Origin of the sequence: Paenibacillus mangrovi (assembly GCF_022898935.1) — a bacterium.
Classification (GTDB): Bacteria; Bacillota; Bacilli; order Paenibacillales; family Paenibacillaceae; genus Paenibacillus_AQ; species Paenibacillus_AQ mangrovi.
On record NZ_JALIRP010000009.1, the window covers coordinates 1 to 57,671 of the forward strand.

Annotated in this window: 45 protein-coding genes, 2 rRNA genes and 1 riboswitch (1 of these 48 running past the window's edge); of the genes, 39 read left to right on the forward strand and 8 right to left on the reverse strand. The window is 49.4% G+C overall.

The genetic code is table 11. The features are described 5' to 3' along the window. The 3 genes from MUG84_RS20345 to MUG84_RS20355 form a co-directional block, all read left to right on the forward strand. Nucleotides 1-225, forward strand: a 23S ribosomal RNA gene (locus MUG84_RS20345); the annotation flags it as partial. 206 nt (nucleotides 226-431) lie between these two features. After that, nucleotides 432-548, forward strand: a 5S ribosomal RNA gene (gene rrf, locus MUG84_RS20350). Nucleotides 549-944: 396 nt separating this feature from the next. Then, nucleotides 945-1,715, forward strand: a complete 771-nt coding sequence (locus tag MUG84_RS20355) for an acyl-[acyl-carrier-protein] thioesterase (RefSeq protein WP_244728280.1) — start codon at nucleotides 945-947, stop codon at nucleotides 1,713-1,715. A gap of 82 nt (nucleotides 1,716-1,797) precedes the next feature. Here the strand turns inward: MUG84_RS20355 and MUG84_RS20360 are convergent, their stop codons facing one another. Continuing rightward, complete coding sequence (locus tag MUG84_RS20360) at nucleotides 1,798-3,525, reverse strand: methyl-accepting chemotaxis protein (RefSeq protein ID WP_244728283.1); 1,728 nt, start codon at nucleotides 3,523-3,525, stop codon at nucleotides 1,798-1,800. A 322-nt stretch (nucleotides 3,526-3,847) separates the two neighbouring features. Between MUG84_RS20360 and MUG84_RS20365 the strand changes: the two genes are divergently transcribed. The 19 genes from MUG84_RS20365 (at nucleotide 3,848) to ilvA (ending at nucleotide 24,835) form a co-directional block, all read left to right on the forward strand. Then, the gene (locus tag MUG84_RS20365; protein WP_244728285.1) at nucleotides 3,848-3,985 is read left to right on the forward strand and encodes a hypothetical protein; all 138 of its coding nucleotides are present in this window, start codon (nucleotides 3,848-3,850) and stop codon (nucleotides 3,983-3,985) included. 254 nt (nucleotides 3,986-4,239) lie between these two features. Beyond that, a complete protein-coding gene (locus tag MUG84_RS20370; protein WP_244728287.1) occupies nucleotides 4,240-6,375 on the forward strand; it encodes a DNA topoisomerase III in 2,136 nt (711 codons plus the stop codon). 135 nt (nucleotides 6,376-6,510) lie between these two features. After that, entirely contained in the window at nucleotides 6,511-6,774 is a 264-nt protein-coding gene (locus MUG84_RS20375; RefSeq protein WP_244728289.1) for a DUF1294 domain-containing protein, read from the forward strand. Between the two features lie 55 nt (nucleotides 6,775-6,829). Then, nucleotides 6,830-7,264, forward strand: coding sequence for a universal stress protein (locus tag MUG84_RS20380; protein ID WP_244728291.1), 435 nt, complete (start codon nucleotides 6,830-6,832; stop codon nucleotides 7,262-7,264). A gap of 198 nt (nucleotides 7,265-7,462) precedes the next feature. Further along, nucleotides 7,463-7,564: riboswitch (purine riboswitch) on the forward strand. Between the two features lie 186 nt (nucleotides 7,565-7,750). After that, the gene (gene purE / locus MUG84_RS20385) at nucleotides 7,751-8,236 is read left to right on the forward strand and encodes a 5-(carboxyamino)imidazole ribonucleotide mutase (RefSeq protein ID WP_244728293.1); all 486 of its coding nucleotides are present in this window, start codon (nucleotides 7,751-7,753) and stop codon (nucleotides 8,234-8,236) included. Further along, nucleotides 8,233-9,420, forward strand: coding sequence for a 5-(carboxyamino)imidazole ribonucleotide synthase (purK, locus tag MUG84_RS20390; RefSeq protein ID WP_244728295.1), 1,188 nt, complete (start codon nucleotides 8,233-8,235; stop codon nucleotides 9,418-9,420). Before purE ends, purK begins: the two co-directional genes overlap by 4 nt. Before the next feature lie 3 nt (nucleotides 9,421-9,423). Next, the gene (purB, locus tag MUG84_RS20395; protein WP_244728297.1) at nucleotides 9,424-10,719 is read left to right on the forward strand and encodes an adenylosuccinate lyase; all 1,296 of its coding nucleotides are present in this window, start codon (nucleotides 9,424-9,426) and stop codon (nucleotides 10,717-10,719) included. A gap of 62 nt (nucleotides 10,720-10,781) precedes the next feature. Further along, nucleotides 10,782-11,669: a phosphoribosylaminoimidazolesuccinocarboxamide synthase gene (locus MUG84_RS20400; protein WP_244728302.1), complete on the forward strand. Its 888-nt coding sequence runs from the start codon at nucleotides 10,782-10,784 to the stop codon at nucleotides 11,667-11,669. Nucleotides 11,670-11,903: 234 nt separating this feature from the next. Then, nucleotides 11,904-12,149, forward strand: a complete 246-nt coding sequence (purS, locus tag MUG84_RS20405) for a phosphoribosylformylglycinamidine synthase subunit PurS (RefSeq protein ID WP_244728304.1) — start codon at nucleotides 11,904-11,906, stop codon at nucleotides 12,147-12,149. A 5-nt stretch (nucleotides 12,150-12,154) separates the two neighbouring features. Further along, nucleotides 12,155-12,844, forward strand: coding sequence for a phosphoribosylformylglycinamidine synthase subunit PurQ (gene purQ, locus MUG84_RS20410; RefSeq protein WP_244728306.1), 690 nt, complete (start codon nucleotides 12,155-12,157; stop codon nucleotides 12,842-12,844). After that, nucleotides 12,822-15,065 (forward strand): phosphoribosylformylglycinamidine synthase subunit PurL, encoded by a 2,244-nt coding sequence (gene purL / locus MUG84_RS20415; RefSeq protein ID WP_244728308.1) that lies wholly within the window; start codon nucleotides 12,822-12,824, stop codon nucleotides 15,063-15,065. The genes purQ and purL overlap by 23 nt, the downstream gene beginning before the upstream one ends. Further along, a complete protein-coding gene (gene purF, locus MUG84_RS20420) occupies nucleotides 15,050-16,531 on the forward strand; it encodes an amidophosphoribosyltransferase (RefSeq protein WP_244728311.1) in 1,482 nt (493 codons plus the stop codon). Before purL ends, purF begins: the two co-directional genes overlap by 16 nt. Nucleotides 16,532-16,679: 148 nt before the next feature. Beyond that, the gene (gene purM, locus MUG84_RS20425) at nucleotides 16,680-17,720 is read left to right on the forward strand and encodes a phosphoribosylformylglycinamidine cyclo-ligase (protein WP_244728592.1); all 1,041 of its coding nucleotides are present in this window, start codon (nucleotides 16,680-16,682) and stop codon (nucleotides 17,718-17,720) included. Further along, nucleotides 17,720-18,349, forward strand: a complete 630-nt coding sequence (gene purN / locus MUG84_RS20430) for a phosphoribosylglycinamide formyltransferase (RefSeq protein WP_244728313.1) — start codon at nucleotides 17,720-17,722, stop codon at nucleotides 18,347-18,349. Before purM ends, purN begins: the two co-directional genes overlap by 1 nt. 276 nt (nucleotides 18,350-18,625) lie before the next feature. Further along, entirely contained in the window at nucleotides 18,626-20,173 is a 1,548-nt protein-coding gene (purH, locus tag MUG84_RS20435; protein ID WP_244728315.1) for a bifunctional phosphoribosylaminoimidazolecarboxamide formyltransferase/IMP cyclohydrolase, read from the forward strand. Nucleotides 20,174-20,268: 95 nt separating this feature from the next. Next, nucleotides 20,269-21,543, forward strand: coding sequence for a phosphoribosylamine--glycine ligase (gene purD, locus MUG84_RS20440; protein ID WP_244728318.1), 1,275 nt, complete (start codon nucleotides 20,269-20,271; stop codon nucleotides 21,541-21,543). A 272-nt stretch (nucleotides 21,544-21,815) separates the two neighbouring features. Continuing rightward, nucleotides 21,816-22,757 carry a ring-cleaving dioxygenase gene (locus tag MUG84_RS20445; RefSeq protein WP_244728321.1) on the forward strand — a complete coding sequence of 314 codons (942 nt, stop codon included), beginning with the start codon at nucleotides 21,816-21,818 and terminating at the stop codon, nucleotides 22,755-22,757. 15 nt (nucleotides 22,758-22,772) lie between these two features. Then, entirely contained in the window at nucleotides 22,773-23,378 is a 606-nt protein-coding gene (locus MUG84_RS20450; RefSeq protein ID WP_244728594.1) for an alpha/beta hydrolase, read from the forward strand. Between the two features lie 224 nt (nucleotides 23,379-23,602). Beyond that, the gene (ilvA, locus tag MUG84_RS20455) at nucleotides 23,603-24,835 is read left to right on the forward strand and encodes a threonine ammonia-lyase IlvA (RefSeq protein ID WP_244728596.1); all 1,233 of its coding nucleotides are present in this window, start codon (nucleotides 23,603-23,605) and stop codon (nucleotides 24,833-24,835) included. A gap of 64 nt (nucleotides 24,836-24,899) precedes the next feature. Here the strand turns inward: ilvA and MUG84_RS20460 are convergent, their stop codons facing one another. Together MUG84_RS20460 and MUG84_RS20465 are read right to left on the reverse strand one after the other, a co-directional pair. Continuing rightward, nucleotides 24,900-25,847: a hypothetical protein gene (locus MUG84_RS20460; RefSeq protein ID WP_244728323.1), complete on the reverse strand. Its 948-nt coding sequence runs from the start codon at nucleotides 25,845-25,847 to the stop codon at nucleotides 24,900-24,902. A 203-nt stretch (nucleotides 25,848-26,050) separates the two neighbouring features. Then, nucleotides 26,051-26,716, reverse strand: a complete 666-nt coding sequence (locus MUG84_RS20465; RefSeq protein WP_244728325.1) for a DUF1129 family protein — start codon at nucleotides 26,714-26,716, stop codon at nucleotides 26,051-26,053. 408 nt (nucleotides 26,717-27,124) lie between these two features. Between MUG84_RS20465 and MUG84_RS20470 the strand changes: the two genes are divergently transcribed. After that, complete coding sequence (locus tag MUG84_RS20470) at nucleotides 27,125-27,955, forward strand: alpha/beta hydrolase family protein (RefSeq protein ID WP_244728327.1); 831 nt, start codon at nucleotides 27,125-27,127, stop codon at nucleotides 27,953-27,955. 134 nt (nucleotides 27,956-28,089) lie between these two features. After that, on the forward strand, nucleotides 28,090-28,869 hold the full coding sequence (locus MUG84_RS20475; protein WP_244728330.1) for a DODA-type extradiol aromatic ring-opening family dioxygenase: 780 nt from the start codon (nucleotides 28,090-28,092) through the stop codon (nucleotides 28,867-28,869). Nucleotides 28,870-28,962: 93 nt separating this feature from the next. On the opposite strand, the gene MUG84_RS20480 is transcribed toward MUG84_RS20475, so the two are convergent. Then, entirely contained in the window at nucleotides 28,963-29,493 is a 531-nt protein-coding gene (locus MUG84_RS20480) for a DoxX family protein (RefSeq protein ID WP_244728332.1), read from the reverse strand. A gap of 351 nt (nucleotides 29,494-29,844) precedes the next feature. On the opposite strand from MUG84_RS20480, the gene MUG84_RS20485 reads away from it, so the two are divergent. The 4 genes from MUG84_RS20485 (at nucleotide 29,845) to corA (ending at nucleotide 33,935) form a co-directional block, all read left to right on the forward strand. Then, nucleotides 29,845-30,948 (forward strand): DUF3048 domain-containing protein, encoded by a 1,104-nt coding sequence (locus tag MUG84_RS20485; RefSeq protein WP_244728335.1) that lies wholly within the window; start codon nucleotides 29,845-29,847, stop codon nucleotides 30,946-30,948. Between the two features lie 237 nt (nucleotides 30,949-31,185). Continuing rightward, entirely contained in the window at nucleotides 31,186-31,800 is a 615-nt protein-coding gene (locus MUG84_RS20490) for a DUF47 domain-containing protein (RefSeq protein ID WP_244728337.1), read from the forward strand. 15 nt (nucleotides 31,801-31,815) lie between these two features. Next, entirely contained in the window at nucleotides 31,816-32,805 is a 990-nt protein-coding gene (locus MUG84_RS20495) for an inorganic phosphate transporter (RefSeq protein WP_244728339.1), read from the forward strand. Between the two features lie 170 nt (nucleotides 32,806-32,975). Further along, entirely contained in the window at nucleotides 32,976-33,935 is a 960-nt protein-coding gene (corA, locus tag MUG84_RS20500; protein WP_244728341.1) for a magnesium/cobalt transporter CorA, read from the forward strand. Nucleotides 33,936-34,052: 117 nt separating this feature from the next. Here corA and MUG84_RS20505 read toward each other — a convergent pair whose 3' ends face one another. Beyond that, nucleotides 34,053-34,628 carry a hypothetical protein gene (locus MUG84_RS20505; protein ID WP_244728343.1) on the reverse strand — a complete coding sequence of 192 codons (576 nt, stop codon included), beginning with the start codon at nucleotides 34,626-34,628 and terminating at the stop codon, nucleotides 34,053-34,055. 469 nt (nucleotides 34,629-35,097) lie between these two features. Here MUG84_RS20505 and MUG84_RS20510 point away from each other — a divergent pair, with 469 nt between their 5' ends. The 4 genes from MUG84_RS20510 to rlmD all read left to right on the forward strand — a co-directional run bounded on the left by MUG84_RS20510 (nucleotide 35,098) and on the right by rlmD (nucleotide 39,105). Next, nucleotides 35,098-35,388 carry a YerC/YecD family TrpR-related protein gene (locus MUG84_RS20510; RefSeq protein ID WP_244728345.1) on the forward strand — a complete coding sequence of 97 codons (291 nt, stop codon included), beginning with the start codon at nucleotides 35,098-35,100 and terminating at the stop codon, nucleotides 35,386-35,388. Between the two features lies 1 nt (nucleotide 35,389). Beyond that, nucleotides 35,390-36,157 (forward strand): sirohydrochlorin chelatase, encoded by a 768-nt coding sequence (locus tag MUG84_RS20515; protein ID WP_244728347.1) that lies wholly within the window; start codon nucleotides 35,390-35,392, stop codon nucleotides 36,155-36,157. Nucleotides 36,158-36,316: 159 nt separating this feature from the next. Then, on the forward strand, nucleotides 36,317-37,198 hold the full coding sequence (locus MUG84_RS20520) for a diacylglycerol kinase (RefSeq protein WP_244728349.1): 882 nt from the start codon (nucleotides 36,317-36,319) through the stop codon (nucleotides 37,196-37,198). Nucleotides 37,199-37,578: 380 nt separating this feature from the next. Next, nucleotides 37,579-39,105 carry a 23S rRNA (uracil(1939)-C(5))-methyltransferase RlmD gene (rlmD, locus tag MUG84_RS20525; protein ID WP_244728352.1) on the forward strand — a complete coding sequence of 509 codons (1,527 nt, stop codon included), beginning with the start codon at nucleotides 37,579-37,581 and terminating at the stop codon, nucleotides 39,103-39,105. A 120-nt stretch (nucleotides 39,106-39,225) separates the two neighbouring features. Here rlmD and MUG84_RS20530 read toward each other — a convergent pair whose 3' ends face one another. Both MUG84_RS20530 and MUG84_RS20535 read right to left on the reverse strand, forming a co-directional pair. Next, nucleotides 39,226-39,507: an Ig-like domain-containing protein gene (locus MUG84_RS20530; RefSeq protein ID WP_244728354.1), complete on the reverse strand. Its 282-nt coding sequence runs from the start codon at nucleotides 39,505-39,507 to the stop codon at nucleotides 39,226-39,228. After that, a complete protein-coding gene (locus MUG84_RS20535; protein ID WP_244728356.1) occupies nucleotides 39,504-42,749 on the reverse strand; it encodes a carbohydrate-binding protein in 3,246 nt (1,081 codons plus the stop codon). The genes MUG84_RS20530 and MUG84_RS20535 overlap by 4 nt, the downstream gene beginning before the upstream one ends. A 421-nt stretch (nucleotides 42,750-43,170) precedes the next feature. Here MUG84_RS20535 and MUG84_RS20540 point away from each other — a divergent pair, with 421 nt between their 5' ends. Next, nucleotides 43,171-45,312: an alkaline phosphatase PhoX gene (locus tag MUG84_RS20540; protein WP_244728358.1), complete on the forward strand. Its 2,142-nt coding sequence runs from the start codon at nucleotides 43,171-43,173 to the stop codon at nucleotides 45,310-45,312. 204 nt (nucleotides 45,313-45,516) lie between these two features. Here the strand turns inward: MUG84_RS20540 and MUG84_RS20545 are convergent, their stop codons facing one another. Further along, on the reverse strand, nucleotides 45,517-50,346 hold the full coding sequence (locus MUG84_RS20545) for an OmpL47-type beta-barrel domain-containing protein (RefSeq protein WP_244728360.1): 4,830 nt from the start codon (nucleotides 50,344-50,346) through the stop codon (nucleotides 45,517-45,519). Nucleotides 50,347-50,839: 493 nt separating this feature from the next. Between MUG84_RS20545 and iolD the strand changes: the two genes are divergently transcribed. The 6 genes in view from iolD to iolB are tightly spaced (at most 56 nt apart) and all read left to right on the forward strand, a layout consistent with a single transcriptional unit that may run on beyond the window. Continuing rightward, entirely contained in the window at nucleotides 50,840-52,717 is a 1,878-nt protein-coding gene (gene iolD / locus MUG84_RS20550) for a 3D-(3,5/4)-trihydroxycyclohexane-1,2-dione acylhydrolase (decyclizing) (protein ID WP_244728362.1), read from the forward strand. Between the two features lie 24 nt (nucleotides 52,718-52,741). Further along, nucleotides 52,742-53,662 (forward strand): myo-inosose-2 dehydratase, encoded by a 921-nt coding sequence (gene iolE / locus MUG84_RS20555; RefSeq protein ID WP_244728598.1) that lies wholly within the window; start codon nucleotides 52,742-52,744, stop codon nucleotides 53,660-53,662. Beyond that, nucleotides 53,659-54,669 carry a 5-dehydro-2-deoxygluconokinase gene (gene iolC / locus MUG84_RS20560; protein ID WP_244728364.1) on the forward strand — a complete coding sequence of 337 codons (1,011 nt, stop codon included), beginning with the start codon at nucleotides 53,659-53,661 and terminating at the stop codon, nucleotides 54,667-54,669. The genes iolE and iolC overlap by 4 nt, the downstream gene beginning before the upstream one ends. A 56-nt stretch (nucleotides 54,670-54,725) precedes the next feature. Continuing rightward, nucleotides 54,726-56,171 (forward strand): CoA-acylating methylmalonate-semialdehyde dehydrogenase, encoded by a 1,446-nt coding sequence (locus tag MUG84_RS20565; protein WP_244728366.1) that lies wholly within the window; start codon nucleotides 54,726-54,728, stop codon nucleotides 56,169-56,171. Nucleotides 56,172-56,204: 33 nt separating this feature from the next. Continuing rightward, nucleotides 56,205-57,248, forward strand: a complete 1,044-nt coding sequence (gene iolG / locus MUG84_RS20570) for an inositol 2-dehydrogenase (RefSeq protein ID WP_244728368.1) — start codon at nucleotides 56,205-56,207, stop codon at nucleotides 57,246-57,248. A gap of 16 nt (nucleotides 57,249-57,264) precedes the next feature. Next, on the forward strand, nucleotides 57,265-57,671 hold the start of the coding sequence (gene iolB, locus MUG84_RS20575; RefSeq protein ID WP_244728370.1) for a 5-deoxy-glucuronate isomerase. The gene runs 415 nt beyond the window's last position; only the first 407 of its 822 coding nucleotides appear in the window; its start codon is at nucleotides 57,265-57,267; its stop codon lies beyond the right edge, outside the window.

Here is a 57,671-nt window from a genome sequence, read left to right on the forward strand (position 1 = left end):
CGGGATGGACGTACCGCTGGTGCACCAGTTGTTCCGCCAGGAGCATGGCTGGGTAGCTACGTACGGAAGGGATAAGCGCTGAAAGCATCTAAGCGTGAAGCCCCCCTCAAGATGAGATTTCCCAATTAGTAAGACCCCTTGAAGACGACGAGGTAGATAGGTTGGAGGTGGAAGTGCAGCAATGCATGGAGCTGACCAATACTAATCGGTCGAGGGCTTATCCTAAAAGTTTTTCGAAGAAAAACTGGCTTCGGAAGCGTTACGCTTTGCATCGGAGCAGCTTCGAAAACAAATTCTAAAACATGCAAATCGTTTCGTATCTAGTTTTCAGGTGATCAAACATCTGAACTGCAGTCTAAGCTGCATGACTTTTCTAGTGTCAGATATTTTCCTGAAGATTTTCAGGGAGAGAATCGACCGGAAAAATCTCGTTTGGTGGCGATGGCGGAGGGGTTCCACGCGTACCCATCCCGAACACGACCGTTAAGACCTCCAGCGCCGATGGTACTTGGACCGAAGGGTCCTGGGAGAGTAGGAAGCTGCCAAGCGAAGAACCACTGTTGATGAATAATTGACAGTGGTTTTTTTGTCCCCATATGTGGATAGCTTGATGAAATTGATTGTAGTTCATCCACAACCTCATCTCTTTTCCATTCGAAAAAAAGACTTGTACACAGAAAAATCAATCGAAATTTGTTACTTTAGAGAATCTCACAAAAAGTTCTCCACAAATTCACAAATTCATCCCCATAATACACAGTTTTATATGAAAAAATAACTGACGCGGCTATTTTGCCGATCAGTTATAAACATGAGGATAACTCAAGGCAGAAAATACAGAATATCAGAGTGTTAGCGTTCACACCGGTACTGTCGTAGCGTTCATTTTCGTTAGGCGATATTTACTCTGCTTCTTGGCCTGGTATTCAAGGGTGAGGAAGGGTATGATTAAAATACAGGAGAGTGAACGCTTGATGGATATTAAATGGAACGAGAACTACCTTATTCATTCCAATGACATTGATTATAAATCGGAAGCACGCTTGTCCGTCATTCTTGCATTGATGCAGCGCACGGCTGATGCCGACCTGGAACGGTTGGGAGCATCTCGTGATGAGATGATTGCTCAGGGAATGGGATGGATGCTCATTACGATGGAGCTGCGCTTTCAGCGCATACCACGGGCACTGGAGAATATTTCGATACATACATGGAACAAAGGATCGAAGGGTGCTTTATGGCAGCGTGATTTCCGGATCTTGGACAATGAAGGTAAAGTGATTGCTGAAGCTTGCAGTATCTGGGCTTTGGTGGATATAGAAAAACGCAAGGTACTGCGTCCATCCGCATTTACCATAGAGGTACCGATGAATGCGGATGATTCGGCAGGAGAGGCGCCTGATAAAGTGAAAATCCCCGAAAATGAAGCCATGCACGAGGTATATCGTTCGGTTGTCCGCTACAGCGGCATTGACGCAAACGGGCATCTGAACAATTCACGTTATGCGGATCTGGTTATGGATGCACTCCGTAAAGAGGAACTCGATCAACTGAAGATTCAATCTTTTAAAATCACCTACCAGCATGAGGCGTTAGCTGGTGATGAAATAGCGGTTTACCGTTCGGATGCTGCTGATGGAACGCTTTATTTTAAGGGACAAGCACCGGATGGAGGTTCCTTTTTTGAAGCCTGTCTGGTGACAGCTGAGGAGTAAATGCAGGTAAAATAAGAATCTGATCCCCAATACAGCGAAAAGCCGGAGCTTACACTCCGGCTTTTTTTTGCGAATCATGCAGTTAAACTTTAAACACCATAATCAGTTCCTGCAGCTGTCGGCTGACGAGGCTTAGGGACTGGGTGGATTTGCTGATTTCCTGGATGAAATCCATCTGCTTACCGGCGGCATCCGATACTTGGCCAGAGGTACGGGAAATATTGCCTGCTTCATATTTCAGTTCGGTAACCGATGCCGTCGCTTCTTCAGATGAAGCAGAAATCTGCTGTAGGGAAGCGGATATTTCCTGCATCTGCATCGCCACATTGCTTGTGGAGCTCAGAATGCGGCTGAAGGCCTGACCGGCTTCCACTGTTAGTGACATGCCGCGCGTGGCTTCCTGCTGTCCATGTTCTGCTGCTGCCAACGAATCATGGGTGCTCTCCTGGATGCGCGTTACCAGATCGGAGATGCCCGCCGCGGATTTACTGGTGCTTTCAGCCAGTTTACGGATTTCGCTTGCCACTACTGCAAAGCCTGCCCCATGCTCTCCTGCGCGCGCCGCTTCAATCGAAGCATTGAGCGAGAGCAGGTTGGTCTGCTGGGAGACCTCTGTAATCAGATTGGTAAAAGTCCCTATCTCCGTAATACGCAGGTTTAGCTGATGAAGCGCTTCCGAGATTTTTCCGACCGAGACATGGATCGATTCCATCTGGTTCGTCATTTCCTGAAGCGCCTTGTTACCGGCTTCGGCGTTTTCAGCCATCTGATTGGATTCCTCCGAAGCAGATGAGGTGGACTCGGCAATACGTTGAATGCCGAGGGACGTCTCCTCCAGAACAATCACCGTTTCATCGGCAATTTTGGAGGTCGTTGTCGTCTGTCCGGCAACCTCGGTAATATCCTTTGTAACGGATAAGGAATAATCCTCCGTTTTGGAAGCACCCGATTGAAGCTGCTCCGAGGAGCTCATCATGAGCTTGGCCTTCTCCTGAATATTGTGGATAAGCGAACGGAGATGGCTGTTCATTTTGCCGATTGAGTTGACCAGCTGTCCGATCTCGTCCTTAGAATCCACTGTAAAATCTTGTGTGGTGAGATCGCCATCCGCTATTTTATTAGCCATTTGTACGATTTTCTGAAGTGGCATGAGCAGCCTGTGGATAATAAAATAAATAATGGCTCCGGTAACGACGATACCAATGAGAGTGATGATGATTTGCTTGGTTCGGGACGCGTTCACAATATCATTAATATATCCGGAGGAATAGTCGACTCCAAGAACGGCAATGACCTTTCCTTCACTTCGAATGGGCATCATAATCGTTCTCCGTGAGCCGAAGGTATCCGTATACATATCGGTAATTTGTCGTGTGCCGGTTTCATAGGCTTGTACCGCTGCATTCAAATTAACAGGCGACAATCCGTCCACGGGCTTGTTAAAATGAATTTCCTCCCCATTCAGATCGGATGTAAAAACAACCGAATAGGCTTGGCCCTCCTTGATCTTCCATACATAGCTGGAGGCCATGGTCCCCTGTACTTTTTTTATATAGTCCAACTGGTTTTGTACTTTTTCGAAATCGGGATTATCTTTACCCGGCTGATTGACTAAAGAACTAATTTGAGTCGGATCAAGCTGCATTGCCGTCAAATTCCCGACACCTTCAAGCTCATGCTCCAAATCCCGGGATAAGCTTGCCTTTAATGTGTTGATGTTTAACTGTAGAACAACCATAAATATAACGATAACAAAGGGAATAAGTAATAAAACCAGCTTGTATTTTAACGATATATGACGAGCCTTCACTGTCTGTCCTCCTATATATGGTTTTCATGATGCGTTTAGACTGAGACTAAGTACCCTGAAAATCATGTGTTTTATTTCACAATGGATTTGTTTGTTCACCCCGCCTAGTTCAAATGATATGGCTTGTTATCCTTCGTATGCTGCATTGGTTTTTATAACCAATCTAAACTTATCAAAAATAGACAAAAATATCTATAATTTTATCTCATTTTGAAGAATCACTTTTCATAATTCATCATTATATAGGCTCTAAGGACTAATTTTGTTTGCGTGGATAAAGAAAACTGAATTAGGGGATTCATAACATAAAGGGGGGATAGTCGTGCCGCATCATAAATCGCTAAAAATCAAAAACCAGCAGAACAGTGCCAGCAGAAAAGAGGAAGTCATCACGCTGGATCCGGATAAGGCAGCCAAGGTTCCGCCCAGCCTGAACGGAATTCCGAAACAAGAGCGGTAATATCTAAAGCAGCTTTGCATCTTTCATATAAGTATAAGGTAACAAAAAGCGGTACAAGGTATAGAAGTCCCTTTCGGCACTGTTCGCGAGATTCGTATCTGCGATGCGATGCGTTCCGAAAGGGATTTTTACATATAAAGAGCAGCACATTTCATGACGCAGGCCGATGAATGGTATAATGGACATCAGCGTTATCAGAATGCGGATCCATTAAGTAGATCATGCTATTTGATATCTTTAGAAAGGGGAGCGTTATGAAGTCACTCGTATTAGCTGAAAAACCATCCGTGGCTCGCGAAATTGCGCGGGTTATGGGAAGCAGGGAAAAGCACAAGGGATATTTTGAAGGCCCTCAATATATTGTGACCTGGGCACTGGGGCATTTGGTCGGTCTCGCAGAGCCTGAAGATTACGATCACAAGTATACCACATGGAATCTGGAGGATCTTCCGATCCTGCCGAAAACGATGAAGCTAAAGGTGCTGCGCGAAACCGGCCAGCAGTTCAGAGTCGTACAGTCGCTGACCAAGCGTCAGGATGTAAACAAGCTGATCATCGCAACTGATGCGGCGCGTGAAGGGGAGCTTTTGGCCCGCTGGATCATGAAAATGGCTCACTGGAACAAACCGTTCCAGCGTCTATGGATATCGTCCCAAACGGATAAAGCGATCAAGGAAGGCTTCGCGTCTTTGCGTCCGGGTAACCAGTTTGACCGACTGTACGAATCGGCACGCTGCCGGGCGGAAGCGGATTGGATGATCGGGCTGAACGTTACCCGCGCGTTAACCGTCAAATTCGGTGCACAGCTGTCTGCTGGACGGGTACAAACCCCGACGCTCGGGATGATCATGGACCGGGAAAATGAAATCGTGAATTTCCGTTCCCAGGAATATGACACGCTCAAAGCAGACTTTGGAAACTTCTCGGCAACGTGGCGGGGGAAAAACGGGGATGCCCGCATTTTCGAGCGTCAGAACACCGAATCGCTTAAGAAGAAGCTTGAGGGTCAATACGGCAAGGTCAGCCAGGTTAAGAAAACGGAGAAGGTGGAGCCGCATCCGCTAGCCTATGACCTTACCGAGCTTCAGCGGGATGCCAACCGCAAGTACGGCTTTTCTGCGAAGCAGACCTCCAATGTGCTGCAGCGTTTGTATGAGCAGTATAAGTTGGTTACTTACCCGCGAACGGACAGCCGTTATTTGACTTCCGATATGGTACATACGTTGAAGGAGCGCCTGGAGAGCGTTGCTGTTGGACCATATGCAGCACTTGCCCGGCCGCTGCTTCGCAAAAATCTGCCTACCAGCAAACGGGTTATCGACGATTCCAAGGTTAGCGACCACCACGCGATTATTCCTACGGAAGAGACCGTGCTGCTCAATCAGCTGAACACGGAAGAGAGAAAGCTCTATGATCTGATCGTGCGCCGTTTTATCAGCTTGTTCTACCCTCCAGCACGTTACGACAATGTGAGCGTGATCGTTCAGGTTGAAGGAGAACAGCTGCATGTCAAAGGCACGACGATCAAGGATGCAGGCTGGCGGGAAGTGTATGGCGCTGATGCAGATGATCTCTCGGATGATGACAATGACGGAGAGAGCGATGACAGCCCTTCCTTACTGCCTGAACTGCATGAGGGCGATTCCGTAAAAGTACAGCGTGTCCATGTACAAAGCGGCAGAACACTTCCTCCGAAGCGTTACACGGAAGCCAGCCTGCTCACGCAGATGGAAAAGCATGGACTGGGTACGCCTGCCACCCGTGCGGATATCATTGAAAAACTGATTAACTCGGATACGATCGAGCGTCAAGGCAATCTTTTGCATCCGACGGGAAAAGGAAAGCAGCTGATCGAGCTGGTGGCCTCGGAGCTGCGTACACCGGAGCTTACCGCCCGCTGGGAAGCCGAGCTTGAGAAAATCGCCCGCGGCCAGGGACAGCCGGAGCCTTTCCTGCAGGGGATCCGCGGCATGTCCATGGAGCTCGTTGCCGGGGTGAAGAACAGTTCTGCCGACTATAAGCCTCATAATGTATCGAACAGCCATTGTCCACAGTGCGGCACGCGTCTGCTTGAGAAAAAAGGCAAGCGCGGCAAAATGCTCGTGTGCCCTAGCGACGATTGCGGCTACCGCCGCTCGGATGAGAAGCGCTTGTCGAACCGCCGCTGCCCGCAGTGCCACAAGAAAATGGAGATCAAGGAAGGCAAGGCGGGACTGTATGTGCAGTGTCTACCGTGCGGTATTACCGAAACGATGAATAAAGACAACAAGCATGTCAATAAGAAGGAAGCACGCAAGCTGGTGCAGCAATATTCTAGTCAGGAGTCTGCAGCTGTCTCCAATCTGGGAGAGCTTCTGAAAGCGGCGATGGAGCAGAAAAACGATAAGTAACTCCGACCATGGCTCCATGTTTTAGACTATGGAATCTATTAAGCTTTTAACGAATCTGAAGTGCATTCATAGTTTTACATTGTTTCCGGCAGGCTTTCGGATTTATAATGAAGTAAGAACGGAGGTGGTTCCCCGGTGAGAACGGCCCTTTGGGTATGGTTTATTTTCATCAATGCAGTGGGCTACCTGGTGATGTCAGAGGATAAGAAGAGGGCAAGGAACAGGCGCGAGCGCGTGCCTGAGAAAACGCTGTTTCTGCTTGCAGCGATTGGCGGGGCGCTGGGTGTTTGGATCGCGATGTATCGCAAGCGTCATAAGACGCGTCATCTGAGCTTCCGCATTGGCATCCCTCTGTTGTTGTTTGTGAATGCCGTTCTGTATGCTTATTTTCTAAGCTAAGTTTTGCTGCTAAACAGTTTAGTATAACAAAATAGAAAAAGAAGAGGTGGCTCACATGTTATTCTCCAAAATTCTTCTTGCTTATGATGGCTCGAAAGCTTCTAATAAGGCTATGGATCGCGCGATTGAGCTCGCTAAAGCGAATCCCGATTCGGTCATTCAAGTCGTGCATGTATTCGACTTTCCGCGTATCTTCATCGGTGAAGGCCTCGCTCCGATTCCGGCTTCCGTGAACAAGGATTTCTACGATCTGGCTGAACAGACGGTTGAAGAAGCGAAGAAGCGTCTCGCAGACGAAGGCGTGAACTTCAACGTGGAAATGATCCAGGGAGCTCCTGCGGAAACGATTTTGAACTATGCCAAGGATAAAGGCTCGGATGTCATCGTGATTGGCAGCCGCGGCCTCGGCGGAATTCGTGAATTCGTGCTTGGCAGTGTCAGTCACAACGTGGTGCAGCATGCCCGTATACCTGTTCTTGTTATTAAGTAACTAAAAAATAGAAATTGTAAGCCAGTGTGCCGGAGGTTAAAGGTATGCTGGCTTGCTTTTTAGGCGGGATGAGGTAAAAAACGAACATTAAATATGCGATTCTTTTAATTGTTCGTGTTTTAGTTGACATGTGATGTAGGGGATTGTTAAACTGATAGATGTAAGCCTCCTTCATTCGAAGGATTTCGACAATCATCAACCTAACAATTGAAAAATGCTCGTATAATGCCGGGAATAAGGCCCGGAAGTTTCTACCCGGAGACCGTAAATTTCCGGACTACGAGGGAATACCCCCAAGGGAGGCTTAAGCTGCAAGCTGCCTCTTTCGCCTTGGCGTCTGCCTTTTGTGCATGTATCGTTTGACGCAGCATACGTATTCCTGACATGGTCCGGTATCCTGAAAATCCAACTTTTCTTGGGACCGGGCTTTTTGGTCTTATTTTCGGCTTTGATATCCTAAAAACCACAGGAAAGTAGGTCGTAATCATGTCAGCATCGGTCGCTGTCATCATGGGCAGCAAATCGGATTGGGAAACGATGCAGCACGCTTGCAAGGTGCTGGATGAATTGAATATTCCATATGAGAAAAAAGTCGTATCCGCGCATCGTACGCCGGATCTGATGTTTACCTTTGCAGAAGAAGCGGCGGAGCGGGGCATTAAGGTCATCATCGCGGGTGCCGGCGGAGCTGCACATTTGCCAGGGATGGTCGCCGCCAAAACGGTGCTTCCCGTGATCGGTGTACCGGTGCAGACTAAGGCACTGAACGGACTGGATTCACTGCTATCGATCGTGCAGATGCCGGGTGGAATTCCAGTAGCAACGGTGGCGATTGGCCAGGCGGGAGCGACCAATGCCGGACTGCTGGCAGCCCAAATTCTTGGAGCCGCAGATTCTGTCATTCAAAACCGGATACAGGCACGGCGGGATCATATCCGCAATGAAGTGCTGGAAAGCAGTGAATCGTTATGAGTAAGGAACAGCAAATCAGTCAGCAGGTGAATGCAAAAACCCTCCTGCCAGGATCGACAATCGGCGTATTGGGTGGAGGACAGCTCGGACGGATGATGGCGCTCGCCGGAACGGCGATGGGGTACCGGTTCATTACGCTGGACCCGACGCCGTCGGCGCCATGCGGGCAGGTGGCACCGCAGATCGAAGCTTCCTACAGCGATGAAGCGGCGGCAAGGAAGCTGGCATTGGCATCCGATATCATTACGTATGAATTTGAAAATGTGGACGCAGGCGTCGCCGCTCTACTCGAATCTGAATCGCATGTACCGCAGGGAAGCACCCTGCTGTATACCACGCAGCATCGATTACGGGAGAAGCGGGCGATTGAAGCCGCGGGTGTGCCCGTGGCGCCATATCGTGAAATTACGGATTTACAGAGCTTGTCACAAGCAGCAGAGGAGCTTGGCCTCCCATGCGTGCTGAAAATAGCAACCGGCGGTTATGATGGAAAGGGACAAGCGGTCATCCGATCGGAAGGCGGACTGGAAGCCGCATACCGGGAATTAGCGGCTGCCGGAAGAGAGCTTGTGCTCGAGAAATTCATCTCTTTTCAGGCGGAAATTTCCGTCATTGCGTCCCGGAGCCCCAAAGGCGAAGTGAAGAGTTTTCCTGTTTCGGAAAATATCCATGTGGATGGTATCCTTCATTTGTCGATTGTGCCGGCTAGAATAGCAGAAAGCATCCAGCGGGAAGCGCGGAAGCTGGCGGAGCGGCTGGCGGAAAGCTTGAATGTGGCAGGTCTTCTCGCCGTGGAAATGTTCGTGACAAAGGATGGAGAGCTGTACGTGAATGAAGTGGCTCCGCGTCCTCACAACTCTGGGCATTACACGATGGAAGCATGCGCTACCTCGCAGTTTGAGCAGCATGTGCGGGCGATTTGCAATCTGCCGCTCGGAGATACCACGCTGCTGAGCCCCATCGTGATGGTGAATGTGCTCGGACAGCATTTGGAAGAGGTCGTGAAGCGGACGGGCGTACCGGACAATGCGCTTGATGAATTCGGTGTCGTGCCTAAGCTTCATTTATATGGAAAGAATGAAAGCAAGATAGGCCGTAAAATGGGCCATATCAATCTGTTATGCAAGGACGTTCAGCATGCGCTGGACTGGATAGAACAAACTCATATTTGGAGGCAAGGATAATCAATGATCGAACGTTACAGCAGACCGGAAATGCGGGCCATCTGGACCGAAGAGAACAAATTTAAGGCATGGCTTGAAGTGGAGCTGTGCGCATGTGAAGCTTGGGCGGAGCTCGGGGTTATTCCGAAGGAAGACACCAAGCTGCTGCGTGAGAATGCCACTTTTAATATTGATCGTATTTATGAAATTGAGAAGGAAACGCGTCATGACGTTATTGCTTTTACGCGTACCGTATCGGAAAGCCTTGGCGAGGAACGCAAATGGGTGCATTACGGCCTGACTTCGACTGACGTGGTGGACACCGCAATGGGTTACCTGCTTCGCCAGGCCAATGAAATTATCGAACAGGATTTGATCCGTTTCATCGACATTTTGAAGGACAAAGCCATTGCCTACAAGGATACTCCGATGATGGGCCGTACGCACGGCGTACACGCTGAACCGACTACATTCGGACTGAAAATGGCATTGTGGCATGAGGAAATGAAGCGGAATCTGGAGCGTTTCCGTCATGCGGCGAAAGGCGTGGAGTTTGGAAAAATCTCCGGCGCTGTCGGCACCTATGCGAATATCGATCCTTTTGTCGAGGAATTCGTCTGCAAAAAGCTGGGTACCAGCCCTGCACCAATTTCGACGCAAACGCTGCAGCGTGACCGTCATGCCGAATATATGGCTACACTCGCGCTGATCGCAACTTCGCTCGATAAATTTGCGACTGAAATCCGCGCCCTGCAAAAGAGTGAGGTCCGCGAAGTGGAAGAAGCTTTTGCCAAGGGTCAAAAAGGTTCGTCGGCCATGCCGCATAAACGCAATCCGATTGGCTGCGAGAACATTTCTGGTCTTTCCCGCGTGATCCGCGGACATATGGTGACAGCATACGAAGATGTAGCGCTCTGGCATGAACGCGATATCTCGCATTCCTCGGTAGAACGTATTATTTTACCTGATGCGACCATGCTGCTGAACTACATGCTGAACCGCTTCGGCAATATCGTGAAAAACTTGACGGTGTTCCCGGAAAATATGAAGCGCAACATGGGCCGCACTTTCGGGGTTCCGTTCTCCGGACGCGTAATGACCAAGTTGATCGACAAAGGCTTCAGCCGCGAGCAAGCGTACGATACAGTACAGCCGCGCGCGATGCAGGCTTGGGAAGAGCAGCGCCAATTCCGCGACATCGTGGAAGCGACGCCGGAAATTACAAACGTGCTCAGCGCGGAAGACATTGAAGATGCCTTCAATCCTTCCTGGCACCTGAAGCATGTCGACACCATTTTCAAAAAGCTGGGCCTGATTTAAGCTTCAATCGCTTGATAGAGTGACTTGGGATAGATGATGAAGGAAAAATGGGGAGGATTCACATGACATCACCGGCTGTATCCACTGCTGTGGAACTTGTTGATGCGCCGCTGCTTTACAAAGGCAAGGTACGTGAGCTGTATGATTTGGGGGAACACATGCTCATCGTCGTCACGGACCGGATTTCCGCATACGATTATGTGCTGGACCCGGCCGTTCCGGAAAAAGGAAACGTTCTGAACCGGCTCAGCGCATTCTGGTTTGAAAAGACCGGAGAGCTGATGGACAACCATGTGGTGCATACCGATGTGGAGCGCCTCGGAGATATTGCAAAGGACAAAGCGCTTTTGAAGGACCGGATCATGGTTGTTCGCAAAGCGGAGCGCATCGATATGGAATGCGTGGTCAGAGGTTATATCACCGGAGGCGGCTGGAGACAGTATCAGGCTACTGGTGAGGTCAACGGGATCAAGCTTCCGGAAGGCATGCGTAAAAACGAGGCTTTTCTGGAGCCAATCTTCACGCCTGCGGCGAAAAACGACGTCGGCCATGACGAAGACATTTCGATGGAGCAGATGAAGACCATGATCGGAGAGGAGCTCGCTTTGGAGCTACAGGAGAAGAGTCTTAAGCTGTACAGATTTGCCCAGGAATACTGTGCGGAGCGCGGGATTATTTTGGCGGACTGCAAGTTTGAATTTGGCATTCTGAATGGAAAAGTGATCCTGATCGATGAGATTTTCACACCGGATTCTTCCCGGTTCTGGGCTAAGGAGAACTACGCGCTGGACATCGAAATCGACAGTATGGACAAGCAGCCTGTACGCGTATACCTGGATTCTACGACATGGGACAAGAACAGCCAGCCGGATCCACTTCCCGCAAAAGTGGTGGAGGAAACGAAACGACGTTATTTGGATATCTACCACAGATTGACCGAGCAGGCCTAAGGGTTTCAGAGGTTTGATTCATTATTTCTATGAATTGCAGTTTTAATTTTCAAATCAGAATTGGTGTCTGAAACGATCAAAAGCAGCGGAGGGGACGGAATCGTTCTGAAGAAGCAACAGCGATCGGAAGAACGATCCGTAACCGGAGCGGCCTCTATGCACGCATCAAAGCACTTATCATTGAAACTAAATTATAAGCTCATTCTATCTAACCTGAGGAGGAACCAGAGGAATATGTTGAAAGCTACGGTCTATGTCACAATTAAGCAGGGCGTACTTGATCCGCAAGGAGTGGCGGTGCAAGGAGCGCTGCATTCGATGGGTTTTCAGGAAGTTGAAAGTGTGCGCATCGGCAAATATATGGAGCTGAGCCTGAACACGGATGACCGTGCAGAGGCGGAGCGCCAAGTCAAACAGATGTGTGAAAAGCTTTTGGCAAACACGGTGGTTGAGGATTACCGTTACGAATTGGAGGGCTAACATCCATGAAATTTGCAGTTCTCGTCTTTCCCGGCTCCAACTGTGATATTGACTGCTATAAAGCAGTAGAAGAAGCAGTTGGAGAGCCTGTCGATTACGTGTGGCATACCGCTACCGATCTTTCCGCATATGACTGCATTCTGGTTCCAGGCGGATTTTCATATGGCGACTATTTGCGCTGCGGGGCGATTTCCCGTTTTGCGCCGGTCATGAATGAAGTGGCCAAAGCTGCAGAAGAAGGCAAATATATTCTTGGCATCTGCAACGGTTTTCAGATTTTGACGGAAGCGGGGCTCCTGCCTGGAGCGCTCCTGCGCAACACGTCCATGAAGTTCCGTTGCCATGATACGGTGCTTAAGGTCGTTAATAACCAAACACCGTTTACCAATGATTTTGATCTGAACGAAGAGATCGTCATCCCGATTGCACATGGCGAAGGCAATTACTATTGCGATCAAGAAACGCTGAAGCAGCTTCAGGAGAATAACCAGATCGTATTTATGTATAAAGACAACCCGAACGGCTCCCTGGCCGATATTGCAGGCATCTCGAATGAGCAGGGAAATGTCATTGGCATGATGCCGCATCCGGAGCGGGCGGTAAGTGATTTGCTCGGCTCTGCAGACGGAAAACGCATGTTTACATCAATCCTGAAGGCTTGGAGGGATACCCATGGCACAGCAAGTGTCCGCTAAGGAACCGACCGCACAGCAGATTGCGGAGCAGAAGATTTATCAGCAGTTTGGCGTATCGGACAGTGAATATGAACTGATTTGCTCGTTTATGGGACGTCAGCCTAATTATACAGAGATCGGCGTATTCAGCGTTATGTGGTCCGAGCACTGCGCATACAAAAACTCGAAGCCGCTGCTGCACCGCTTCCCGACCAGCGGACCGCGTGTCCTGATGGGTCCTGGCGAAGGCGCGGGCATCGTCGATATCGGCGACAACCAGGCCGTCGTTTTCAAAATCGAGAGCCATAACCACCCTTCAGCGGTAGAGCCTTACCAAGGCGCAGCGACCGGAGTCGGCGGCATTATCCGCGACATTTTTTCCATGGGCGCAAGACCTGTGGCCCTGCTCAACTCGCTTCGTTTCGGCAAGTTGGAGAGCGACCGCGTGAAATATCTGTTTGAGCATGTCGTATCGGGCATCGCGGGCTACGGCAACTGCATCGGCATTCCGACCGTGGCAGGCGAAGTGATGTTCGACAACAGCTACGATGGCAATCCGCTCGTCAATGCGATGTGCGTAGGTCTCATTGATCATGATAAAATCCAGCGTGGCGTCGCCAAAGGCGTCGGCAATCCTGTGTTCTATGTCGGACCTCCTACCGGACGGGACGGAATTCACGGTGCAACCTTTGCTTCGGTTGAGCTGAGTGAAGAGTCGGAAGCGAAGAAAACCGCCGTTCAGGTCGGCGATCCATTCATGGAAAAACTCGTGATGGAATCCTGTCTGGAGCTTATCGATTCCGGTATCGTTCTGGGTATTCAGGATATGGGCGCAGCGGGTCTGACCTGCTCCAGTGCCGAAATGGCGAGCAAGGCGGGCAATGGCCTCGAGCTGTATCTGGACCAAGTACCGCAGCGTGAAGAAGGCATGACGCCTTATGAGATGATGCTGTCCGAATCGCAGGAACGCATGCTGTTCGTCGTTGAACCGAAGGATGAAGCTCAGGCGATGGAAATCTTCGAACGCTGGGGCGTGATCTGCGCCAAAGTCGGCAAGGTAACAGACGATGGCCGCCTGAAGCTGTTACATCACGGTGAACTGGTTGGCGACATGCCGGTGCAGGCGCTGGTGGACGAATGCCCTGTGTACGAAAAGCCTTCCAGCGTTCCGGCTTATTACGTGGAGAACGAAAACGTGGATACCCAGCGCTATGAGGAAGTAACGGATCTGGGCGGCGCTCTGAAAAAAGTGCTTGCATCTCCTACCGTAGCCAGCAAAGCATGGGTATACAATCAATATGATCATATGGTTCGCACCAGTACGGCGGTACGCCCCGGCTCGGACGCGGCGGTGATTACCATTCACGGTACACGCAAAGGCCTCGCGATGACCACGGACTGCAACGGACGTTATGTATATCTCGATCCGGAGGTTGGCGGCAAAATTGCTGTCAGCGAAGCGGCGCGCAATATCGTCTGTACCGGTGCAGAGCCGCTGGCGATCACGGACAACCTGAACTTCGGCAGTCCGGAGAAGCCAGATATTTTCTGGCAAATGGAACAGGCGGTAGACGGCATGGCAGAAGCCTGCCGCGTGCTGGATACGCCGGTCATCGGCGGCAATGTCAGCCTGTACAATGAAAACGCAAGCGGAGCGATTTATCCGACTCCGGTTGTTGGTATGGTCGGCCTGCTGCATGATACGGATCACATCACGACACAAGGCTTCAAACAGGAAGGCGACGTGATCTTCCTGCTCGGTACTACCCGCGCCGAACTCGGCGGCAGTGAGTTCCAATATGCGGTTCATGGTGTAACGGAAGGCCGCCCGCCGCAGCTTGATCTGGATACTGAGAAAAAACTGCTTGCAGGTGTACTCGGCGCGATCCAAGGCGGTCTGGTTAATTCCGCGCATGACCTGTCCGAAGGCGGCCTCGCGGTCGCACTGGCCGAGTCCTGCATCAGCGGTTTGATCGGCGCCCATGTAACGCTTAGCTCTGAGCTCCGCAATGATCTGGCGCTCTTCAGCGAATCGCAATCGCGCATCCTGCTGTCTACATCGAAGAAGCAAGCGGACAAGCTGCAGGCGTATCTATCGGAACAGGGCGTTCCAGTAACGCTGATCGGTTCTGTGGGCGGAGAAAGTCTGGTGGTAGAGATCAACGACGCGCCGGCTTTGAATGAAACGGTTGAAGGACTGCGTCAGGTGTGGGAGGATGCGATTCCATGTCTCATGAAATAGCACCGCAAACGCTGTGGACCGGAGACTATTACAATGAAGGGGCCGGTAAGGAAGGCCTCTTTGACAAACTGAAGGAAGAGTGCGGTGTCTTCGGCGTTTTCGGACATCCGGATGCCTCATCTCTATCTTATTATGGGCTTCACGCCTTGCAGCACCGTGGGGAAGAGAGTGCAGGGATTTGCGTCAGCGACGGCGAGGAATTCCGTTACCACCGCGGCATGGGTTTGGTGAAGGAAGTATTCGACAAGGATATGCTGTCGTCTCTTAGCGGCTCCATTTCCATTGGACATGTGCGTTATTCTACCAGCGGCGATAGCAAGCTGACGAATGCCCAGCCGCTTATATTCAAGTACCGTGCAGGCGATCTCGCGGTTGCCACCAACGGTAATATCGTAAATGCACCGAAGATCCGGCGCGAGCTGGAGGAGAGCGGGTCGATTTTTCAAACGACAAGCGATACCGAGGTCATTGCCCATCTGATTGCCCGTTCATCCAAAGATCTGGTTGAAGCAGCCAAAGATGCGTTTAACCGGATTGTCGGCGGCTATGCGTTCCTAATTATGACCAATGAGAAGCTGCTGGTGGCCTCCGATCCACATGGTCTTCGTCCACTCAGTATGGCGAAGCTTGGAGATGCTTATATCTTTGCTTCCGAGACCTGCGCTTTTGAAACGATCGGCGCGGAATTTGTGCGCGACATCGAGCCGGGCGAGCTACTAGTGCTGGATCGTGAAGGACTGCATGAAGGCCGGTTTGATGAGAAAAAGCATCGCAAAGCGCTTTGCGCGATGGAGTATATTTATTTTGCCCGTCCGGACAGCGACATGAACGGCTCGAATCAGCATGCGGCACGCAAGCGTATGGGCAGCCGTATGGCTCTGGAATCGTTTGTGGATGCGGATATTGTGACTGGTGTTCCGGATTCCAGTATCTCGGCGGCGATCGGTTATGCTGAACAGACCGGCATTCCGTACGAGCTGGGGCTGATTAAGAACAAATACACCGGTCGTACCTTTATCCAGCCTAGCCAGGAGCTGCGCGAGCAAGGCGTGAAGATGAAGCTGAGCGCGGTTCGCCGCGTGGTGGAAGGACAACGTGTGGTCATGATTGACGACTCCATCGTGCGGGGCACGACCTCCCGCCGGATCGTCAACCTGCTCCGCGAAGCGGGAGCAACGGAAGTGCATGTACGGATTACATCGCCGCCGTTCAAAAATCCTTGCTTCTATGGCATCGACACGCCGGATCGGCGCGAGCTGATTGCTTCGTCACGATCCATCGAAGAAATTTGTCGTGAGATTAATGCGGATTCGCTGGCTTTTCTAAGTCCTGAAGGCTTAATCACAGCCATTGCAGGTCACAACGCGGAGGATCATAAGGGCGGTCTATGCATGGCTTGCTTCGATAACGATTACCCAACGCGTTTGGACTTTGACGGAGAAGAGAAGTTCGGCTGCAGCTGTTAAAAACTCCATTTAAGTGTTCTTTTAAGGATCCATTTATACTCATAGTTAAATATATAAAATATTTATTAGGTTGCGGATTGGTGGGTTATGGGGATCCGTTCCAATTCGATTTATGGATAAAACTTAGCTGAAGGGAAGTGTCGTGGGAGTGTCTGAGGCCTACAAAAATGCCGGTGTCGATATCGCGGCAGGGAATGAAGCGGTAGAACGCATGAAGAAGCACGTGAAGCGGACGTTTCGTCCTGAAGTCATGACCGATCTCGGCGGCTTTGGCGCGCTGTTCGGGTTGAACAAGGATAAATATGAGGAGCCGGTTCTCGTGTCGGGAACGGACGGCGTCGGTACGAAGCTGAAAATCGCTTTTGCCATGGATCGTCATGATACCATTGGTATCGATGCGGTGGCCATGTGCGTGAATGATATTGTCGTTCAGGGTGCGGAGCCGCTCTTCTTCCTGGATTATCTGGCCTGCGACAAGGTCGTGCCTGAGAAGATCGAAGCCATCGTGGCGGGAATTGCCGAAGGCTGCCATCAATCAGGCTGCGCGCTGATCGGTGGCGAAACGGCTGAAATGCCTGGTATGTACTCGGAAGGCGAGTATGATATTGCCGGATTTACCGTTGGCATTGTTGACAAGAAAAAAATCATTAACGGCCAAACCATTGCAGCCGGCGATACCGTGATCGGTCTGGCTTCAAGCGGCGTACACAGCAACGGCTTCTCCCTCGTCCGTAAGCTTCTGCTGGAACAGCAGGGATTCAGCTTGCAGGATTCGATTCCGGAGCTTGGAGGCACCTTGGGAGATACACTTCTTGCGCCTACCAGAATCTATGTCAAACCGCTGCTTGCGCTCCTGGAAGTATTGGAGGTCAAAGGCATGGCTCACATTACGGGCGGCGGCTTTATCGAAAATATTCCGCGTATGCTGCCGAATGACGTAAATGTCGACATTGAATACGGCTCCTGGCCGATTCTGCCGATATTTGAGCTGATGCAGCGTAAAGGCAACATTACCAATCGGGATATGTTTACAACCTTTAACATGGGCATCGGATTGGTGCTTGTCGTAGCTTCGGAGCATGCGGAGAAGGCAGTAAGCCTTCTGAAGGAGCAGGGAGAAGAGGCATATATCATCGGAAAGGTGACCGCGGGCGAATCCGTTGTGACCTTTACGGGAGCTGACGTCTAATGTGCGCTTATCGTATTGCTGTGTTTGCCTCGGGTGAAGGCAGCAACTTTCAGGCCTTGGCGGAAGCGGCGAATACAGGTGCGCTTGGTGGTGCGGAACTTGCGCTGCTTGTCTGTGACAAGCCTTCCGCATCCGTTGTGCGGCGTGCCGAACAGCTTGGCATTCCTGCCTTTGTATTCAACCCTAAGGATTACGTTTCCCGTGAGGCTTACGAACGAGAAATCGTGATGCGCCTTGAGGAGCTTCAAGTGAATTTGGTCGTGCTTGCAGGTTACATGCGTCTATTGACGCCTGTTCTTGTCGAGCGGTACAGAGGTCGTCTCATCAACATTCATCCGTCGCTGCTGCCTGCTTTTCCGGGCAAGGATGCGATCGGACAAGCACTGGATTATGGCGTGAGGGTGAGCGGAGTGACGGTTCATTTTGTAGATGAAGGCATGGACACAGGACCTATTATCGCACAAAGGGCGATTAATATCGTCTCCGGTGAGACGTCTGAATCCTTTTCCCAGGCAGTTCACGGTGTTGAAAGAGAACTGTATCCGGAGGTTGTGTCCTGGTTCGCCCAAGGCTTTGTGAAGCTTGACGGCAGACAGGTGACGGTCTCACGAACAAGCGGACAGGTTTAAGACGACAAGTTCGGCACATCCTCCGCGAAATTTTGTCATCCTTGAATGTTTTAAATACAGCTTTTTGGGTAGATTCGATATTTCTCGGGAAATAATCAGCGGTCCATCGAAAGTTAGCGTTTTTTAAATGAGGATGGTGCAATTCAGCAAGGCAGTAAGCGAAGACTGAATCGAATGAAGTCGTACTGACGGAAAACACGATGAGCAGGTTTGGCTGAAAGAAGCCGCTAAAGAAAGCGAATTGTTCCATCCTCAACTAAAAGGAGGAGACATACTGTGGGTATTAAAAGAGCACTCGTAAGCGTTTCAGATAAGAAGGGCATCGTAGATTTTTGCCGTGAGCTGTCTGCACTTGGCGTGGAAATTATTTCGACAGGCGGAACCAAGAGCCTGCTGGCGAAGGAAGGCGTGCCGGTGATCGGCATTTCCGACGTAACGGGATTTCCTGAAATTCTGGACGGACGTGTCAAAACACTTCATCCTGCGGTACACAGCGGCCTTTTGGCTGTTCGCGACAGTGAAGAACATCAGCAGCAGATGAAAGAATTGGGACTGGACTATATCGATCTGGTTGTTGTTAATCTGTATCCGTTCCAGGAAACCATCGCCAAGCCGGATGTAACCTATGAGGATGCCATCGAAAATATCGACATCGGCGGTCCAACCATGCTCCGCTCGGCTGCCAAAAATCATGCATTTGTGACCGTAGTTGTGGATTCGAGCGATTATGGCACCGTGATTGAACAGATTCGCGAACAAGGGGATACCACCCTCGATACACGCAAACAGCTTGCAGCCAAAGTCTTTCGCCATACTGGCGCATACGACGCCCTGATCTCTGATTATTTGTCGAACGTAACCGGCGAGCCGCTTTCTGAGCGCTACACCGTGACCTATGAAAAAATCCAGGACCTCCGTTACGGAGAGAATCCGCATCAAAAAGCGGCATTTTACCGCAAACCGCTTGCTCCTGAAGGTACATTGACGACTGCCGAGCAGCTTCACGGCAAGGAATTGTCGTACAACAACATTAATGATGCCAATGCAGCGCTGCAAATCGTGAAAGAGTTTGACGAGCCGGCCGTTGTAGCCGTGAAGCACATGAACCCTTGCGGCGTGGGCGCGGGCGAAAGCATTTTTGAAGCTTATGAAAAAGCCTACAGCGCAGATCCGACCTCCATCTTTGGCGGCATCGTGGCTGCAAATCGTATTATCGACAGCGATACCGCGAAGCTGCTGAGCGAGATTTTCCTGGAAATCGTACTGGCTCCAGACTTCACGGAGGAAGCGCTCGAAATCCTGACGAAAAAGAAAAACATCCGTCTGCTCAAAATGGGCGAATTCGGTTCCTCCAAGGAACGCAAGAGCAGCTTTGTCGTAACCTCCATTGATGGCGGCATGATTGTGCAAGAAAGCGACGTTCATTCATTGGATGAGGCCGATCTGAAGGTTGTGACCGATCGTCAGCCGACACCGGAGGAACTGAAGCAGCTTCTCTTCGGCTGGAAAGTCGTTAAGCATGTGAAATCCAATGCGATCGTGCTGGCTGCGGACAACATGACCGTTGGTGTCGGTGCCGGACAAATGAACCGTGTTGGTTCCGCCAAAATCGCCATCGAACAAGCCGGAGACAAAGCCAAAGGCGCTGTTCTGGCCTCCGATGCATTCTTCCCGATGGGTGACACACTGGAGCTTGCGGCCAAAGCAGGCATCACTGCTGTAATTCAGCCAGGCGGATCCATCAAGGACGAAGAGTCCATTAAAGTCGCGAATGAGTACGGCATTGCTATGGTATTCACAGGCGTTAGACATTTTAAGCACTAATAGAATAGTCATATAAAATCGAACCCAGGCTCCGCCTGCTGCGGCTTGAAGCAGCCCAGGTGGAGCCTGAAAGTTAACGGGGACAGGAGGCGGACATGGATATTTTGGTCATTGGCGGCGGAGGCCGCGAGCATGCAATCGTCTGGGCGCTGAAAAAAAGCCCGAAGGCAGGCCGCATCTACTGCGCACCGGGAAATGCCGGAATTGGGCAGATTGCGGAGTGCGTACCGATTGCTGTTAACGAATTCGACAAGCTCACGGCATTTGCGGCGGAGAAGCAGGTCGGACTGGTGGTCGTAGGTCCGGATGATCCGCTGGCGGACGGTATTGTTGATGCGTTCGAGGCGAAGGAAATTCCGGTATTTGGACCGCGGAAGAATGCGGCTGAAATCGAAGGCAGCAAAACCTTCATGAAGGACCTGCTTCATAAATACAACATTCCGACGGCCGCGTATGAAAAATTCGACAGCTATGACGCGGCTCTGGCTTACTTGAATACACAAAAGGCCCCGATCGTTATCAAAGCGGACGGGCTTGCGGCAGGAAAAGGCGTGACCGTAGCGCACTCAATGGAAGAAGCGCATCAAGCGCTGCAGGATATCATGGTTACCAAAGTTTTTGGTGAATCGGGAGCACAGGTCGTGATTGAGCAATTCCTGGAGGGACAGGAAATGTCGATCCTTTCCTTCGTGGACGGGGAAATCGTACATCCGATGCCTGCCGCCCAGGACCACAAGCAGGTATTCGACGGCGACCGCGGTCCGAATACGGGAGGTATGGGCACCTATTCGCCGCTGCCTCATATAGATCCAGCCATTATCGAGGACGCGATCGAGAACATTATCAAGCCAACGGCCAAGGCGATGGTGGCTGAAGGCCGTCCGTTCCGCGGCGTATTGTTCGCCGGCCTGATGATCCAACCGGATGGAACGCCGACAACGGTTGAATTTAACGCCCGTTTCGGCGATCCTGAGACGCAGGTGGTGCTTCCACGGCTGAAAAGCGATCTGCTCGAGGTTTTCCTAGCGGCAGTGAACGGAACACTGGCGGATGTGGAGATCGAGTGGAGCGATGAAGCCACAGTCTGCGTCGTTCTCGCATCCGAAGGTTACCCGGCTTCTTACCCGAAAGGGCTGCCGATCGAAGGATTGCAGTCAGCAGGAAATGAAGGCGATGCGATTGTGTTCCATGCTGGTACGGCCTTGAATGCCGAGGGTCAATTCGTCACGAACGGCGGACGCGTGCTTGGCGTCGTCGGATTGGGTGCCGGTATTGCCGAAGCCCGCGACAAGGCTTACGAGCAGGCAGAGCAGATTACCTTCAAAGGCAAGCAGAATCGTACGGACATTGCCACAAAAGCACTCGTTTAATAACAAATACACAGGCTGAGATGATTCATGCTTAGCTCCGCACTTTCATTTTAGATGGAAGGAGCGGGGCTTTTTTATTGGAGAGGAACGTCCTTAACCTTCTGAACTATTTTCAAATAAAATAACAAGGCATGATGCATCCTATTCACAGTGTGAATTAATAATTTTTACTATCAAGAAGTTAGCTGCTTGATTTTTATCTTCAATTGATATATTATAAAATAAACAATCTTAATTTAAAGAAATATCAAATCTAAGGAGGCAAGATCAATATGTTAAAAACAGCAGGTATTCATCATATCACCGCATTTGTTAATGATGCCCAGAAGAATGTCGATTTTCACGCCGGTGTCCTGGGACTACGTCTGGTGAAGAAAACCATTAACTTCGACGCGCCGGAAGTGTATCATCTGTATTTTGGCAACGAAAACGGAAGCCCAGGCACCATCATCACCTTCTTCCCGCAGGAGAACGCAAGAACAGGCAAGATCGGCGGCGGCCAGGTCAGCATCACCGTGTATGCCATTCCGAAGGGAAGCATGGAGTTCTGGACCAAGCGTCTGGATTCCTTTGGAATCCGTCATGAAACGACGTCGCGTTTCGGGGAGAGCTTCCTGCGCTTCTTCGATCCGTCGGGACTGCAAATTGAGCTTGTCGAACGCGAAGAGGGAACACCAAGCCGCTGGTCCTTTAACGGAATTCCCGTAGAGCATGCCATTAAAGGCTTTGGTGGGGCGATGCTGAGCAGCGTGTCGTCAGAGCATACCATGATGGTACTCGAGAAGGTTCTTGGACTTCAGCGCGTGGGCGAAGAAAATGGGCTGGTACGCTTCCAAGGCTTCGGAGATATCGGTAATATTATTGATGTGAATGCCAAGAACGCATCGTGGGGAAATTCGGGCGCAGGAACGGTTCATCATATCGCATGGCGGGCCAAGGATTATGTAGAGCATGAACAGTGGCGTGAGCTGCTGGCGCAAGTCGGTTTTAAGCCGACGCCGGTTATTGACCGGCAGTATTTCAATGCGATATACTTCCGTGAACCAGGTGGAATCCTCTTCGAGATCGCAACCGATCCTCCGGGCTTTGCGCGCGATGAGGCTGATGAGGAGCTGGGCACGCATCTGATGCTGCCGGAATGGTACGAACCACAGCGGGATCTAATTGAACAGGGACTGCCTAAGATTGAAGTACGTGAAGTGGAGGGAATATAAATGAGCAATTTGAGCATGCAGCATATTTTTAAAAAGGGATCCGATCCGGCCGCGCCGGTATTGGTACTGCTGCACGGAACAGGTGGTAATGAGCACGATCTGTTGCCAATAGCAGAAATGCTGTCGCCTGAGTCCTCGGTGCTCGGGGTACGGGGGAACGTGCTGGAAAACGGTATGCCGCGCTTTTTCCGCAGACTGGCGGAGGGCGTATTTGATGAAGAGGATCTTGTAGCGCGTACGAAGGAGCTGCATGATTTTCTGGATGAAGCCGCAAGGGAGTATGGACTGCAGCGCGACCGCATGATTACCGTGGGATTCTCGAACGGTGCTAACATCGCTGCGAGCCTGCTGTTCCATTATGAACATGCCCTGTGGGGAGCAGTTCTGCTGCACCCAATGGTACCGCTGCGCGGTAAGCAGCTACCGGTCCTGACTGGCGTTCCCGTCTTCATCGGCGCAGGCAAAAACGATCCGATCTGCTCCGTATCCGAAACGGAAGAGCTGCAGTCCCTCCTCGAAGGGGCGGGCGCTGAGATAACGCTTTACTGGGATAACCAAGGTCATCAGCTGAGCAAAAGAGAGCTGTTTGCAGCCTCCGATTGGCTGGATAACCGCTTCTAAATGAACCCATAAACCTCTTGTTCTGCAAAGGACGAGAGGTCTTTTGCTAGAATAGCGGACAAACACCCTTGAAAAAACGGCTCAAAAAAGGTACGTTACTGTGTAACAAACATTACAGTGGCTGATGGAGTGAGGAGAAAAGGATGAAGGAAAATCTGCAAGAGACGATTACCCAGACATCAATTGCCGAACCGGCTGGCGAGAATATCGACTACTTTGTTTCCATGGAAGACATCGTGCGTGCGCATCATGTGCTGCGCGAGGTCATCGTACGAACGCCGCTTCAGCATGACGCGGTCTTGTCGGCTAAATACAAATGCAATGTATATTTGAAAAGGGAAGATTTGCAGGTGGTGCGTTCTTTCAAGATTCGCGGCGCCTATAATATGATTCGAAGCTTGTCGGCTGAGGAGCTGGCCAGCGGCATCGTATGTGCGAGCGCCGGCAACCATGCCCAAGGCGTGGCTTTTTCCTGCAATGCACTGGGCATCCAGGGCAAAATTTATATGCCAAGCACAACGCCGAACCAAAAGGTGAAGCAGGTCAAGCGTTTTGGAGGCAGCAATGTAGAGGTCGTCCTGATCGGCGACACATTCGATGATGCTTTCGCGGAAGCGATGAAGGCCTGCGAGGAGCAGGGCATGACCTTCATTCATCCGTTTGATGCCCCGAAAATCATCGCAGGCAACGGTACCATCGCCATGGAAATTATGGAGAGCCTGGATGTACCGGCGGATTACGTGTTCGTGACCATCGGCGGCGGCGGTCTGGCAGCAGGCGTGAGCACGTACATCAAAACGGTGAGTCCTTCCACGCAGATGATCGGTGTCGAGCCTTCGGGAGCGGCATCCATGAGCGAAGCGCTGCTGTGCCAAGAAGTCGTAACGCTGCAGGATATCGACAAATTTGTAGACGGCGCAGCTGTCAAAAGAGTAGGAGACATGCCGTACTCCATCTGTTCCAGCAATCTCGACGACATCGTAAAGGTGCCTGAGGGCAAAGCCTGCACAACGATCCTCGACCTGTATAACGAAAACGCCATCGTGGTTGAACCGGCAGGAGCACTGCCTGTTGCGGCGCTCGATCTGTACAGCGAACAGATTCAGGGCAAAAACGTCGTCTGCATCATCAGCGGCGGCAATAACGACATCGACCGGATGCAGGAGATCAAGGAGCGTTCCCTGATGTATGAAGGCATCAAACATTACTTCATGATCAATTTCCCGCAGCGTTCCGGAGCATTGCGCGAATTCCTGCAGGACGTGCTCGGACCTGGGGACGACATCACCAACTTCGAATATACGAAAAAGCATAACAAAGAAAACGGCCCGGCCCTTGTCGGCATCGAGCTGAACAGCAAAGAGGACTATCTGCCGCTAATCGAGCGCATGAACCGAAAAGGCCTGCAGTATACCGAGCTGAACAAGGATTCGAATTTATATAATATTTTGATTTAATAATGAAAAGGTCTATGTAAGCCGCCGGGGTGGCGGTCTTACATAGGCCTTTTTTGCACGAACATTATTTGATGCCGCTGGCAGCTTTTCTGTACTTATCGACTTCCGGCGTCAGAACGTCATTGTTTTTCTTGAGCACGTCGAGGAAGCCTTTTATCTTCTTCAGATAATCGCTATTGGACGGATCTCCCTTGCTGACAGCAGCTTCAAGGGCCGCTTTGGCCTTGGCATTGACTTTTTTGGTGTCATAGTCAAACATTGGCGTGTTATTGAGGCCGTACAGGGAAATGTTCAGGTACTGGCTGTACAGCGATTTGGCCTGGGCGGTGCGGTTGGAATGAGGGAAGGACTTCACGAAGGCCTCCTGCGACAAGGAGCGCTTGGTTACTTCCGTCCAGCTGATGGATAAGGCAGCGTCATTCGCAAACGGAGCTTTGGTTTCTGCCGTCATGATATCGATATAGCTCTTGATGTCAGCAGACACGTAGGCGCGTACCTTCTGGAATCTCGGGTAATCGAGCACGAGGTAGTACATTCCTTCTGAGGTTTCCAGGCGATAGCCGCTGTCGCGGGCTCCCTTGAGCAGAGCTTTCAGGTTTTTGTCGTTTGTTTTGATAATCAGGGCAGTCAGGTCGTCACCGGGCTTCATGAGCTTCTGCAGCTTGGTCTGGATACTGTCCTTAAAAAACTTGTCGTTCCAGGCATCCAGGATCGCTTTTTCGGCGTTTTCGAGTTTCAGTACCATCAGGGTAGCCTGATAAGGCGTCACTTGATAGATGTTCTTTTCCATATAGCTGACCGCTTCGGCCTGCTTGGCAGGGGATTTGAGCAAGTTCATCATATGATTGTAAATCGCGTTCGCATGCGCCGCTTTAGCTGAAGCTGCAGTGGATACGGAAACGGTATTGGTGGCGGCATTGGCTTCTTCTGCGTGAATCACTCCGGCACCTGCTTGTAAACTGATTGCAGCTATAAGGGCAGCGGCTGTAATTGCTGATTTGCCAAATTTCATTGTTAAAGCACCTCCAAGGTTTTAATACACTCATATTACGCGCGTGTTGTTCCGGACTTGTAAACTTTTGAAAGAAAATTGGAAAATTTCATAAAATTCGTTATTTGCATACAAAAAAACATCCTTTACTGAGCAAAAAAGCATGATGTCAGCACAAAGATGTTTTTCAGATAAATGAACTAAGTTGTTCTGTCAAAACGATATCATTTGGATTTGCGCAAAAAGATAAACCGAAGACCGAGGAAACCGATGATGCAGAGGACGAGGCTGAGCCATGGCTGTATCGTGAACACGGGCAGCATGTTGCGCAGTGAAAAGCCGATCACCACCACAATAACCATGATAATCAGGTAGATGCCGATGGCCTTTACATTGATTCCCGGTTTGTTGTTCTCATGCTCCTGAGATTTGCCCAGTGACTTCATAAGGACTTCCATGATCACAATGGAGCCAACAGGCACCAGGATGAGCGTTAGCAGACTAATGTGGTTCAGCGAATTGCTGCTGTAGCCTGCAAATTGCGCCCCGAAGCCGATCACGGCCTCGATCAGAAAAAGGATGGTGAGCGCGGTCCAGGCAATCATGATGTAATAAGCTGTACCTTCAACAGGCTTGGCGGAAGGGAGCGACTCAACTACTGAGCGGGCATAGGCCTCCGCGTCGCCGCCGAACAGCTTGGATGCCGATTTTCCTTTCTTCTGTGCAGCGAGTACTTCCTTCGCCAGCTCAAGCAGGCGTTCCTCACCCTGCTGCCGGTTCGCCCGGCTGTCGCGCACGTGCACGAGGATATCCTCGTAAAAATCCCTGTTCGCTGGAGTCATCTGTTCCCGCAGACGATTGTTCTCTTGTATCATTTGTCTTGTTGTCATATCCGCTTCCTCCATATACAACAAGTATAGGAACTAGAACTGCCAAATTCAAGGTCCACAGGTCTTAACAGGCTTATTCCTCATAAAAGAGGTTCTCATAGTGAACAGCCACATAGATAACTGCCAGTACGACACCGGCGATGAGAACCCAGGACAGAGGGTGTTCGAGTATATGCGATATCCATTGTTGCCACATATGCATGTCCCTTTCAATAGTTCTGACGGTATTTTCCGCCATGCCTCATTATTCCATGCAGTCTCCTAATAATTCGTGTGAACGGTATGCTGATTTGGATTGACACAGACGATTCGGCGGTGATAATATGGACTTCAAACCTTAAAACAGACTAAACATATCGGAATTATTAAATATAATATAAAGTTTTAATTCAAAGGGGGATTGGAGTCATGGAAAGACAAATCTTTATCCGTCATGGTCAGGAGGAGCTCACCGCCAGCCTTCATTATCCGGCGCAGACCGAAGGGGAAAATGAGCGCTGTGAAGAGCGTTCACCGCTGGTCGTCATTTGCCACGGATTTGTGGGGAGCCGGGTCGGCGTGGACCGTTTGTTCGTGAAAACAGCCAGGATACTAGCCGAGGAAGGTTATATGGTGCTGCGCTTTGATTATGCGGGCTGCGGAGAAAGCAGCGGTCATTACGGGAAGGAAGGGCTCGAATCCATGATCGCCCAGACCCGGACCGTGCTGGATTATGCCCTCGAATGCGGGAATGTGGATCCATCCAAGGTGACGCTGATCGGGCATAGCCTTGGCGGTGCCGTAGCCATACTGACAGCCGTGCGTGACCGTAGGGTAAAGAACCTGATTCTGTGGTCGGCAGTCGGATATCCGCTTAGCGATATATTGAAAATCACCGGACGAGATGTATATGATTATGCGGTAAAGACTGGAAGATCGGATTATCTTGGCTTCGAATTTACACCTGCGTTTTTCGATTCGCTCGGAAGCTATCAGCCGTTTCAGGAGGCCATCAAGTTCAGCGGCGATGTCCTTGTCGTTCACGGCACGTCGGATGATACCATTCCGGTGGACTACGCCTTTTTATATCAAAAGGTTTTCTGGATGCGCTCCGAGGGCCGCTGTGATAAGGAAATCATTTTCCAGGGGAATCATACCTATTCCTCGGGAGCACACTGTGGGCAGCTGATCGAGCGGACCAAAGAATGGTTAAACGAGCAGAAGACGCTGCAGCAGGATTGGCAGCACTGGATGATCTAGAAGCGTAAATATGCAAACAGTTATATACTACCAGAAATCAATGAAGCCAGCAGTGATACAGAGATTGGAATTATCTCTTCATAAACGTTAAAATATAAGTAGCAACTTATACTGGCGTGTGGAGGTTGACATCGATGACATTACCATCTTTATTTGTAGCGCACGGTTCACCTATGCTCGCCCTGGAAGATAACGGATACACACGTTTTCTGGAAAATCTGGGACGGGAGCTTCCGAAGCCGGAGGCCATCGCTGTGTTCTCGGCGCATTGGGACAGTCCCGACCAGTCCGTCAGTGTGGATGAATCCCACGGTACGATGCATGACTTTTACGGTTTTCCCGAAGCCATGTATGAACTGCGGTATCCGGCTCCGGGCTCTGCATCGCTTACCCAGCGGATTGGACAGCTCTTTGACGCAGGTAATCTGCCGTATCAGACTGTTCAAGGACGGGGGCTTGACCACGGGGTGTGGGTCATCTTGCAGAAAATGTATCCTGACGCCAATATTCCGGTAGTCGAGTTGTCCGTCGATTCCAGACGTTCGCCCGCGGAGCAGTATGCGATCGGCGCCATGCTAAAGGAGCTCCGCCAGCAAAATGTACTGGTGATCGGCAGCGGCGGGCTCGTGCATAATCTGCGCATGCTCGGCCAGTCCGATGATACCGATGATTGGGCCGTCGAATTCGATGAATGGGTCGCGGGGCAACTGGAGAGCTGGAAGATCAATGAGTTGTTCGATTACGACAAAAAAGCTCCTTATGCCCGCCAGGCGGTGCCTTCTTACGGAGTGGAGCATTTCATTCCATTGTTCTATGCGATGGGTGCAGCGGATGATGACCGCAAGGCCGAGCGCCTGTTTCAGGATTACCAATACGGTAATCTCAGTTTGAACTGCTGGATGTTCGGCTCCTAAGTAGAAAAACATTAAATTTAACGAAAATGAGCCGGGCTGGCCAGCCCGGCTCTTTGTGTTTCTCTCTCAAGGTTCTCTTTATGTTTAGATTATTTAGGCAGCGCCTTTGGTATTGGTTATGCCGCCTGGTAGAGTAGGAGTATTTCCTTTTTTGTGAAAGAGGCCGCGGAGGTAAGGCATTACCCAATGATCCAATCCGATGCGTCCGGCGTTAACACCTGCAGCGACCACGAAGATCTCAAGCAGCAGCATTTGAGGGTTAGTGCTTACGGTGCCCGAGAAGAGGAAGGCGAAGTTCATCACCATACCCATCAGGGCAGCGAAGGTAGTGAAGGTACCCAGGATGAGTCCCAGTCCGACCAGCGTTTCACCGAGCGGGACGATCACGTTGAACAAATCCACGTTAGGCAGTGCGAAATGCTGCAGGAAGTTTGCCCACCAGCCTTGCACTGCAGGGTGATCACCACCTGCCTTAGCAATGGCCCCTTGCAGGAAGCCTCCTGCATCGAATCCGTGTGTCAATTTTCCAATACCGCCTTTGAACCACGTATATCCAAGGTAGATCCGAACCACTGTCAGTAACCACATCGCAACTTTGTTATTTCTCAGCCAGTTGTTGAACATTACAATCCACTCCTAAAATTTGATAAATGGGTATTTCAGAAGCTTCTGGGAAGCTGTTGTTCTTGGTGTTAGCTTCTTTTTTGTTGTTGGAGGATGATCATCTCTTTCATGTCTTTATTATATGTGAAATATTTCACATAACATGTGATTTAAATCACAATTTTAAGTAAAATTTAAAATTATTTTTTGATTTATGAATTTTAAGAAATGAAAGCCATCCCATAAACCAAGACAAACCCAGCCTTTTATGCTTAAATGGGAAGAATAGGAAGAGCGGAATGCTCAAGAAGGACAGAATAGACAAGCGATAAACTTAGGAATCGGTAGAGAATATAAGGGGGAAATCAATAGATGAAGACAAGTAATGATCTAAGGACAAAACTGTGGTACAAAGCTGGGAGCTGCTTCATTGTTGTTATATTATGCGGATCTATGCTCGCAGCCTGCGGACAGCCCAAGGCGGATGCTCCGACAGCTCCGATTGTGGAAGAACAGGCTCCTCCGGAAGAGCAGGCCCCGGAAGATCCGGTACCATCAGGAGAGCCGCAGGCTAACTATACCGCGCCTTTGACAGGACTGCCTATGGATCATGCGCCTACGGCTCGTCCGCTGTCTGTCATGATCAACAATGCACCGGCAGCACGGCCGCAGTCTGGACTCACTCAAGCGGATATCGTATATGAAGTGCTGGCGGAAGGCGGCATTACGCGTTTGATCGGTATTTTCCAAAGCAAGGGAGCGGATGAACCGATTGGACCGATCCGCAGTATCCGTCCTTATCTCATTAACCTTGGCGAGAGCTACGGTGGCGTGCTTGTCCATGCAGGGGGCAGCAATGACGCCTATGCGATTTTGCAGAAGCAGCATAAGGAAGATCTCGATGAAATTAGCAATGCTGGGGCATACTTTTGGAGAGACAAGTCGCGCAAGGCACCGCATAACCTCTATTCGAACGCAGACAAGCTCAGGGAGGGCGCTGACAAGCGCGGTTACAAAAAGGAAGTAAACATACCCGTCTATAAGTTCCGGGCCGAGAATGACCTTCCAGAGGGTGAGAATGCGTCAGGAGTCGACATTACCTTCCTGCTGAAAAGCTACAAGGTGTCCTACCAATATGATGAAGATAGTAAATTGTACCAGCGATCCATAAACGGCAAGCCGCATGTCGATCTAAACAACGGACAGCAGCTGACGGCTGCGAATGTTGTCATTTTGGGTGCGGATCATCAGACGCTCGATGATGTGGGACGGCTGGCTGTCGATGTCGAAAAGGGCGGCGAGGCTGTTCTGCTGCAGCGGGGCAAAATTATCAAAGGCCGGTGGGTGCGAGCCAAAGGGGATGTCATCCGCTTCGTGAAGGACGGTCAGGAGGTGCCGCTCTATCCAGGTACCACCTATTTCAATATCGTACCGAATGCGCCAACCTTCGACAGCCATCTCCAAATTCATCCGTAATAAGGCTTTCAGCTGCAGTGGAATGTGTAAATCTTGGAAGGTTTAATCCAGCGCTTGGATGATTTTGTGTAAGAATGGGTAGTCTAATGTATACAAACCTGCTGGGTGCCTTTACATTCCGTTAAAATAGAAAGGCACTTATCTTTACAAAACACGCCGCGGATTGATAGAATAGTTGAGGTTGTCAGATTTCTGTCTTCGCGCGTTCACGGCAATTTTAAGTAAAGGGGTAATCGTATGAAATTGAAGAAAAAGGACATATTCTTCCAAACTTTGGAGAATATGGCTGATACGATTGTACAAGCTGCCGATTATTTCGCACAGCATGTAGTCAATCTCCAGGATGTGCTTCTTTTTGCCAATGAAATGAAGAAGTTTGAGTCGCAGTGTGACGAATATACACACACCATTATTACGGAACTCAACAAAACGTTTATAACGCCGATCGAACGCGACGATATTATGGATTTGACGACCACTTTGGATGATGTAATGGACGGACTAGAGGCATGCGCTTCAAGGTTCGACATGTATCATCTCCCGAACTCTGACGAATACATCGTACAGTTTGCGGAAATTTTGCGACAGTCGGCATACGAGATGCAAAAGGCTATTCACCTGCTATCGCAGAAGAAGCTGCTCGCTATTCGCGAATATACGATCCGTTTGAACGATCTGGAGAATCAGGGGGACGAGCTGCTCCGCATCTGCATTAAAGAGCTCTTCGCGAAAGTAAAGGACCCGATCGAGCTGATTAAGCACAAAGAGATTTACGAACGGCTGGAAACAACCACTGACGCATGTGAAGATGTGGCCAATATGCTGGAATCGATCATTATGAGCAACTCGTAAGGGGTCTACTAAAACATGGAAACATCATTATTCGTATTAGGCATTGTTATCTTCCTAGCGCTGGCTTTTGACTTCATCAACGGGTTCCATGACACAGCCAATGCCATAGCAACCTCCGTATCGACGCGTGCGCTCAAACCGCGTACGGCGATTATCCTGGCGGCAATCATGAACTTTGTCGGTGCGGTTCTCTTTACCGGTGTTGCGAAGACAATTGGCGGCAGCGTCGCGGATCCATCAAAGCTTGATAACGGGCTTCAAGTGACCATAGCTGCGCTGCTGGCTGCGATCATCTGGAATCTCGTGACATGGTGGCTCGGTATTCCGTCTTCCTCCTCGCATGCGCTGATTGGCGCTATGGCCGGAGCGGTGTTTGTCGGAGCAGGTCCGGAGTATGTCAATTGGGCTGGATTCAAAGGAATCGTAGAAGCACTATTACTGTCTCCGCTTATTGCATTTGTCGTCGGTTATATCATCATGACGATCCTCAAGTGGACTTTTGGGAAAAAGAGTCCGCATACCGTGAACAAGGGCTTTCGCTCGATGCAGGTCATTACGGCTGCGGCACAGTCTTTTACGCATGGTACGAATGACGCGCAAAAGGCGATGGGGGTTATAACATTCGCTCTCGTAACCTCAGGGCATCTGGATAGTCTCGAAGTACCGTTGTGGGTTAAAATAGCGGCAGCGACCTCGATGGCGCTCGGCACATCCGTTGGCGGCTGGAAGATCATCAAGACCATGGGTACGAAAATTTTCAAAATTGAACCGATCAACGGGTTTGCGGCTGACTTAACATCCGCTTCCGTCATCTTCGGCGCAACTCTGCTGAAACTGCCTGTCAGCACCACCCATGCAGTAACCTCTGCCATTCTCGGTGTAGGCAGCTCGAAGCGTTTCTCCGAAGTGAAATGGTCGCTAGCCGGACGGATCGTGATTACGTGGTTTATTACTATTCCGATCGCCGCCGTACTGGCAGGAATTATCTTTAAGATTTTATTTTAGACAAACAAAAACAATTAGGATTAGAAGTGGAGGCCAATCGATCAGGTTGGCTTTTTTGTATGCCCGAAAGCTCAGGATTTCGTGTTCCATCTGCCGATGCTGTACAATAGAGAGTACTGTTACACATGGAATTTGACAGAACAAACAGGTGAAGGAGTCCACTAATACCGATGATACGCACGCTGGCCATCACCCACTCGCATGAGGTCGTAACCGGAATTCCGCTGGAGGAGCTCCAGCTCAAGGATTACGCCTGGGTGTGGGTGGATTTCAACGCACCAACGCCGAATGAATCGGCGCTACTGACTACATATTTCCATTTTCATCCACTCGCGGTGGAGGACTGCCTGCATGTGCTGCAGCGTCCGAAGCTGGACTATTATGATGAGCTGCAGTTCTTCGTGCTGCATGCACTTGACCCGGATACGCTGCAAGCTCAGGAAGTGGATCTGTTTCTGGGCCATAACCTGATCGTGTCGTTCCACAGCAAGGAATTGCAGGAGGTGGATGATGCCTGGACAGAGATTATCCAGCATGCTCATGACCGCAAGATTTGGTCTCGTGGCCCGGTATCCTGTGCCTACCACATCATGGACAAGCTCGTGGACAAGTATTTCCCAAGCGTGTTCGGGATTGAGGATGAGCTGGCGGAGCTTGAAAACCGGGGCGGCTTGGAATCGGTCGAGGAACTGATGAACCAGGTATTCGATCTGAGGGGACGCCTCTTGAAGCTGCGCCGCACGGTGGTGCCGATGCGCGACCTGCTGTACCGGATCGTCAACTCCCAGCATGTCCAAAGCAGCTCCGAACATAAAGTGTATTTCTCTGACATCTATGACCATCTGCTGAAGCTGACGGACATGATCGAGGCGGATCGCGAAATGACGGCGGATCTGCGGGACAGCTATATATCGCTGAATTCAAACCGGATGAACCAAATCATGAAGACCCTTACGGTCATTACGACCGTATTCATGCCGCTGACGCTGATTGTGGGTATCTACGGGATGAACTTCACCAATATGCCGGAGCTTGGCTGGAAGTATGGATACCCGGCTGTGCTGCTATTGATGTTCGGGCTAGCCACCGGAATGGTGCTGTGGTTTATTAAGCGGGGCTGGTTTAAGTAGGGTTTTGCCTGGAGACTAATCGATCAACCGGAACAATTTTGGCGAGAAATGTGAGTCTTAGAAAAAGGGGGCATGATGCCCCCGTTGCAAGTACAGAGATGGATCTATGTGTCTTGATTAACCCCGCTTTTTGCCGGAGGATTTGTTCGGTTTTGAAGCGGTGTTTTTGCGTTTGCGAGAGGTGGATTTCTTACTTTTGGATTTTCTTCTGCGGCGCGGACGGTCATCATCATCGGCACTGTTGGTTTTGCCTTTGCTGAAGAACAGCTTGAATATCGGCGCTACCTGCTGCACACCGGTCATAACCTTCTGCACCTTGCCGATATTACTGACAAGGCCGTCAATGCCGCCCATCCGCTCGATAATGCCGCCGAGATTGGCGAGAGAGAAGCCTGTTTTGGCTGCTTCAGCTACCGGTGCGGCTGCTGCAGCTGCGGTAGCAAGCTCTGCTCCGGTCGCTACTCCGGTCGCTACTCCGGTCGCTACTCCGGACGCTGCTTCAGCCCCTGCAAGTACTTCTGCACCTCCTGCCATAGCCCCGGCGCCCTGGAATGGAGCAAGACCCATGCCAGGGCCAGCGAAGTCGCTATAAGGGATACCCGGATAGGGTGAGGACGGATATGGGGAGAAAGGACCGCCGTTCAGCGAGCGTTGATCTTTGTGAGCCTTTCGGTGGTAGTAATGCTCAGGCATGAATAATCACTTTCCTTTTTGTGATGTTTTATTATACTGTATGTCATAGGCAAACATAAGGTATGGACGAATGCCCGGTAGACAGGGATAGGAGCGGAAACGGGCGGATACCCAGGTCGTGAAGGGATCGCGAGAAAAGGCATTCCATACAGGATATGGACCCAGGGGCACAGGGGTTCTTTTCGGTTTGTTGACGGGATAACGCTGCACTGCGGTGTATTGTAAAATTACGTTACGAATCTATACATTAATGCTGTGCTGAGGTATAATTAAAGCGTTTTCATGGATAGGCCATTCGGCTGGATTTGACAGCATGCGATTTTTCGGGCGCCAGAAGGGCGACGACAGGGGCTCCTGTTGGCAGTGTTGTCTTGTGACTCTGTAGTGCGTGAATTCGTTAATGCTTGAAAAGTCCATACTCGCTCGGGTACAATGAAAATACATAGTAATAGTAGAGGATGATGATTCAGTGCAACTGAAGAAACTTAATGATAAAAGTATAGACCAACTATTCGAAGCTGTTTTAACGCTTAAAAGTATTGAAGAATGCTACATCTTTTTCGATGACCTGTGCACTGTGAATGAGATCCAGTCTCTATCCCAGCGCCTGGAGGTTGCGCGCATGCTTGGCAAAGGCAATACGTACAACCAGATCGAGGCTGAGACGGGTGCGAGCACGGCGACTATTTCCCGTGTGAAGCGTTGTTTGAATTATGGGAACGAAGGGTATAAAATGACTTTAGAACGTCTTGGACGCTAACATGCGCAAACGGGGCGTGCTAGTCATCAGTCACGGCTCAAGAGAGCAAGCTTGGGTCGATCTTGTTGATAACGCGATCCATCAGCTGCCGCTGCGGGGAGACCTCCCTGTGGCGGCTTCGTTCTTGGAAATTGTAGAAGGGCGGCTTATTCAGGATGGTATCGACCTGCTTGAAAGCCAGGGCGTCACGGACATCCTGGTTATTCCGCTGTTCGTCTCCTCGGGGAGCACACATGTGAATGAAATTGCATATGCGCTAGGCGTCATTGATGCTCCTTCTTTCGAGAGCGATTTGGCGCCATTTCGCGTCCAAGCGAGTATCACGTACGGTTTGCCGATCGAGCATGGCTCTTATGTGGCTGAAATGATCTGGGACAAGGCGAAGGCGGTATCCCGTAATCCCGGGCAGGAAGTGCTTGTCCTGATTGGACATGGCAGCAGCCATGAGAGTTTCCGCCGGCGCTGGGAGCAAGGACTGTCTAGGCTTACTGGTCAAGTCCGCGAGATCAGCGGTCTTGGCGCCGCTGACTACGCGCTACTGCGGCCGGACAGCGTGCGTGCCACCGTGGAGTATTGGCAGAAGGAACGAGGAATGCAGGTGATTGCGGCTCCGCTCTTTTTGAGTGAGGGATATTTTATCAGGGAAGTGATCCCGAAGCGTCTTCAGGGCTTAAACTATAGGTATTCCGGTAAGTCGCTGCTTCCGCATCCGCTCTTGACCGTATGGATCGATGAGCAAATTCAAGACTGGTTATGTGAGGAGCAATAAGTTATATTTTCTGTGAAAGTACGTCGATAAAAGTTTTTCTCATGACATAGAATGAGATTGAGATGGAAATAAGCTATGGACATTCCATGAGCCTAGATTGGACTTATGGTTTATTTGATGTTAAACTGTGCAAATCATAAAATAGGTGGCGTTTGCTATATGAAAAGAGCAAGATTGATTTATAATCCCACCTCAGGCCGAGAGGAAATGAGAAGGCGTCTACCGGATATTCTCCAGAGGCTCGATCAAGGCGGCATCGAGGCTTCCTGCCATGCGACCACTGGTGAAGGCGACGGAGCGGCAGCAGCAGCGGATGCGGTGGAGCGCGGATACGATATGATTATCGCCGCTGGCGGCGATGGTACACTATATGAGGTTGTGAATGGGATGGCAGGCAAGGAGAATGTGCCTCCGCTTGGCGTATTCCCGCTCGGAACTACGAATGATTTTGCCCGCGGACTCGGCATACCGAGGAATTGGGAGGACTACTGCGATCTGGTGATCCGGCAGCAGACCCGTCCGATTGATGTGGGGAAGGCGAATGACCGGTATTTCATCAACATTGCAGGCGGGGGGACATTAACAGAGTTAACCTATGATGTGCCAAGCCGCCTAAAGACGATGATCGGCCAATTGGCTTATTATATCAAGGGCATCGAGAAAATGGTCAGCCTGTCACCGCAGGAGCTGATCATCAATGCAGAGGGGCTTGGGACGATCCATGACGAGTTCATGCTATTCCTGATCACGAATACGAACTCGGTTGGCGGCTTCGAGAAGCTGGCGCCGGGTGCACGGATTGATGACGGCATGCTGGACGTGATTGCCCTTAAAAAATGCAACCTGGCGGAATTCGTGCGGATCGTAACCCTTGCGCTACGAGGCGAGCACCTGAACGATAAGAAGGTCTTGTACTTCCGTACACCTTCGATGGAGGTTACTTCTCCAGGCAAGGTGCTGATTAACCTCGATGGCGAGTTGGGTGGAACACTTCCGGGGCATTTTTCCGTGCTGCATCAGCATTTGAAGATTTTTGCGTAGGTTAATTATGGGGTTTTAAGCCAGATTGAAAGTTGCGGTTTAAAGACGGCCCAAGCGGCCGTTAACCGATACATACCAGCAAGTTCACGTAGGTTAAGGTGTCCAGACGCTGTTCATCGGAATCAGGGTTGGTAGCGGGACATCTTGATCTTTTTTTGCGTTGGAGCGATGTCTGGTATAATAGGGTGAATGAAGGATGGCTCCAGCGTGAGATGACGTATTCTGAAAGAAAACTATTTTAATTTGCATAAAATGACGTGTTTCGATGGACGACTACGTAGATAGACCTTTGGGAGTTATTGCAGCTTGAGCTTATACAGATTCGTTAATATATTGAAAACAAACCGGAAATATATGAAGAAAGAAGTGACATGACCAGCATGAACAAGCGACAAAGCCACCGGAACTCCGGCCGCCGCAGCACGCCTGCACCGATCACCGGACTGCCGGTGTCGAAAAACGACGAGGCTGTGATCGATATTATCGGGATGAACCATGACGGGGAAGGCGTAGGACGGGCAGAGGGATATACACTGTTCGTGTCAGGGGCTCTTCCAGGCGAGAAGGTACGCGTGAAGGTACTGAAGACCAAGAAGCAGTATGGCTACGCGAAGCTGCTGGAGCTGGTCGAATCTAGCTCCGACCGCATTGCCGCGCCATGCCCGATTTATGATCAGTGTGGCGGCTGCCAGCTGCAGCATATGGACTATACGGCCCAGCTAGCCTGGAAGCGGCAGCTTGTCGTGGACAACCTGATGCGTATCGGGAAGTTACAGGTGAGCGGGGAGCCTGTACTGCGTCGTGAGCAGGAGGGGGCCAACCAAGAGTCAACTGGAGCGTCCAGCCAAACGGGTTCAGTGCCTGGAAGCGATGGCATGCTCGTTCATCCCACTCTGGGTATGCGTGAGCCGTGGCGCTATCGCAACAAGGCACAGGTGCCAATGGGCGTAACCGAAGGAGGCCTTGTAGGCGGCTTCTATGCCCGCGGCAGCCACCGCATCATCGACATGGAAGCCTGCCTCATTCAGCACGAAAGCAACGACGAGGTCGTTGCCCGCGTGAAGGCTATTGGACGCAAGCTCGGCATTTCCGCCTATGACGAAGAGAGCGGTCAAGGCCTGCTCCGCCACGTCGTCGTAAAGGTTGCCTTCCGAACCGGGGAGATGATGATTGTCCTGGTCACGAACGGTAACAAGATCCCGCACTTGGACGAGTGGATTCAGGAGATTCGGGCCGAGCTGCCGTCCGTCGTCAGCATCTGCCAGAACGTGAACAAGAAACAGACCAACGTCATCTTTGGCGATACCACTCGCGTCCTCTGGGGACGCGAAGTAATCTATGATTATATCGGCGACGTTAAATTCGCTATCTCGGCACGGTCATTCTACCAAGTGAACCCGGCTCAGACCGAGGTACTGTATGGGAAAACGGTAGAGTATGCCCAGCTGACCGGGAAAGAGAAAGTTATTGATGCCTACTGCGGCATTGGCACCATCTCATTATTTCTGGCGCAGCATGCCGGCAAGGTATACGGTGTAGAAATCGTGCCGGAAGCCATTGAAGATGCGCGGCGTAACGCGGAACTGAACGGAATGACCAACGTAACCTTTGAGGTTGGCGCATCTGAGGACGTTATCCCTACCTGGAAAGAGCAGGGCATTGAGGCGGATGTGATTGTCGTCGATCCTCCTCGCAAGGGCTGCGATCCGAGGCTGCTGGAGACGATCCTGGAAATGAAGCCGGAGCGGGTTGTATATGTTAGCTGTAATCCTTCTACGCTAGCACGGGATTTGCGGGTGCTAGAGGATGGAGGATATCAGGCGGTGGAGGTTACACCGGTGGATATGTTCCCATGGACGGTGCATGTGGAGAGTGTGGCGGTGTTGGTGAGAAAAGCTGAAAAATAAAAGAAAAACTCCGAGAATCTATTAAAGATTTTCGGAGTTTTTTCTGCTTTTACTTCGATACGTTCAACAGATTGCTCTACTTTTGTGTCAATACATATTGAGCGTTCTTGCAGCTAATATTCAGTCAACGGTTACACTGATGTCTGTTGTCAAGGCTACATTGTTCGGATTGGACACACCTTCCGGCAAGGTTACAGTTCCGGTTACCGTGAATGTTTGCGTAGTTTGGACGGACGGATCATAGCTTGCGCGATCAACATCCCAGGTCACGCTCGCATTCACGCTTCCCGCATCAGTAACCAGTTCGACCGTAGCAGGTAAACCGAGGGCCTCTGCTGTTTTCGCCGTTCCGTTGGTTACTCCGGTAACCGCTTCTGGCGTTGTAACGCTCTGAAGCATCATATCTTATCTTGTACAAACAGCTTGAACCAGTTGATGTTATATCCATTTGCTGGTACTGCAAGCCTTATTGTATGCTTCCCGGCCGTCAGTGTAACCTGATCGGATACTGTTGTCCAACTCGACCAGCCCCCCGATTTAGGTAATGATGTTGTCTTTTGCGGAACTCCATCTACTTCAAAACTGACTGCTGCTCCATCATTATTGACAGCCACTCTGTATTGCAGCATATATGTTCCGGTTGACGGAATATCAATGTCCGTGTATTCCATCCAGGAACCTACAGCAAGATATCCGACAGACTTGCCACCGCCAATATCACCGGAGTCTTCAATCTGTACATTGTTCATGGAAGTGTAGTCAGCTGCCTTCATAAAGACTGCCGGTACACTATCTACCGTTACTTTGATGCTTGTTGTTAATGGTACGTTATTTGGATTTGTTATCCCTTCAGGCAAGGCTACAACTCCATTTACAGTGAAGGTTTGCGAAGTCTTTAGAGATGGATCATAGCTTGATGCGTCTACATCCCATGTCACATTGACATCAAAGCTGCTTCCATCATCGGCAACCAACTTCACCGTTTTCGGCAAACCAAGAGCTGCCGCTGTCTTTGCTGTTCCGTTGTCCACTGCTGTTTTATCAGCTGGTGCAGTGATGCTGCTTAATACAGCACCCTCCGTTGTAATATCAAAGTCCTGCACCGAACGGTTATACATGGAATCCGCAGCGAATACTCGGAGTGTATATGGAGTTCCCGGCGACAAACCTGTAATCTTGTATTCCCTGTGTTCATCGAATGGCTTGTCTAGCGGCAGTGATAGACTGTTGAACGATTTGTCAACTTCCCCGGTAAGCTTGTTGATCAGCTGAACATTGTATTCCAACACTCGAACATTGTCATTCGCTTGCTTCATTGTAAAAATAACTTCGTTGCTTTTTAAGGAATTGATCGTAATAGCCTCATCAAACTGCGGCGCGATGAGTTCTCTAATATCGCTCTTGCTATACGTAAAGGCATCTTGGCCTTCACCAACGTGGACTACAGAAGGTATGCCTACAAATTCATCTGTACTTAAATTGTAATGCTTGATGATCACTTTTGTATCGTAAACCTCAAAGAAATTCGCGATGCGAGGTGTGGTATGATAATTGATATAATCGCCTTCAATATATCCGCCGTATGGACCAGCGTCAATATAACTGGAGTAATTCGTCGAACCAGCATCGAAATACGAAGCCGCACCTTGATAGAGAGAACGCTCATCGGTCGGATCGTAATGCGTATGGCCTGACACATATACCACCTGCGACAAATTATTGTCAGCAATATATTTACCTACATTATTACTTGCCGAGGTGCTCCATCCTGATCCCCAATTGGTTCCGCTGATCGGGAAGTGGGATGAGACAAAGATCGGTTTGGTTGGATCATAATCCGGTTCTTTTGTAATTTGATCCAGGAAATTCTTCGCTTTTCCAGACGTGTTGTCGTTGTCATAGTTGCCGTCAAATACCACCAGGTTATATCCCTTGATCTTGACCCGATAAGCATCGTTAAAGAAATTATTATCGAATGATTGCGTAGTTTCGTTCCATGCGCCCGCCGAACCGACAGGAATTAAATCTTGGACACTACCTTTAACCATATCATGGTTGCCTCGTACCAAATAAAGCGCGATATTGTCAAATAAGCCTTCAGCTTTCAGTTTATTGTAGACGTTTGTCAGCTCGCCCATCCACAGATATTCGATGGCATTGTTACCGCCGGTAACGTCGCCAGGAATCAAGAAAACGTCGGCTTGAGGGAATAATTTCAAGCTTGTTCTGAAATCATTTTCCACGCGCGCGATTGCCGCAGGATTATCACTGATTTCCGTGTCGCTGTCCACAATCATATTTAAATCGGCGGGCGTTGCTGTTTTATTACTTTTTTGATAGATGAAAATGGCATTAGTTAGTTCACGTTCGTAATAATTGATCGTTTCCTGTGTATATAATTTTTCTTTTTGCGTTGTTGCAACCGTCGTTGCCGTATTTAAAACCTTTTTCAAATAATCAAAATCGGATTCGCTGAAGCCGTTGCCGAGACCACCTGCTATGATTGCATTTGCTTCTGCTATGGTGTTGTTAAGTGCGGTCAAATCTACTTTATTTACATCGTAACTATTATAATTTGTTTGAACTACATCATTACTTAATGCGCCTTTCCAAATCATCAGATCTGCGATATCGAATGAATTACCGCCGAGATTGCCCAATCCGTCGGAACCGATATTTAATGGATTCGATGTATCGAGCGATCCGAGCTTCAGTGTAGTTTCAGCCATTTCATAACCATCAATATAAAGCGATGCGAGCATTTTTTCTCTGTCTACTACATAGGTCACATGACGCCAATCGGAAGCATCGAACGTGTTGCGCCCAAAGGAAATATTCTTTTCTTTTGCAGTTGGGAAGCCCAAATTCATGTTGATTGAATTAGCTGATGTGTAAATCGCCCAGCCTGCGTTAGAGCCGTTACTAAAATCCTTGTTTGATAATATGACCTGTTTATTGTTCGTGTCGCCCTTATACCAGAAAGATACGGTAAAACTCTCTTCACCAAAATTCAAGCTATTCGGTGTACTGACATAATTGCCGTTTCCGCTTTCTAAGTGCAGAGCTTTGGTCCCGGGTAATACACCATCTACAAAACTATAATTTCCATTTGCTATCAAATCTTTTTGATTTACATCGTCCTTCAAATTATTATCGAATTTAATCGATGCAATAAGAGGGTTGGCATTTTTGGGGATGAAATTACCGATGAACACCATACTGATGTTTTTATTATTATTTGCTTTAGGGATAAAGAAAACATAACTGCCGTCATCTGTCATCTTCTGACCGTCTTGCACCTTAATCTTGAAATCCCAATATTTATTTGATTCTTTCGATGTAAGAACGAAGCTATCATATTTCTCGAATACATCGGCGGAAACCTTCAGATAACCGTTGTCTTTTTGCTTGGCGTTCCAAATAAAGTAGATGCCCGGGAAATTCGAACTGTTATCGTTAGAAGGGATCTTGTCGCCCGTTGTGTCTGTACGTGAGCTCGCTTCATAACCAATCTCTCTAGCTACGTCTTTATCTGATGAATTCCATGTTATTGCGCTTGAAGTAACTGTTTCTGCGTTTACGTTGATCGATAACATAGCGAATATCATAGAGAATACGAGGGTAACCGATAAAATTCTTTTCATTACATAGAACCTCCATTTTTTAAAAATATTGTTTTATGCTGCTTACGAGCCTCGAATCCCCCTTTCATTTTCCTTATTGGAATCTTGATGTTCTCCTTCTGCTGCTCTCATGAAACTAAAAATGGTGCTTTTTGAACAAGCACTTTAATGTATTGTAATGTACAAATATTATTTCTATATTTTCTTAGAGTAAATTTATAGGGAAATATATGACTGATAAGTAGAATAAGGTAAATAGGCAAACTTTTGTCGGTTCTATGGGATTTCGAACTAAATAGCCGGGAAAAAGTGATAATTACCATTGGTCTATATATTAATCTAAATTTTACATTAAACGTCTATTATGTTTACGTTGGATAAATAATGCTGTCCTATACTAAATAAAGAATCTCAAATATCCTAAAAAAGGGGATAACGTTTTATGAAGAAAAGCAAATTTTTGGCTCCTGTGTTTTGCCTTGCCTTACTGGCTCCTGCCGTCTTCCCGACGAGTGCTGTAGCTGCAGAAAAAGTGAAAGTAAAATCGGTGGAATTCGTAGGAATGCCTGCTCCGACTACGCCGGAAGAAATGGCGAAACTGTATACGACCGCATCTTTGCAAGTGACATACACGGACGGCTCCACACGTTCATTCCCTTTATCGTACAAGAAGCTGTTTAAGACAACGGATAAAGTGGGCAGCACGATTGCAGGTGTCGCGATCGATGCGAATGGCAACCCTATTATGGATAAGAGCGTGCCGAACAAACCCGTTCCGTTTGTATCCGACGATCCGGACTCCAACTCTCTCATGAAAATCGGAGGTCAAGCAGCTACGTCCAAAGGCGGAAATCCGCTTACGCTGATTACGCATTACGAGTACATCACTTCCGACAGCGCGGGCAATTCGGCTTACGGATTGGTACCGGCTTCGATGAGCCAAACGACGATTGACCAAAACAAAACGACCGGAGAACTGGTCGCTACCGATTTGAAGAAAATTGATTTTTCCGGCGTTGATGGTTTGTGGATTCCTTGTAACGGTTCCCTGACGCCTTGGAACACCCATCTCGGCTCCGAGGAATACGAACCCGATGCTCGTGCGTTCGAAGCGGACCCGACTCAAACGTTCACCAATCCATTCGCCAAAGCCTATTACCAAGATGACACAAAAATGGGCAACCCTTATGCGTACGGCTTCTTGCCGGAAATTACGGTGAGAGCGGATGGATCGAACAGCGTCGTCAAGCACTATTCGATGGGTCGCTTCTCGCACGAGTTGGGCAGAGTTGCCCCGGATCACAAAACCGTCTATTTCGGCGACGACGGCGGAAACACGATGCTGTTCATGTACGTAGCCGATAAGGCGAAGGACTTGTCCGCAGGCACGCTGTACGCTGCGAAGTTTACGCAAAAGAGTACGGACGCGAGCGGTGGCGCTGGATCTTTGAGTTGGATCAACCTTGGCCATGCGACAGACGCCGAAATCAAATCCTACATCGACAAAGGCGTGAAGTTCAGCGACATATTTGAGACGACTGATCAAGATACGGAAGGCTTCACGAAAATCAAAACGTACCCGAGCGGTAAAGTTGAATGGCTGAAAGTGAAACCGGGCATGGAGACAGCAGCTGCGTTCCTTGAGTCCCGCCGTTATGGAGCCATGTTAGGAGCTACGGCAGAGTGGAATAAAATGGAGGGCGTAGCAATCAACGCGAAGGATAAGAAAGCATACGTTGTCATCTCCTATCTGGAAAAAGCGATGGAAGCTGATTCAAAGAACGCTGACCCGGTTGATGACATTCAGATGAAGAAACTCAGCTCAGGCGCCGTTTATGAACTTGACATGAAGTCAGGCGTGAAAGATTCCGCCGGCGGCAAAATTGACAGTGAATACGCAGCTGCGAAAATGGCCGGTTTGGTCGCAGGCAAAGACCTTGCGGATCCGGATTGGAAAGGCAATACTGCAGACGACAATATGGTCGCCAATCCGGATAACATCTCGTACTCCGAGTCACTCCATACATTGTTCATCGGTGAAGACAGTGGCAAGCATGCTAACAACTATGTATGGGCGTACAATGTGGACACGAAGAAACTGTCCCGCATTCTATCGACGCCAGCTGGAGCGGAAGCGACAGGCTTGCAGGCCGTCGATAACTTGAATGGATTTAGTTACATCATGAGTAACATCCAGCACCCTGGCGATGAAATGATTTTGCCGGACGCATTAAAGGCTCAGGTAGCTCCGCTAATCGATAAGTACTGGGACGGCAAGGAGGCGGGTGCCGTAGGTTATATCAGCGGTTTGCCTACGGAAGAGCAGATGATTGCATGGAAAGACTCCGACAAATCGTTGTCGAAACTGAGAGAAACTTCGGAAAAAGCCGGAGCGAAAGTCACTTGGAACAAAGACAGCAGTGTAACGGTAAAGAAAGGCAAAAATACGCTGAGTGTCAAGTTGGGTGATAATACGGCGAAGATCAACGGAAAAGACGTCAAGCTGGAATCCGCCGCCAAACTTGAAAATGGGCAAACCGTGTTTCCAACCGCGACGCTGCTCAACTTCTTGAACAAGAAATAATACTATTTGTGCACGAAATTAATAGAAAGGTTTGGGGAACGCCTGATTTTGGAATCAGGTGTTTTTCAATTTGGAACAGGTGACGTGGGGATGGCAAAGTGAATGACTGACCATAAAAATAGGCCAACCAGAAAAAGACTGGTTGACCTAATAATACGAAGGGGCTGTCCTAAGTTGGACAGCCCTTCCTTTACCAGTTTGATTTTATTCGTCTTTCTGGCTATTATCCTTGCCATTTTGACGATCTTGATCTTGATTTTGATTTTGATTTTGATCGTGTTCGTGATCACGGTCTCCAGAGCTTGAGTTCCCAGACCAGAGTTTGATCATTGCGTTGGCATCTGCAGTCAAAACTGTTTTGGCGCTATCAGAAATGTAATCCTTCTTGCTCGGCTTATCTAGTATCTCTAGGAAGTGCTCCATTTCATCAATCGCGCTTTTAAATTTGCCCTTTTCGGATTTCTCTTGCGCATTCGCCAGTCTATCCAGGAGCTGTTTCTTAAATGAACCGATTATGTCGCCGGAAGCGAAGTATCTTTCGACCAGCTGTTCCATCGAAGCGACGCTTGTTTTAACTTGGATACTAACCTCTGATTTCGTTACGTTCCCTGCCTTATCCTTCACTTCAATATGGATCGTATGGGTACCCAATTGTCCCGCCCAATCGATCGAACTGTCAGGTGTATACGGCTGGCCGTCCAGCGTGATGGTTTGCTCGGCAACACCGGACAAGGAATCGGAAGCTTTTATTGAAACCTGGATTAGCTGGCTGTCTAGGAACTCCATTCCATCTGACAATGGACTCCCGTAAACCGTCAGTTCAACAGTCGGCGCCGTTTTATCAATGCCCACAATCAGTTGCTGAACATCTTCCACATTCCTCTGATTATCCTCGGAGAAGTAATCAATCGTGTGCACTCCTTCATCGCTCAGAGTAACTGGGCCTGTCACCGTATTCCAGTTGCCGCCATCCAAGCGATAATTCGTTTGCTTGACCCCGGAACCAGCGGATCCATCCTCAGCAGAGAATGTGAGAGTCACGTCGTGGTTGTTAAAGGTGCCGGAACCGGTCAAACCGTCAGCGGTCACTGTTGATTTGGGTGGTGCCGAAACGACAATTGTGGTTTGCGCTTCCTGCCACCCGGACTTAACGGTAATCGTTACTTCACCTGGTGCCTTGGCAGTGACGATTCCATTCTCATCCACCGAAGCGATATCCGGATTGCTGGATACCCAGTCCCGTTTAAACGGATCAGCAATCGGCATGTCAATCGGAGCGTTCGTACTCGTCATAAACTTGCCAGTGGCCTGCAGTTTGAACGGCTCGCCTTTCTTTACATTCTTCGGAGCGTCGTCAAACGTAATGGATTCGAGAAGAGGGATGACGTCCCACGAAATATGATCGCCGTCCACTTTCATATTCAGGTAATGATAAAATCCGCCCTGTTCCGGAGTAACGTGGGTATATTTGCCGCCGCCGCCCGTTATGACGTAATCGACGCCTTGGACGACTTTATGCTCGTAAGCATGCAGATCTCCGCTAAAGACCACGATGTTTTTCTCCGGATGATTGCTTTTGTACGCACCGAGTAGATCATAAAATTTCTGCGCTTCTTCCGGATTCTGGAATCCGTGTCCAGTTTTGAAGTCGAGTCCGTCCGCGCTGATTTCGTCCGGCGGGATATGCATCATCACCATAATGTTATTCACTTGCGTCTGATTTAGCGTTTCGTTAAGCCACGACCATTGCGATGCATCGGATTTCGTGACATCTCCGGAAGCGGAATCGAGTCCGATGATTTCCATGTTTCCGTATTGATAAGCATACGTCGGCTCACCAAATGTGCGTTGATAATTGACACGGGAATTCGTACCCGACACTTCATGGTTTCCGATCGTGACCACATATGGTTTTGTGAACTCTCCTAGTCCTTTCAAAGCGTCTACATAGTTTTCAGGCGTATCATTCTCAACAATGTCCCCCGTATAGGCAAACAGCTCTGAAGGTTCCTGATTCATCCGGGCGATCTGTTCGTGAAGAAGAATAGCCGGAGCACCGATCTGACCGGCCGTAAAGTAACCGCCATCCCCGATCAGGCTGATTTGAAAATGGTCCTTGTCCTTCGGTTGTCCAAGTGGCGCGCCAATGGTGAAGGAGAAGAGTTGGGATGCCGGGTTGCCGCTTTTATCCGATGTCCGAATCTCCACTTGGTGTTTTGAATCCTGCGCCCACTTGTTCGAAGGGGTGTAGGAAATGACGCTGCTTGCTGCATCCGTCTTGTATGGAACTTCAGTTCCATCTATGATCAGCTTGGTTTTGTCATAATCGATTCCGGTATACTCATCCGTTACCTTCACCGCAATTCTCGGCTGATCGGTACGGGTGGTAATGCCGTCCATCGGGCTGATGACGTTGATCACCGGTGCGTCTTGATCGGGACCGGTGTATACGGCAAACTGCCAGTCCGCGCGCGGAAGGGCCGGATTGCCTGCTTTATCCGAAGCGTCAATGGTGACATGGTGCTTACCGTCCGGCAAGGCTTCGGAATGTGTATAGGTAATCATGCTCGTAGCTTCATCGTAGTCAGGATGGACAAGCTGGCCATCGACATGCATTTCAATGGAGGAATGCTCTACACCGCTCTTAGCATCTTCCAATTTCACGGATATCGTCGGTTTGTTCGTATAAACCTTGGAATTTGGCACCGGTGCCATCTGCGAAAAGACCGGTCCCTCCAAGTCTTCGTCCGATTCAATATATTCGGCCCTCAAATCATCGAGATAGATGGCCCCTTTATTTTTGCGATCACCGTGAGGTTCGACAACATAAATCTGCTTGATCTTAAGCGGCAGCACAGCATTCGGATCGATCGGCACGGTGAGATGTTTCCATCCCGTCCAATTCAAGCCGCCGTCTACGGTAAAATCGAAAGGCTTGGACGTATTGTTACCGTCAACGAGTACGCCCCGCAGCCAATGCTGTCCTCCGTCGCCATATACCCAAACTCCCAGGGAGAGAGGGCGGTCTTCGATCGTTCGTCCGCCATTCGGCACATCAATATTCGCATAAGCGGCGGAAGTTCCAGGTTGGCCGGTGAAATCATAATCCAATTTCAAGCTGTGCGTGCCATTCCTTACCGGGTTCGGGCGGCTGGCCATGCTGATTTTTCCCGTAGCCCGAATGGCGGTCGCCGTCCAATTCGTCATCACATCGGGACCTTCAAAATCTTCAATCATGACCGGTTTTTTCCCGACGCTGACTTTTACGTCCTGTGAAACGCCTCCGGCCTCAAACCGCACGGTGCCTTCTCCCGGCTGGTCTGTCGTTTGCAGCACACCATCTTCGTTGATCGTGCCGATCGGGCCTTCAACCGTCCATTTTCCTTGATTGGCATCCATGGCGACAGGGTGATCTTGCTCGTCATAAGCCTTCACTTCGAACGTTTGCGAAGCGCCGGGCATAACGACGGCGGGGTTCGGGGTTACCTGTACGGAACTCAGTTGATCGACAACTTCGATCGGTACCTGGGTGCTTACATTTCCTTGCGCGACGCGGATCTCTCCGCTACCCGTTTGTGCGCCTGCCGTAAATACGCCATCCTTCACTTTCGTCCCGGGCACGGTTGTCGTATACGTCAAAGTCGATGGATCAACGGAAACCGGCTGCAACCCAGCATCTACGCCTTTTACATGTAAAGGCATATGGCTGTTCACGAATACTTTCTCGGCTGCCTTATCGACAACCAACTGGCTCAAAGCCCCGGTAGGCGCCGTATTGTAAACAAACAGGCCGTTGGCTACTTTCCGTTCAAACCCGTCTGATGGCGAGTTCAATACGCTGACCTTGAAATCTCCTGGCATGCGGGCTACCATCTCGGCGGATCCGCCAGAGTCGAAGGCAATCGCATCTTGGTAACCGAGCGCTTTAAAATACTCGGCGAATTGTGGACGCGTCAGTCCAATGCTGAGCGCCGGCTGTCTGCCGTCCACAACGACCATAGACATGGTGTCATCCTTGATTCCAACCCCGACCACGGGATACCGCTCGTTGGTTTCTCCCGCACCCGGCACGTCAGGGTCATTAAAGATTTCGCCGTCTTTGAGCAGCGTCGGTCCGCCCCCGACAATTTCCTTGTACTGGTGCCAATCGGGCAGCGTAGTCAAGTTGGTATTGATCTTCATCCCGACGACAAGGTTGGATAGTACCCAATTCGCCCCCGTTCCTTGTCCGACCAGCATGCGCTGATTAGCTGCAAGGAGCGGTACCTTATCGTTTTCAGTAATCGATTTCACTTCGTACAGTTCGGTTCCGGATATCTGCTCGAGGAGCGCTGCTGCCCTGTGGACACCACCGCTTGGGGCCGGATACTCATATCCAAATTTGTCCGTGTATAAAAAAAGTCCTTTATTCTCCAGAAACCAGTTGAGCTCAGCTAGGGGGGCCGATTGACCGGCAGGTTTTTGCTTGGTGCCACCCGCTGCATTCCAAACATCCAGATTCTCTTGGCTTCCGGGAACAACGACGTTTCCTTTCCACTGGAATTTCGTGATGGTAGGATGGTTCTGCGCATCGATGGCAAGCGTCGACCAATTGTTGGGACTGCGGTACATCTCACCATCGGCAACATGAATGTTAATCGGGGCTTGTGTACTGCCGATATCGAAATAATCACTATTGATACCTGCAACGGCGCCAGTACGGTTGGCCATCTCGCTGACCGTCTCGCCCTGGTAGTTGAAGACTTTGTCTTTCGCGATCAAGGCTTTGAGTGCTACGTTTGGATTCGTCACATCGATACTGACTGTATTGATCTGCAAGGGGCCGTCGACCGTGGTCAAGTTATTCTGCTGCTGCGTAATTCCCGGCGCGATGGCTAATACTTCCGTACTTGTCTCTCCCGTAATGACCGGAAAGTTGGGAGGCTGAGGCGTGGAGGCGAATACCGTTGCTGGTGCTGTTGCCGAGAAAAGTACGGATATTCCCAAACATAGGGTCATCCATCTCTTCGGCAAGCGGATTCGTTTGACTGACATCTTCTTGTCCAACTCCTTTTTCGATTGTTTCTATTAGTAGTTTAAAGAAAATATGTAAAACTTTGATTAAATATAATAGTATATTTGGTAAAATTAAAATAGATACAAAGGAAGGATTTATTTGTAATATATGGTACTAAATGTTTAAGTAGCTAGGGGGCTTTGGATAAATGATGATTACGAAGTTCTATGCAGAAGCGCTGCTGCGTAAACTGGTTACTGACATTCCTGTACGCCTTCTTTATTATCCTAGTGCGGCTTTGATTGTTAATCGCGATTAGAATTTATCTGCCTAAAAGTTCCTGTTTTCTTTAATTCTGGTATTGTAAGCGGAATCAAGATCGATTATTATTGGGTAAAGCGCTTAATCTATTTCATAGTTTTGAAAATTTCAAACAATAGTTCCTGGTGCTGATATTCTAGATTATTTTTTTTAACTTTAGGTAAAGCGCTTTACTAATGAGTTTATTTTTGAAGGGAGGTTCCATTGGAGATGACTACGATTCGTCTCACCATGGCGCAGGCATTAATAAAGTTTTTGGATCAACAATTTATATCCGTAGATGGAAAAGAAATAAAATTTGTTCAAGGTATCATGGGGATTTTTGGGCATGGCAATGTGACCGGCATCGGTGAAGCTTTGGAGCGGAGTAGTGTGAGTTTAGATTTTATTCAAGGAAAGAACGAGCAAGGGATGGTTCACGCCGCAACAGCTTTTGCTAAACAAAACAATCGCAGGCAGATTTATGCCTGTACAACCTCTATCGGTCCGGGAGCTTTAAATATGGTGACGGCGGCGGCGACGGCTACAGTTAACCGCATTCCAGTTCTTTTGCTGCCCGGCGATAATTTCTCTTCCCGGCAGCCTGATCCTGTTTTACAGCAATTAGAAGTACCCGGCGATTATTCGATATCAGCAACAGACGCTTTTAAAGCGGTAAGCAAGTATTGGGATCGCATAGTCAGACCTGAGCAATTAATGGTAGCAGCCCTCCAAGCTATGCGGGTGCTTACAGATCCGGCCGAGACGGGAGCGGTTACACTGGCTTTACCGCAGGATGTACAGGCAGAAGCGTACGATTACCCGCTTTCATTTTTCGATAAAAGGGTTTACACGATCGATCGCCGTCCTCCTGCAGCGGATGCGATCAAACGAGCTGTTAAGCTGATTCTGGAGAAGAAAAAGCCACTCATTATCGCAGGCGGCGGGGTACTGTATTCGGAAGCTTCCAAGGAGCTTGCATCATTTGCCGAGGCTTTCGGCATTCCGGTAGCGGAAACACAGGCTGGAAAAAGCTCTTTGCCCTGGAACCACCCGCTTCAAATAGGGGCGATCGGGGTCACGGGTTCCTTAGCGGCAAACCTGATTGCCAAAGAGGCAGATTTGATCATTGGCATCGGGACCAGGTATTCGGATTTTACAACTTCTTCTAAGTCGGCGTTCGCACATCCGGATGTGCAGTTTGTCAATCTGAACGTCAACAGCTTTGATTCAGTCAAGCTTAACGGAATAGCGGTAACTGCAGATGCGAAGGTAGGGCTTAGGGAACTGCAAGCGGCACTGACAGCAGCACTGACAGCAGCAGGTTATTCTAGCGGTTACGCACCAAATGACATCAGCACGTTGAAAAAACAGTGGGACGATGAGGTTGACCGACTGTACGCTGTAGAGCATTCGGAGGGGCTTTCTCAGACTCGGGCCCTTGGCGTGATTAACGAGAATATTGATGCTTCAGCGGTGATAGTAGCCGCTGCTGGCAGTTTGCCTGGGGATTTGCACAGGCTTTGGAGGTCGGAACAGCCCAAAACGTACCATATGGAATATGGCTTCTCCTGTATGGGCTATGAAATTGCCGGGGCCTTCGGTGCGGCTCTTGCTGAACCGGACCGTGATATCTATGCGGTATTAGGAGACGGCAGTTATTTGATGCTTCACTCTGAACTGGTTACAAGTCTGCAGGAGAATCGCAAGATTACAGTACTGCTGTTTAATAATCATGGATTCCAGTGCATTCACAATTTGCAAAAGGGCCATGGCAGCAACGGCTTCGGCAACGAGTTCCGTTACCGAGCTAAGGACACGAACGGGCTGACAGGAGCTTATATGCCAATTGATTATGCAGCTCATGCGCGCAGTTTGGGAGCTAAATCCTATAAATCAAGTACGGTAGAAGATCTGGAGCAAGCGCTACTATTGGCCAAACAAGAGACGGTTGCGACGCTTATTGAAATAGCCGTTGTTCCTGGTACTAATACGGACGGCTACGAATCATGGTGGCATGTAGGTGTTCCGGAGGTATCTGTGAGCGAATCCGTGCTTGAGGCCAGTCAATTGATGAAGACGCGAGTTCAACGTGCCAGAAGCATTTAACAGGAAGAGAGGAGGACATGTATGCTGCAACAGTTACCTTTCAAAATAGGAATTCACCCGATCAACTGGGTCGGAGAAGATGTGAAGGAGCATGGTAACGATACGACCTTTGAGCAGATCGTGAATGAGATTGAAGCCTTGGGACTCACGGGTACGGAAATGGGGCGTAAATTTCCTGCGGACCCTGCAGTGTTGAAGAATGAGCTTGCCCGAAGAGGCATCCAATTGGTCTCACAATGGAAATCGGTGCTTTTCTCGGACCCGTCATACAGGGAAAGTGAATTACAGGCTTACCGCAAGCATGTGGAATTCTTGAAGGAAATGGGAAGTACCGTGATCAGTACGTGTGAGATTGGCGGTTCGATGCATTTTGATCCGCGTCGCGGGCCGAATGAGAGGGACGTACAGCGCCTAGATGATGAGGGTTGGAGAAACCTGGCTGAAGGACTGAATGCTGCCGGAGCTATTGCGAAGGAGTACGGATTGAAGCTGACGTATCATCACCATGGTGGAACGGTCGTGGAAAGCCCTGAAGAAATTGAAAGATTAATGGAGCTGACGGACCCGAATCTTGTGTATCTTCTCTTTGATACAGGGCATGCGTATTATGGCGGGGGAGATCCTTTAACGATCCTAAATAAATATTATGACCGGATTGCCTACATCCATCTGAAAGATATCCGTCAGGATGTGCTAGATCAAGCCCGCGCTGATCAAGCAGACTTTGTTACTTGCATCCGCAGTGGTGTGTTTACGGTACCGGGCAACGGATGTTTGGACTTTGAGCCTATTTTTCTAGAGCTTGTGCAAAGAGGTTATGACGGGTGGGCACTTCTGGAAGGTGAGCAAGACCCGGCGGAGCATCCGGCCTATGAGTATGCGAGAAATGCGCTTGCGCACATTGAGTTCCTCATGAATAAAGGAATGAGGGGGATTGAGCTATGACATACGTATCTTTTCCAATGGAAAAGTCTGTGGATTTCACAGCTATCGGGCGGCTTTGTATTGATTTGAACGCGAACGAAATTAATCGCCCAATGGAACAAACGAGTACATTTACGAAATATGTCGGAGGATCTCCTGCCAACATCGCGATCGGGATGTCCAGACTAGGAATGAAAACTTCATTTATCGGTAAAATTGCGGACGATCAAATGGGCAGGTTTATTGTCGACTACTTGCGCCGCAATGATATTGATACATCCAATGTTGTAACCGATTGCACAGGGGCAGTAACAGGGCTTGCTTTTACGGAAATTAAATCGCCAACTGACTGCAGTATTCTGATGTACCGCGACCATGTCGCCGATCTCAATCTAATGCCTCAAGAGGTTCAAAAAGAGCTTATTGCCAAGACAAAAATGTTTTTGGTCTCGGGAACGGCTCTTGCCAAGAGTCCGTCTCGAGAAGCGGTGTTTCAAGCACTCTGCTATGCCAAAGAGCAAGGAGCAGTCATCGTGTTTGATTTAGATTATCGACCGTATACGTGGAAGTCACCGGAGGAGACAGCCGTTTACTACAATCTGGCTGCGGAAAAATGCGACATTATTTTGGGTACACGCGAAGAGTTCGATATGATGGAACGATTTGAGCAAAATCCAGAGCGAAGTGATCGTGTCACGGCAGCCAAATGGTTTGATTATTCGGCGAAAATTGTAATCATCAAGCATGGTAAGGAAGGGTCGATCGCTTACACACAAGACGGAAAGAGCTTCCGCGCCAAAAGTTTTCCGGCCAAGGTGATCAAAACATTCGGAGCAGGGGATTCTTACGCAGCCGGGTTCCTATATGGCTTGATGCAGGGATGGACGATTGAAGCCTCTATGGAGTTCGGAAGCGCAGCAGCCTGCATCGTTATTTCCAGCCATAGCTGCTCAGACGCGATGCCTTCCGCAGCTCAGGTTCATGATTATATCGAACGCTGCAACAATGGCGAGATTACCTCCTCTTAGGGGACATTTCACGATTCTATCAACGTAAACTCAATATCGGAGAGGGGAACATTACTATGGCGCAAGTATTAAAAAATTGGATCGGCGGGGCTTGGGTTGATTCCGTATCTGCCAAAACCGAGCCTGTATATAACCCTGCTACTGAAGAGGTACTGGCTTATGTTCCACTGTCCGTTCAGGAGGATGTGTCCCGCGCTGTTGACAATGCGAAAGAAGCATTTGTGCAATGGAGCCGTACGCCAGTTCCACGCAGAGCGAGAATATTATTTAAGTACCAGCAACTGCTCGTAGAACATTGGGAAGAGTTGGCCAGGTTGGTTACAGAAGAAAACGGCAAAAGCTATAGCGAAGCTTACGGAGAGGTACTGCGTGGGATCGAATGCGTGGAATTCGCGGCAGGCGCTCCATCGCTTATGATGGGTAAGCAGTTGCCTGATATTGCCTCCAATTTGGAATCTGGCATGTATCGGTATCCGATTGGAGTTGTAGGTGGTATAACGCCATTCAATTTTCCCATGATGGTTCCTTGTTGGATGTTCCCACTGGCTATTGCATGCGGCAATACATTCGTATTGAAACCTTCGGAACGTACTCCTCTGCTTTCTAACCGTCTTGCAGAGCTATTCAAGGAAGCTGGGCTGCCAGACGGAGTATTCAATATTGTTCATGGCGCTCATGAGGTCGTTAACGGCATTCTGGAGCATAAAGACATTAAGGCTGTTTCTTTCGTAGGCTCTCAGCCAGTAGCAGAGTATGTATACAAAACGGCATCAGCTCATGGTAAACGTGTGCAGGCACTAGCCGGAGCAAAAAATCACTCCATCGTGATGCCAGATGCGGATATGGATCTAACGGTTAAAGAAATCATCAATGCTTCGTTCGGTTCGGCAGGCGAGCGCTGTATGGCGTGCTCTGTGGTTGTCGCTGTAGGGGAGATTGGAGATAAGCTGGTAGACAGACTGGTGGATGCAGCCAATCAAATCACAATTGGAAACGGCTTGGAAGAAGGAATCTTCCTGGGTCCCGTCATTCGCGACTCGCATAAAGAACGTACGTTGAAATATATCGAAATTGGTGAAAACGAAGGTGCGATTCTCCTTCGCGATGGTCGTAAAGACGCTGCATCAAATGGAGAGGGATACTTTGTAGGACCTACGATTTTTGATCACGTGCAGGGTGGTATGAAGATTTGGGAAGATGAAATTTTTGCTCCAGTTCTATCCATCGTAAGAGTTGGCAGCTTAGAAGAGGCTATTAATCTTGCTAATCGTTCAGAACTGGCTAATGGCGCCTGTTTGTTTACGAAGAGCGGCGAAAATGTCCGTCAATTCCGCGAGACAATTGATGCCGGCATGCTCGGTGTAAATCTTGGCGTACCTGCGCCGATGGCCTTTTTCCCATTTTCCGGCTGGAAAAAATCGTTTTACGGTGATCTCCATGCTAACGGAACAGATGGAGTGGAATTCTACACGCGCAAGAAAATGGTTACGACTCGCTGGTAATCAGGAGAAAAAAGTGGGAGGTCATTAATTATCATGAAAACGATCAGAGTTGGTATTATTGGCGCAGGCAGAATCGGTAAAATTCATGCGGATAATTTGCTTCGGCTGCCACATGTGCAAGTGGTTGAGGTAAGTGATCTGTTCGCGGGACCCGAATTGGAAGTGTGGGCAGCCGAGAGAGGAATCAAACAAATAACAACCGACAGCAATGGCATTATGGAAAATCCTGATATTGATGCGGTATTCATCTGCTCGTCTACGGATACGCATGTTCCGCTTATCATACAAGCCGCTGCTGCTGGCAAGCACATTTTTTGCGAGAAGCCGATAAGTATGAATATTACACAAACGCAAAAAGCGCTTCAAGCGGTTGAAGCGGCAGGTGTTAAACTTCAAATCGGATTTAACAGACGGTTTGATCACAATTTTAAACGTGTATACGAAATTGTGCAGAACGGAACGATCGGCGATCCGCATTTGATTAAAATTACTTCTCGCGATCCGAATCCTCCGCATGAGGATTATATCAAAGTATCCGGCGGTATCTTCAAGGATATGATGATTCATGACTTTGATATGGCGAGGTTTGTATCGGGCAGCGAGATTGAAGAGGTTTATGCCCATGGAAGCGTACTAATTGATCCGGTTTTCACAACGCATGGGGATTTGGATACCGCTATTGCGACACTTCGCTTCAAGAATGGAGCGATCGGCGTCATCGATAACAGCCGTCAATCGGTCTATGGCTATGATCAGCGTGTAGAAGTATTTGGGTTAAAAGGCAGTGTGGGAATCACGAACGATCACCCGAATACGGCGGAAATCAGCACGGTAGATGGAATTATGCGCGATAAACCGTTGAATTTTTTCTTGGAAAGATATAATGAGGCATACATTGAAGAAACGAAATTGTTTATCGAATGCATTTTGAATGATCAGCACGTACCGGTAGATGGGAATGACGGGTTTCAAGCAGAGTTAACCGCGCTTGCTGCCGGTTTGTCGGTGAAGCTGAATAGGCCTGTAAAGCTTGCTGAAGCGCTTGAACTTTCGATTCAGCAATCTATGAAAGCATAGGGAGGTTTGCGCTGCGATGCCGAATTTGATTGTATCCCCAAAAGAGAAGCCAGACGCTAAGGGCAATGTGCTTGAAATTACCCCGGAATCCGCTAATTGGAGCTATGTTGGATTTCAGGTGTTTAAACTGCAAGCAGGTGAATGTTTACGAAATGAAACCGGAGATCAGGAAGTGTGTCTGGTTTTAATCAGCGGGAAAGCAGATATATCTACAGTGAAGGAAACATGGAACGGTATCGGACTCAGGATGGATATATTTGAAAAAACACCTCCCTATTCCGTGTATATACCAAATGACGATTATTACGAGATCACGGCTTTGACGAATCTAGAGTTGGCTGTTTGTAAGGCTCCAGGGCAAGGGAATCATAAAGCGCGTTTAATTCCGCCGAGTGAGGTCGGAGTAGAAGTTCGTGGATACGG

What these genes read in the sequence shown, in the direction of transcription:
- MUG84_RS20355 (WP_244728280.1), top strand. Translation starts at nt 945, where the DNA reads ATGATTAAAATACAGGAGAGTGAACGCTTGATGGATATTAAATGGAAC.
- MUG84_RS20370 (WP_244728287.1), top strand. Translation starts at nt 4,240, where the DNA reads ATGAAGTCACTCGTATTAGCTGAAAAACCATCCGTGGCTCGCGAAATT.
- MUG84_RS20380 (WP_244728291.1), top strand. Translation starts at nt 6,830, where the DNA reads ATGTTATTCTCCAAAATTCTTCTTGCTTATGATGGCTCGAAAGCTTCT.
- purE (WP_244728293.1), top strand. Translation starts at nt 7,751, where the DNA reads ATGTCAGCATCGGTCGCTGTCATCATGGGCAGCAAATCGGATTGGGAA.
- purK (WP_244728295.1), top strand. Translation starts at nt 8,233, where the DNA reads ATGAGTAAGGAACAGCAAATCAGTCAGCAGGTGAATGCAAAAACCCTC.
- purB (WP_244728297.1), top strand. Translation starts at nt 9,424, where the DNA reads ATGATCGAACGTTACAGCAGACCGGAAATGCGGGCCATCTGGACCGAA.
- MUG84_RS20400 (WP_244728302.1), top strand. Translation starts at nt 10,782, where the DNA reads ATGACATCACCGGCTGTATCCACTGCTGTGGAACTTGTTGATGCGCCG.
- purS (WP_244728304.1), top strand. Translation starts at nt 11,904, where the DNA reads ATGTTGAAAGCTACGGTCTATGTCACAATTAAGCAGGGCGTACTTGAT.
- purQ (WP_244728306.1), top strand. Translation starts at nt 12,155, where the DNA reads ATGAAATTTGCAGTTCTCGTCTTTCCCGGCTCCAACTGTGATATTGAC.
- purL (WP_244728308.1), top strand. Translation starts at nt 12,822, where the DNA reads ATGGCACAGCAAGTGTCCGCTAAGGAACCGACCGCACAGCAGATTGCG.
- purF (WP_244728311.1), top strand. Translation starts at nt 15,050, where the DNA reads ATGTCTCATGAAATAGCACCGCAAACGCTGTGGACCGGAGACTATTAC.
- purN (WP_244728313.1), top strand. Translation starts at nt 17,720, where the DNA reads ATGTGCGCTTATCGTATTGCTGTGTTTGCCTCGGGTGAAGGCAGCAAC.
- purD (WP_244728318.1), top strand. Translation starts at nt 20,269, where the DNA reads ATGGATATTTTGGTCATTGGCGGCGGAGGCCGCGAGCATGCAATCGTC.
- MUG84_RS20445 (WP_244728321.1), top strand. Translation starts at nt 21,816, where the DNA reads ATGTTAAAAACAGCAGGTATTCATCATATCACCGCATTTGTTAATGAT.
- MUG84_RS20450 (WP_244728594.1), top strand. Translation starts at nt 22,773, where the DNA reads ATGCAGCATATTTTTAAAAAGGGATCCGATCCGGCCGCGCCGGTATTG.
- ilvA (WP_244728596.1), top strand. Translation starts at nt 23,603, where the DNA reads ATGGAAGACATCGTGCGTGCGCATCATGTGCTGCGCGAGGTCATCGTA.
- MUG84_RS20460 (WP_244728323.1), bottom strand. Translation starts at nt 25,847, where the DNA reads ATGAAATTTGGCAAATCAGCAATTACAGCCGCTGCCCTTATAGCTGCA.
- MUG84_RS20465 (WP_244728325.1), bottom strand. Translation starts at nt 26,716, where the DNA reads ATGACAACAAGACAAATGATACAAGAGAACAATCGTCTGCGGGAACAG.
- MUG84_RS20470 (WP_244728327.1), top strand. Translation starts at nt 27,125, where the DNA reads ATGGAAAGACAAATCTTTATCCGTCATGGTCAGGAGGAGCTCACCGCC.
- MUG84_RS20475 (WP_244728330.1), top strand. Translation starts at nt 28,090, where the DNA reads ATGACATTACCATCTTTATTTGTAGCGCACGGTTCACCTATGCTCGCC.
- MUG84_RS20480 (WP_244728332.1), bottom strand. Translation starts at nt 29,493, where the DNA reads ATGTTCAACAACTGGCTGAGAAATAACAAAGTTGCGATGTGGTTACTG.
- MUG84_RS20485 (WP_244728335.1), top strand. Translation starts at nt 29,845, where the DNA reads ATGAAGACAAGTAATGATCTAAGGACAAAACTGTGGTACAAAGCTGGG.
- MUG84_RS20490 (WP_244728337.1), top strand. Translation starts at nt 31,186, where the DNA reads ATGAAATTGAAGAAAAAGGACATATTCTTCCAAACTTTGGAGAATATG.
- MUG84_RS20495 (WP_244728339.1), top strand. Translation starts at nt 31,816, where the DNA reads ATGGAAACATCATTATTCGTATTAGGCATTGTTATCTTCCTAGCGCTG.
- corA (WP_244728341.1), top strand. Translation starts at nt 32,976, where the DNA reads ATGATACGCACGCTGGCCATCACCCACTCGCATGAGGTCGTAACCGGA.
- MUG84_RS20505 (WP_244728343.1), bottom strand. Translation starts at nt 34,628, where the DNA reads ATGCCTGAGCATTACTACCACCGAAAGGCTCACAAAGATCAACGCTCG.
- MUG84_RS20515 (WP_244728347.1), top strand. Translation starts at nt 35,390, where the DNA reads ATGCGCAAACGGGGCGTGCTAGTCATCAGTCACGGCTCAAGAGAGCAA.
- MUG84_RS20520 (WP_244728349.1), top strand. Translation starts at nt 36,317, where the DNA reads ATGAAAAGAGCAAGATTGATTTATAATCCCACCTCAGGCCGAGAGGAA.
- rlmD (WP_244728352.1), top strand. Translation starts at nt 37,579, where the DNA reads ATGAACAAGCGACAAAGCCACCGGAACTCCGGCCGCCGCAGCACGCCT.
- MUG84_RS20530 (WP_244728354.1), bottom strand. Translation starts at nt 39,507, where the DNA reads ATGATGCTTCAGAGCGTTACAACGCCAGAAGCGGTTACCGGAGTAACC.
- MUG84_RS20535 (WP_244728356.1), bottom strand. Translation starts at nt 42,749, where the DNA reads ATGAAAAGAATTTTATCGGTTACCCTCGTATTCTCTATGATATTCGCT.
- MUG84_RS20540 (WP_244728358.1), top strand. Translation starts at nt 43,171, where the DNA reads ATGAAGAAAAGCAAATTTTTGGCTCCTGTGTTTTGCCTTGCCTTACTG.
- MUG84_RS20545 (WP_244728360.1), bottom strand. Translation starts at nt 50,346, where the DNA reads ATGTCAGTCAAACGAATCCGCTTGCCGAAGAGATGGATGACCCTATGT.
- iolD (WP_244728362.1), top strand. Translation starts at nt 50,840, where the DNA reads ATGACTACGATTCGTCTCACCATGGCGCAGGCATTAATAAAGTTTTTG.
- iolC (WP_244728364.1), top strand. Translation starts at nt 53,659, where the DNA reads ATGACATACGTATCTTTTCCAATGGAAAAGTCTGTGGATTTCACAGCT.
- MUG84_RS20565 (WP_244728366.1), top strand. Translation starts at nt 54,726, where the DNA reads ATGGCGCAAGTATTAAAAAATTGGATCGGCGGGGCTTGGGTTGATTCC.
- iolG (WP_244728368.1), top strand. Translation starts at nt 56,205, where the DNA reads ATGAAAACGATCAGAGTTGGTATTATTGGCGCAGGCAGAATCGGTAAA.